General features: G+C 59.8%; 42 protein-coding genes and 1 tRNA gene (2 of these 43 only partly in view). 23 read left to right on the top strand and 20 right to left on the bottom strand.

Annotation, left to right across the window (positions count from 1 at the left end; all coding sequences use genetic code 11):
• The 6 genes from FHT78_RS26950 to FHT78_RS26975 all read right to left on the bottom strand — a co-directional run.
• Positions 1 to 487, bottom strand: the 5' portion of a protein-coding gene (locus FHT78_RS26950) for an electron transfer flavoprotein subunit alpha/FixB family protein (protein WP_183749613.1). The gene continues 443 nt to the left of window position 1, outside the view; 487 of the gene's 930 nt are visible here — the first part of the coding sequence; the start codon lies at positions 485 to 487; its stop codon lies beyond the left edge, outside the window.
• Positions 488 to 510: 23 nt separating this feature from the next.
• Positions 511 to 1,260 carry an electron transfer flavoprotein subunit beta/FixA family protein gene (locus FHT78_RS26955; RefSeq protein ID WP_183749614.1) on the bottom strand — a complete coding sequence of 250 codons (750 nt, stop codon included), beginning with the start codon at positions 1,258 to 1,260 and terminating at the stop codon, positions 511 to 513.
• A gap of 183 nt (positions 1,261 to 1,443) precedes the next feature.
• Positions 1,444 to 2,229: a rhomboid family intramembrane serine protease gene (locus FHT78_RS26960; protein ID WP_183749615.1), complete on the bottom strand. Its 786-nt coding sequence runs from the start codon at positions 2,227 to 2,229 to the stop codon at positions 1,444 to 1,446.
• 36 nt (positions 2,230 to 2,265) lie between these two features.
• Positions 2,266 to 2,844, bottom strand: a complete 579-nt coding sequence (locus FHT78_RS26965) for a cob(I)yrinic acid a,c-diamide adenosyltransferase (RefSeq protein ID WP_183749616.1) — start codon at positions 2,842 to 2,844, stop codon at positions 2,266 to 2,268.
• Between the two features lie 14 nt (positions 2,845 to 2,858).
• On the bottom strand, positions 2,859 to 3,062 hold the full coding sequence (locus FHT78_RS26970) for a twin transmembrane helix small protein (protein WP_007825545.1): 204 nt from the start codon (positions 3,060 to 3,062) through the stop codon (positions 2,859 to 2,861).
• Positions 3,063 to 3,080: 18 nt separating this feature from the next.
• Positions 3,081 to 3,914, bottom strand: a complete 834-nt coding sequence (locus FHT78_RS26975) for an SDR family oxidoreductase (protein WP_183749617.1) — start codon at positions 3,912 to 3,914, stop codon at positions 3,081 to 3,083.
• Positions 3,915 to 3,982: 68 nt separating this feature from the next.
• On the opposite strand from FHT78_RS26975, the gene FHT78_RS26980 reads away from it, so the two are divergent.
• Positions 3,983 to 4,954 (top strand): YihY/virulence factor BrkB family protein, encoded by a 972-nt coding sequence (locus FHT78_RS26980; RefSeq protein ID WP_183749618.1) that lies wholly within the window; start codon positions 3,983 to 3,985, stop codon positions 4,952 to 4,954.
• Here FHT78_RS26980 and gluQRS read toward each other — a convergent pair.
• On the bottom strand, positions 4,919 to 5,800 hold the full coding sequence (gluQRS, locus tag FHT78_RS26985; protein WP_183749619.1) for a tRNA glutamyl-Q(34) synthetase GluQRS: 882 nt from the start codon (positions 5,798 to 5,800) through the stop codon (positions 4,919 to 4,921). The two genes, FHT78_RS26980 and gluQRS, sit on opposite strands and share 36 nt — an antisense overlap.
• On the opposite strand from gluQRS, the gene FHT78_RS26990 reads away from it, so the two are divergent.
• Entirely contained in the window at positions 5,799 to 6,485 is a 687-nt protein-coding gene (locus FHT78_RS26990; protein ID WP_183749620.1) for a DNA-3-methyladenine glycosylase 2 family protein, read from the top strand. The two genes, gluQRS and FHT78_RS26990, sit on opposite strands and share 2 nt — an antisense overlap.
• Before the next feature lie 112 nt (positions 6,486 to 6,597).
• The gene (locus tag FHT78_RS26995; protein WP_007825539.1) at positions 6,598 to 7,155 is read left to right on the top strand and encodes an HNH endonuclease; all 558 of its coding nucleotides are present in this window, start codon (positions 6,598 to 6,600) and stop codon (positions 7,153 to 7,155) included.
• Positions 7,156 to 7,164: 9 nt separating this feature from the next.
• Here FHT78_RS26995 and FHT78_RS27000 read toward each other — a convergent pair whose 3' ends face one another.
• Both FHT78_RS27000 and FHT78_RS27005 read right to left on the bottom strand, forming a co-directional pair.
• A complete protein-coding gene (locus FHT78_RS27000) occupies positions 7,165 to 7,680 on the bottom strand; it encodes a disulfide bond formation protein B (protein WP_183749621.1) in 516 nt (171 codons plus the stop codon).
• Between the two features lie 22 nt (positions 7,681 to 7,702).
• Positions 7,703 to 8,299: a YqaA family protein gene (locus tag FHT78_RS27005; RefSeq protein ID WP_183749622.1), complete on the bottom strand. Its 597-nt coding sequence runs from the start codon at positions 8,297 to 8,299 to the stop codon at positions 7,703 to 7,705.
• Positions 8,300 to 8,497: 198 nt separating this feature from the next.
• Here FHT78_RS27005 and FHT78_RS27010 point away from each other — a divergent pair, with 198 nt between their 5' ends.
• The gene (locus tag FHT78_RS27010) at positions 8,498 to 8,797 is read left to right on the top strand and encodes a hypothetical protein (RefSeq protein ID WP_183749623.1); all 300 of its coding nucleotides are present in this window, start codon (positions 8,498 to 8,500) and stop codon (positions 8,795 to 8,797) included.
• A gap of 16 nt (positions 8,798 to 8,813) precedes the next feature.
• Here FHT78_RS27010 and FHT78_RS27015 read toward each other — a convergent pair whose 3' ends face one another.
• A complete protein-coding gene (locus FHT78_RS27015) occupies positions 8,814 to 10,559 on the bottom strand; it encodes a cation:proton antiporter (RefSeq protein WP_183749624.1) in 1,746 nt (581 codons plus the stop codon).
• A gap of 179 nt (positions 10,560 to 10,738) precedes the next feature.
• Between FHT78_RS27015 and FHT78_RS27020 the strand changes: the two genes are divergently transcribed.
• Positions 10,739 to 11,044 (top strand): hypothetical protein, encoded by a 306-nt coding sequence (locus FHT78_RS27020; RefSeq protein ID WP_183749625.1) that lies wholly within the window; start codon positions 10,739 to 10,741, stop codon positions 11,042 to 11,044.
• Positions 11,045 to 11,157: 113 nt separating this feature from the next.
• Here FHT78_RS27020 and FHT78_RS27025 read toward each other — a convergent pair.
• Positions 11,158 to 11,242 (bottom strand) — tRNA-Leu (locus FHT78_RS27025).
• 85 nt (positions 11,243 to 11,327) lie between these two features.
• The gene (locus tag FHT78_RS27030; RefSeq protein ID WP_183749626.1) at positions 11,328 to 12,623 is read right to left on the bottom strand and encodes an MFS transporter; all 1,296 of its coding nucleotides are present in this window, start codon (positions 12,621 to 12,623) and stop codon (positions 11,328 to 11,330) included.
• Between the two features lie 125 nt (positions 12,624 to 12,748).
• Here FHT78_RS27030 and FHT78_RS27035 point away from each other — a divergent pair, with 125 nt between their 5' ends.
• A complete protein-coding gene (locus tag FHT78_RS27035; RefSeq protein WP_183749627.1) occupies positions 12,749 to 13,327 on the top strand; it encodes a TetR/AcrR family transcriptional regulator in 579 nt (192 codons plus the stop codon).
• 75 nt (positions 13,328 to 13,402) lie between these two features.
• Here the strand turns inward: FHT78_RS27035 and FHT78_RS27040 are convergent, their stop codons facing one another.
• Complete coding sequence (locus tag FHT78_RS27040) at positions 13,403 to 14,383, bottom strand: aldo/keto reductase (protein WP_183749628.1); 981 nt, start codon at positions 14,381 to 14,383, stop codon at positions 13,403 to 13,405.
• A gap of 222 nt (positions 14,384 to 14,605) precedes the next feature.
• Between FHT78_RS27040 and FHT78_RS27045 the strand changes: the two genes are divergently transcribed.
• The gene (locus FHT78_RS27045) at positions 14,606 to 16,243 is read left to right on the top strand and encodes an AMP-binding protein (protein ID WP_183749629.1); all 1,638 of its coding nucleotides are present in this window, start codon (positions 14,606 to 14,608) and stop codon (positions 16,241 to 16,243) included.
• On the opposite strand, the gene FHT78_RS27050 is transcribed toward FHT78_RS27045, so the two are convergent.
• From FHT78_RS27050 to secA, 3 genes are all read right to left on the bottom strand, one after another.
• On the bottom strand, positions 16,240 to 17,517 hold the full coding sequence (locus FHT78_RS27050; protein WP_183749630.1) for a GNAT family N-acetyltransferase: 1,278 nt from the start codon (positions 17,515 to 17,517) through the stop codon (positions 16,240 to 16,242). The two genes, FHT78_RS27045 and FHT78_RS27050, sit on opposite strands and share 4 nt — an antisense overlap.
• The gene (locus FHT78_RS27055) at positions 17,518 to 18,933 is read right to left on the bottom strand and encodes an oligosaccharide flippase family protein (RefSeq protein WP_183749631.1); all 1,416 of its coding nucleotides are present in this window, start codon (positions 18,931 to 18,933) and stop codon (positions 17,518 to 17,520) included. It lies immediately after the preceding gene.
• 159 nt (positions 18,934 to 19,092) lie between these two features.
• A complete protein-coding gene (gene secA, locus FHT78_RS27060; protein WP_183749632.1) occupies positions 19,093 to 21,810 on the bottom strand; it encodes a preprotein translocase subunit SecA in 2,718 nt (905 codons plus the stop codon).
• Positions 21,811 to 22,055: 245 nt separating this feature from the next.
• Between secA and FHT78_RS27065 the strand changes: the two genes are divergently transcribed.
• From FHT78_RS27065 to FHT78_RS27090, 6 genes are all read left to right on the top strand, one after another.
• Entirely contained in the window at positions 22,056 to 22,940 is an 885-nt protein-coding gene (locus tag FHT78_RS27065; protein ID WP_183749633.1) for a peptidylprolyl isomerase, read from the top strand.
• Positions 22,941 to 23,000: 60 nt separating this feature from the next.
• A complete protein-coding gene (gene argJ / locus FHT78_RS27070; protein WP_183749634.1) occupies positions 23,001 to 24,242 on the top strand; it encodes a bifunctional glutamate N-acetyltransferase/amino-acid acetyltransferase ArgJ in 1,242 nt (413 codons plus the stop codon).
• Positions 24,223 to 25,029, top strand: coding sequence for a GNAT family N-acetyltransferase (locus FHT78_RS27075; RefSeq protein ID WP_183749635.1), 807 nt, complete (start codon positions 24,223 to 24,225; stop codon positions 25,027 to 25,029). Before argJ ends, FHT78_RS27075 begins: the two co-directional genes overlap by 20 nt.
• Entirely contained in the window at positions 25,026 to 25,439 is a 414-nt protein-coding gene (gene mutT, locus FHT78_RS27080) for an 8-oxo-dGTP diphosphatase MutT (protein WP_183749636.1), read from the top strand. The genes FHT78_RS27075 and mutT overlap by 4 nt, the downstream gene beginning before the upstream one ends.
• Before the next feature lie 126 nt (positions 25,440 to 25,565).
• A complete protein-coding gene (locus FHT78_RS27085) occupies positions 25,566 to 25,904 on the top strand; it encodes a hypothetical protein (protein ID WP_183749637.1) in 339 nt (112 codons plus the stop codon).
• 67 nt (positions 25,905 to 25,971) lie between these two features.
• Positions 25,972 to 26,139 (top strand): Flp family type IVb pilin, encoded by a 168-nt coding sequence (locus FHT78_RS27090; RefSeq protein ID WP_183749638.1) that lies wholly within the window; start codon positions 25,972 to 25,974, stop codon positions 26,137 to 26,139.
• A 117-nt stretch (positions 26,140 to 26,256) separates the two neighbouring features.
• On the opposite strand, the gene FHT78_RS27095 is transcribed toward FHT78_RS27090, so the two are convergent.
• Positions 26,257 to 27,141, bottom strand: coding sequence for a methyltransferase domain-containing protein (locus FHT78_RS27095; RefSeq protein ID WP_183749639.1), 885 nt, complete (start codon positions 27,139 to 27,141; stop codon positions 26,257 to 26,259).
• Positions 27,142 to 27,334: 193 nt separating this feature from the next.
• Here FHT78_RS27095 and FHT78_RS27100 point away from each other — a divergent pair, with 193 nt between their 5' ends.
• From FHT78_RS27100 to FHT78_RS27115, 4 genes are read left to right on the top strand one after another with little or no spacing between them, the layout of a single operon-like run.
• Entirely contained in the window at positions 27,335 to 28,096 is a 762-nt protein-coding gene (locus FHT78_RS27100; RefSeq protein ID WP_183749640.1) for a ComF family protein, read from the top strand.
• 32 nt (positions 28,097 to 28,128) lie between these two features.
• Positions 28,129 to 28,386, top strand: coding sequence for a glutaredoxin 3 (gene grxC, locus FHT78_RS27105; RefSeq protein ID WP_183749641.1), 258 nt, complete (start codon positions 28,129 to 28,131; stop codon positions 28,384 to 28,386).
• Between the two features lie 9 nt (positions 28,387 to 28,395).
• Complete coding sequence (locus tag FHT78_RS27110) at positions 28,396 to 29,253, top strand: carbon-nitrogen hydrolase family protein (protein WP_183749642.1); 858 nt, start codon at positions 28,396 to 28,398, stop codon at positions 29,251 to 29,253.
• Entirely contained in the window at positions 29,250 to 29,678 is a 429-nt protein-coding gene (locus tag FHT78_RS27115; protein ID WP_183749643.1) for a DUF1178 family protein, read from the top strand. The genes FHT78_RS27110 and FHT78_RS27115 overlap by 4 nt, the downstream gene beginning before the upstream one ends.
• A gap of 44 nt (positions 29,679 to 29,722) precedes the next feature.
• On the opposite strand, the gene ubiG is transcribed toward FHT78_RS27115, so the two are convergent.
• Both ubiG and FHT78_RS27125 read right to left on the bottom strand, forming a co-directional pair.
• Positions 29,723 to 30,469 (bottom strand): bifunctional 2-polyprenyl-6-hydroxyphenol methylase/3-demethylubiquinol 3-O-methyltransferase UbiG, encoded by a 747-nt coding sequence (ubiG, locus tag FHT78_RS27120; protein ID WP_183749644.1) that lies wholly within the window; start codon positions 30,467 to 30,469, stop codon positions 29,723 to 29,725.
• Positions 30,470 to 30,635: 166 nt separating this feature from the next.
• Positions 30,636 to 31,118, bottom strand: coding sequence for a BA14K family protein (locus FHT78_RS27125; protein WP_183749645.1), 483 nt, complete (start codon positions 31,116 to 31,118; stop codon positions 30,636 to 30,638).
• Positions 31,119 to 31,528: 410 nt separating this feature from the next.
• On the opposite strand from FHT78_RS27125, the gene FHT78_RS27130 reads away from it, so the two are divergent.
• The 6 genes from FHT78_RS27130 (at position 31,529) to clpB (ending at position 41,176) form a co-directional block, all read left to right on the top strand.
• Positions 31,529 to 32,803, top strand: a complete 1,275-nt coding sequence (locus FHT78_RS27130; RefSeq protein WP_183749646.1) for an aspartate kinase — start codon at positions 31,529 to 31,531, stop codon at positions 32,801 to 32,803.
• A gap of 89 nt (positions 32,804 to 32,892) precedes the next feature.
• Positions 32,893 to 35,160: a phosphoenolpyruvate--protein phosphotransferase gene (ptsP, locus tag FHT78_RS27135; protein ID WP_183749647.1), complete on the top strand. Its 2,268-nt coding sequence runs from the start codon at positions 32,893 to 32,895 to the stop codon at positions 35,158 to 35,160.
• Positions 35,161 to 35,188: 28 nt separating this feature from the next.
• A complete protein-coding gene (prfA, locus tag FHT78_RS27140) occupies positions 35,189 to 36,268 on the top strand; it encodes a peptide chain release factor 1 (RefSeq protein WP_183749648.1) in 1,080 nt (359 codons plus the stop codon).
• A complete protein-coding gene (prmC, locus tag FHT78_RS27145; protein ID WP_183749649.1) occupies positions 36,265 to 37,134 on the top strand; it encodes a peptide chain release factor N(5)-glutamine methyltransferase in 870 nt (289 codons plus the stop codon). Before prfA ends, prmC begins: the two co-directional genes overlap by 4 nt.
• A gap of 345 nt (positions 37,135 to 37,479) precedes the next feature.
• Positions 37,480 to 38,187 carry a DUF4167 domain-containing protein gene (locus tag FHT78_RS27150; RefSeq protein ID WP_183749650.1) on the top strand — a complete coding sequence of 236 codons (708 nt, stop codon included), beginning with the start codon at positions 37,480 to 37,482 and terminating at the stop codon, positions 38,185 to 38,187.
• 385 nt (positions 38,188 to 38,572) lie between these two features.
• Positions 38,573 to 41,176, top strand: coding sequence for an ATP-dependent chaperone ClpB (clpB, locus tag FHT78_RS27155; RefSeq protein ID WP_183749651.1), 2,604 nt, complete (start codon positions 38,573 to 38,575; stop codon positions 41,174 to 41,176).
• Between the two features lie 68 nt (positions 41,177 to 41,244).
• Here the strand turns inward: clpB and FHT78_RS27160 are convergent, their stop codons facing one another.
• Positions 41,245 to 41,455 carry the final stretch of a M23 family metallopeptidase gene (locus FHT78_RS27160; RefSeq protein ID WP_183749652.1) on the bottom strand. It continues 1,733 nt past the right edge of the window, so the window shows 211 of its 1,944 coding nt (coding positions 1,734-1,944); its start codon lies beyond the right edge, outside the window — the gene reads right to left on this strand; the stop codon is at positions 41,245 to 41,247.

Genomic DNA, 41,455 nt, shown 5'->3' on the forward strand with positions numbered 1-41,455 from the left:
CGGCAGCCGAACCGCCCTCGCCAGCAGAGGCGAAGGAGGCGGTACGTACTGTGATGACCTTCTTGGTGTCGGTCGCCTGCACCGTCTGGATCGCATTGCCGGCATAGATCGGACGCTTGAATGTATCGGCCGAGACAACCTCGATGATTTCGGAGATCTGGGCGACATCGAGGAGAGCGGCGACGCGCGGCATGACATTCTTGCCGGTCGAGGTCGCAGCGGCGATGATCGTGTCATAGCTGCCGGCCAGCGAAATGATCAGGTCGGCGAGCGGCTCGGCGAGGTTGTTGGCGAGTTCGTCGCTTTCGGCGAGCAATACTTTGGAAACGCCGGAAAGCTTCGCAGCCGCGTCCGCAGCTGTCTTCGCGCCTTTGCCGGCAACAAGAATGTGAACATCTCCGCCGATCTGTGCGGCGGCCGTCAGGGCCTTGGCGGTCTGGTCGGAAAGGGTTGCGTTGTCGTGGTCAGCCAGAAGAAGAATGGCCATGGTCGTAATTCCTTTCTCGAACCTTAGAGGACGCCGGCTTCGTTCTTGAGCTTGTCGACAAGCTCGGCGACCGACTTCACCTTCACGCCCGCCTTGCGCCCGGACGGTTCTTCCGTCTTCAGCACCTTAAGGCGCGGCGCAGTGGAAACGCCGAAATCGGCAGGGGTCTTCTTGTCGAGCGGCTTCTTCTTCGCCTTCATGATGTTCGGCAGCGTGGCGTAGCGCGGCTCGTTCAAACGCAGGTCGGTCGTGACGACGGCTGGAAGCTTGACCTTGATCGTCTGCAGGCCGCCGTCGATCTCGCGGGTGACAGTGGCGCTGTCGCCCTCGATCGCGATCTTGGAGGCAAAGGTCGCCTGTGCGGAGCCGAGGAGGGCTGCCAGCATCTGGCCGGTCTGATTGGAATCGTCATCGATCGCCTGCTTGCCGACGATAACAAGGCCCGGCTTTTCGGCGTCTGCAATACCCTTGAGGATCTTTGCCACAGTGAGCGGCTCGACGGCGTCATCAGTCTCGACGAGAATGGCGCGGTCGGCGCCCATGGCGAGCGCGGTGCGTAAAGTTTCCTCTGCCTTGGCCGGGCCGATCGAGACGACGACCACTTCCTCGGCCTTGCCGGCTTCCTTCAGGCGAAGGGCTTCCTCGACCGAAATCTCGTCGAACGGGTTCATCGACATCTTGACGTTGGCAAGGTCGACGCCCGAGCCATCCGGCTTGACGCGGATCTTCACGTTGTAATCGACAACGCGCTTCACTGGGACGAGAATTTTCATGGGGTCCTTCCTTCGAACAGAGATGGGCCTTCAACAGAGACGTCTGGGAAAATGCGCGCTCGGGCGCCGCTCCGATTGTCGAATGGCGACATGGATACGCGTTTTTCCTCCAAATACAACGCTTCCGTGACGCAGCCGGTCGATTTGAACGGCAATATATTAACGTTTACGTTCACGTCAATATCAAAGCTTATCTCGACCCCAGGGCAGGCGCGGCGGCACAGGCATGCCCGAGGCGGTGACACGAATGGGAGTTGGCCGATCCTTGACGGCGCGCGGCATGACGATCTGCCGGTCGAATAGCGGCACGCCCGGCCGGCGCAGGATGAGAACGAGCAGGGTACCCGCGATGATTCCGCCGACATGTGCGCCCCACGAGACGTTACCATCAGGATCGACCAATAGCATGAAAAACTGCTGACCGACCCAGAGCAGGAGCGGGATGAAGGCCGGCAGCGGTAATGGCACGCGGAAGAAGACCAGCACCCAGACCCGCACGCGCGGATGCAGCATCAGATAGGCCGCCACCACGCCGGAAATCGCGCCCGATGCACCGACGAGGGGCGCTTCCGACGTCGTCGACAGCAGGCCGTGGCAAAGGGCACCGGCGGCAGCGCAGGCGAGGTAGAAGATGAGGAAACGCAAATGTCCCATTGCATCCTCGACATTATCGCCGAAGACCCAGAGGAAGATCATGTTGCCGGCAAGATGCCAGAAGCTCGTATGGATGAAGGAATAGGTGATGTAGGTAGCGGCTTCCGGCACCATCTCCAGTCCCGGCGCCAGCATGGCATGGCCGAAGATGATAGCCGGGATATAGCCGAGGCCGACGGTTGCCGCCTGTGCGACTTGCTCGCTTTCGACTGCCGTGAAGATCCAGGCGGCTATATTTACCGCCATCAGGCCGAGCGTGATCCACTGAACCCTAATGTGTTTCAGCGTATTGGCATCGTGTAGCGGTATGAACATGAAGGCCTGCCCCGGGCGATCGTGACGGCTGCGAACCTACCTGTTTTTCCCGGGAACCCAAAGCACATCTGCCTTGCCACCATTATTTGCATGACGGGCAGCAACGAATAGGAAATCGGAAAGGCGGTTCACATACTGGAGGGCCGCGGCACTCACCATTTCTCCGTCGCTTCTGGCGAGCGCCACCATCAGCCGTTCGGCCCGGCGCGCGATCGTGCGGGCGAGGTGCAGGTGGACGGCCGCAGCGCTGCCGCCAGGCAAAACGAACGATTTCAGTGGCTGCAGTTCCGCATTCAGCCGGTCGATATCCTGCTCCAGCCGTGTGACTTGGCTTTTGACGATGCGCAGCGGTTCGTAGGCCGGCGGCTCAGCTGTTTCAGGCGTGGCGAGATCGGCGCCGAGATCGAAGAGGTCGTTCTGGATCAGCGCCAGCATGGCGTCGAGTTCGGGCAGGTCTGCCGTATGCAGCCTTGCGACGCCGATTGCCGAATTGGTTTCGTCGATGGTTCCGTAGGCCTCGACGCGCAGGTCGTGTTTGGCGCGGCGCGGACCGGAGACCAGCGCGGTCGTGCCGTCGTCGCCGGTTCTGGTGTAGATTTTGTTGAGTTTTACCATCGCCGGCTCGCAGATCAGCTCGGGCGTCCGCCGCCGGTCAGCCAGAGCGTCAGCATAATGAGGATGACGGCGATCGCCTGCAGCAGCACGCGCAGCTGCATCAGTTTGTTGGAAAGATTCGCATCGCCACCCTTCATCATGTTGAACAGGCCGCGGATCAGCACGAGGGCGACGAGGCCCATGACGATGATCGCGATGACGTAGGTGACTGTGGACATGGCAGTCTCTTTTCTTTTTCAGTCCGTCCAGCGCATCAGGCGGTAGAAGAGATTGGCCGGAAGCAGTCTCTTCAACAATATGCCCTGTTTAGCCGGAGTGGTTACGGGATAATGTGGCTTCGGATTTCTCGAGTTCAATGCATGCGTCAATACCGCATAGACCGCCTCGGGGCCAAGCTTGTGGCGGTTGACCGGGCCTGAGCCTTCAAGGCGGGCAAGCTGCCGGCGGTACTCGACCGCGTGCGGCGAGTTTTCGAGGTCGATATGCTCCTTGAACTTCGTCAGGGCGTTGGCCGTAAAGCGCGTGGCGATCGGCCCCGGTTCGATCAGGCTCACATGAATGCCGCTTCCCTGCAGCTCCATGCGCAGGGTGATGCTCAGGCCTTCGAGCGCGAATTTCGAGGCGGTATAGGCGCCGCGATAGCGGTAGGGCACGAGGCCCAGGATTGAGGAACATTGCACGATGCGGCCTTGGCCGCGCTGGCGCATGAAGGGAATGACCTGCCGCGTCACTTCGTGCCAGCCGAAGAAGTTTGCTTCGAACTGATCGCGCAATGCCTGTGTCGGGAGATCCTCAACCGCGCCCGGCTGTCCATAGGCGCCATTGTTGAACAGCGCATCGATCCTGTCGCCGCTGCGCTCGCAGACTGCCGCCACGAGTGCCGAAATCGTTTCGGGCTGAGTGTAGTCCATCAGAAAGGCTTCGATGCCGTCCGCTTCGAGGGCCTGCCGATCCTCCACCTTGCGTACCGTGGCGAAAGCACGCCAACCATCCGCTTTCAGGGCGCGCACGCAATAGGCGCCGATGCCGGAAGAGCATCCGGTCACGACGATGGTGCGCTGATCGGCCATTCGATGATTCCTGTACAAAATGGGACTCGTTTCCCATATTCGCGAAAAGGATACAATTGGGAAGCCGAATGCCTAAATTCCTGCGCACGCTCTATGATGTGGTCTACGACGCCATCTGCCACCTCATCGAGGACGACGGCTTCGCCATGGCGAGCCATGTGGCGCTTTCCACCCTGCTTGCAGTCTTTCCCTTCCTGATCTTCGGCACTGCGCTTGCCAATTTTCTTGGCGCCGACCAATTTTCCACCACGGCCATCCATCTGATCTTCGATACATGGCCGGAAGCCATCGCCAAGCCGCTGGCCGACCAGGTGGTGCAGGTGTTGACGATTCCTCGCGGCGGGCTGCTGACCATCTCTGTGCTTGCGGCTGCCTATTTCGCCTCGAACGGTGTCGAGGCGCTCAGAATCTCGCTCAATCGCGCCTATCGTGTGCAGGAAACCCGGCCCTGGTATCTCACGCGTCTTGCGAGCCTCGGCTATGTCCTCATCGCTGTGATCATCTTTGCAGCCATCAGCATTCTGCTTGTCGCAGTTCCCGTGGGTCTTGATTATGCACGCGACTGGCTGCTGCATAACGAAACGCTCGAATGGCTTCCCGTCACCATTCGTCAATGGTTGCCCGTTATCGTCGACATACTCGAAATTGTTTTCAGCTGGCGCATTTATGGCACGCTCGTCATGCTGACGATTGCCCTGCTTGTCGTCCATCTCTGGTTGCCCTCCGGCAAGCGTCACGTTTTCGACGTCGTTCCGGGCGTGTTTCTGACCTTGGTAGCCTGGCTCATCGGCGCGCTGATTTTTGCCTATTATCTTGCGACCTTCGCCAATTACACGGCTACGTATGCCGGGCTGGCGTCCGTCATGATCGTGCTGATCTTTCTCTACATGGTGGGCGTCATCTTCATCGTCGGCGCGGAGATCAATGCAGCGCTCATGAAGTTCCGGGTGCTGCGCAATTTCTCGCGAACTTTCTCGGTGGTCGGACGTGACCACGCTGCTGGTTCAAAGTCCGACAAGACGGCGAATATCGGCAGCTGACAGCCCTTTGGCACGCAGTTCCGCAAGGCCGGTATCGCCCTCACTCTTTGAAAGCTTGCGGCCGTCTGCATCCACGACGAGGCGATGATGGTGGTAGACGGGCTGCGGCAGGTTGAGCAGGTTCTGCAGCAGCCTGTGCACCGAGGTGGCGTGGAAGAGGTCGAGGCCGCGCACGACATGGGTCACGCCCTGCAGCGCATCGTCGATGACGACGGAGAGATGGTAGCTCGAAGGGGCATCCGAGCGTGAGAGAACAACGTCGCCCCAAGCGGCGGGCTCGGCCAGGATTTCGCCCTTTCGTTTGTCGCCGGTCTCCATCCAGAACAGCGGTTCGCCGATCACATCCAATGCGCTGTTCATGTCGAGCCGCCATGCATGTTTGAGACCGGAGACCAGCATCGCATCGCGTTCTTCCTCGCTGCGGTCACGGTCGTCGGCTGGGTAGTGCGGCGTGCCGTCTGGATCGCGCGGCCAGGTTTCGTCCATTCTCTCATAGGCGGCGACGCGTGTTTTGACTTCACCGCGCGTCAGGAAGGAAGGATAAACCAGTCCGCGTTCGATCAGTGAATGAAGGGCCGCCTGATATTCGGAAAAATGTTCCTGCTGGCGACGGACCGGCTGTTCCCACTCAATGCCAAGCCATTCGAGATCGGTGTAGATGCCGGATTCGAATTCGGGTGTACAACGCGTCAGATCGATGTCTTCGATACGCAGCAGCAGCCGGCCGTCTGCGGCCTTGGCCATGTCATCGTTCAGGAAAGCCGACAGCGCGTGACCGAGATGCAGCGGCCCATTGGGGCTCGGGGCGAAACGGAAGACGGGTTTTTGACGCGGAGTCGTGATCATGCTTTCTTTTGGCATGGATTTGAAGCGATCGCGAGGCAAGGTGCGGGTCATCGTCAATGAAAAGGATATTGAAGAGGGGCTTGCCGCTCTTGTTGCTCTCGATCCACGGCTCGTAGCGATTGCCAGGGAAGCCGGTCCTGTTCCGCTCAGGCTGCGCGAGCCGGGCTTTGCCGGCCTTGCCCATATCATCGTTTCGCAGATGGTATCTCGCGCCAGCGCCGAGGCGATCTGGCGGCGGATGCAGCCGGCGAGCGGACTGCTGAGCGCGGAGACGTATCTCCTGTTTCATCCGGAGGCCTGGCGCGAATTCGGGCTTTCCCGTGCCAAGGCCGACGCGCTGACGCGGATTGCGCAAGCCGTCGCTTCCGGGCGAATCGATCTGCAAGGGCTGGTTCAAAAGCCACCTGCCGAAGCACTCGCAGAACTGACTGCGCAGAAGGGAATCGGGCCGTGGACGGCAGAAGTCTATTTGATGTTCTGCGGCGGGCATGCGGATGTTTTTCCAGCGGGTGACGTGGCGCTTCAGGCGGCGGTCGCTGCGGCATTCGGTCTCGCTGAACGCCCGCAAGCCAAGGTACTTGCAGGGCTTGCGGAAATCTGGTCGCCCTGGCGCTCAGTCGCAGCCCGGCTCTTCTGGGCTTATTACGCCGCAAAAATGCGTCGTGACGTGCTGCCGGTCGGCTAACGGATGCCGTCCCTCAATTTGCCTTTATCCCCTGAATTTATTGGACTTCACAATCCTGTAACAACCGGCCTAATATACAAGTGCAGATGCCGAATCGATCCAGGAGGGCTCCTTGACGATTGCAGTCTCACCACAGGCCCTGCCAGCGCTCGTCCTGAACGCTGACTACCGGCCACTGAGTTATTACCCCTTGTCGCTCTGGTCCTGGCAGGACGCGATCAAGGCGGTATTTCTCGACCGTGTGAACATTATCGCGGAATACGAGCACGAGGTTTCCTCACCGAGCTTCTCGATGCGGCTACCGAGCGTCGTGTGCTTGAAAACTTACGTTCAACCGTCACGCAATCCCGCCTTCACCCGCTTCAATGTCTTCCTGCGCGACCGGTTCGAGTGCCAGTATTGCGGCGCTCATGACGATTTGACTTTCGACCACGTCATTCCACGTGCCCATGGCGGCGAGACGACCTGGGAGAATGTCGTGGCGGCCTGTTCGCCCTGCAATCTGCGTAAGGGCAGCAAGCTTCCGAAGCAGGCAAGCATGTTCCCGGCGCAGAAGCCGTACCAGCCGACCGTGCAGGATCTGCACAATAACGGTCGGCTCTTCCCGCCGAACTATCTGCATGACAGCTGGCTCGACTACCTCTACTGGGATACCGAGCTGCAGCCCTGATCGAATTGACTACGCAGTCTTCTTCACGCTCCAGAAGGCGAAGGCTGCGAGGATGAGGCTTGCGATCACATTCCAGCCCGCAAAGGACAGGCCGAGAACGCGCAGTGCTGCGTCCGTGCAGGACGGGCCTTTGATCGTGTTCAGTTCGCCCAGGAGATCGCCGGCATTGGTGGTCATGCTGCTTGCGGTCGTCGAGCAGGTGGCTGGGCCTGGCCAGAAGTGCCACTCCACGCCTGCGTGATAGACGCCCATGCCGGCGCCCACGAGCATCAGGATACCGACCGCAAGAATGATGGCGCGCGTCATCCAGTTCGGCAGGCCGAGGAGAGCGGCAACCGCGCCAACGATCGCGATCGGAATGCCATAGTAGTAGGGCTGGCGCTGCAGCAGGCAGAGCGCACAGGGAATATAGCCGCCGATATACTGGAAGCCGAGAGCCGTGCCGACGACCACTGCCATGGCAATGGCGAGCAGCAGCGAGAGGACGAAGGCCGGGCGGACAAGCGGCGAGGTGGTGGCATTCATGGCGGAACTCCGCGAAGTTGGCTCAGTGGGCAAGCAGTTTATATGCGATTCCGAGAGTGACGAGTACCGCGGCGCCAATACCTACAATCTGACCCAGGCGTTTCTCAATGAAATGGCGAATTGGCTCGCCATATCGGCGCAAAAGCCAAGCCAGTAGCAAAAACCGAGCGCCGCGAGCTATAATCGCGGAAATAATGAAGAAGCCAAGATTCATGCCTATGACGCCAGACATGATCGTCACAACCTTGATCGGCGGGAAATGTGCTAGGCCAGAAGTCACCAGCAACAGGAGCAAGATTTCCCATTCGTCGTGAATTGAGCTTCTCCATTGCTCAAAATCATCAAACTTGCCGTAGAATTCTAACACGGGTCGGGCAATCGCATCATAGGCGTAATGGCCGAGCGCCCAGCCGGCGATGCCGCCGAGCACCGAAGCGACGGTGGCGATGATCGCGTAGCGATAGGAGCGTTCGGGCTTGGCGAGCGCCATCGGCAGGAAGAGCACGTCAGCGGGGACCAGAAAGACGGAGCTTTCGACGAAGGCGATGACGGCGAGCCAGACTTCGGCCGATTTCTTCGAGGCCAGAGACATGGTCCAGTCGTAAAGTCTGCGGAGCATCCGGTTCCCTTCCTTGTTGCATCGCACAAAGCATTAGGGGGCGATCATGGTGCTGTAAATGCTCGGTCTACGGCTTCCGGGCATTCCCGCTGAAAATTTTCGTGATCTGATGCAGGCACTCCCTCCCAAGATCTTGCGGGATGGCAAAGACGCCAAACTACGTCAGGCTGGGTTGCGTTCGACGAATCCGGGCATGTCATGAAATTCAGGGTCATAGAGGGCGGGCTGAGTTCCGCAGGGGAGCGAAATAGGCAAGCGAGCGGTCGTGGGCCGGAGCGCGAGGATATCAGGCGCGAGGCGGCTCGTCGTTTGAGCGCCAGCGGCTATCACCGTTCCCGCATCATGGAAGCAGCCGGCGTGCCGATGCCGCCGGCGTTCCAATATTTCGCCATGCAGATCGATTTCGCTGCAGATGCCATCTGCCGGCTCGATCCCATCCCGGCCGATTTTCGTTCTGATCTTTACTGGCCGAAGCTGGATGACGCTGCGACGGCGTGATCGGGTTTCCGAGCGCCTATGACAGGTCCATGGATTTTTCCCACTGCTGGCGCATGACGTTCATCTCGGTGCGCTTCTGCGCCATTTCGCTGACGATGACGCGAAGGTTCGGGTGGCGAGACATGAACATGTTGAAGTCACGCCGCTCCAGTACTTCGAACTGGCAGAAATCGACAGCGATGACATCGGCCGTGCGGCGCCCGCCGCTCAACAGTGCCATTTCGCCGAAAAAGGCACCGGGCTCGAGCCGCACAGCGCCGCTTGCCAGCCGCACCTCCACCGCGCCAGAGGAGATGAAATACATGCTGTCGCCGCGGTCGCCGCGGCGGATGACGCGTTCGCCGGGCGAGGCGAGTTTGGGGTTGAACAGCAGGAGCAGTTCTTCCAGCGCGTCCTCGCCAACTTCGGAGAAGAGCGGGAAAGTCTCGACCAACTGCTGGATCCGCAGATAATGCTGACGCGCGCGCTCCTCGCCTAGTGCCCTGATTTTTTCTAGTTCCCGCGCCAAGGCGTCCTGATTTTTCCGGCCGTAACTTTCGTAGATGCGCGGCCAGTTCACCTTGATCTGGCGATTCAGCTTCTCCGCCACGAAGATGACGAGCGGGTTCAGCGTGATGGAGAGGATTGCTGCGGCGAGGATCAGATCCTGTCCTTCATGCGGCAGGAGCCCGAGCGAGACGCCGAGGCCGGCAAGGATGAAGGAGAATTCGCCGATCTGCGCAAGGCCGCCGGCAGCCGTCAGGCCCATGCCGATCGGATAGCGCAACAGGGCGACGATCCCGAAAGAGATAATTGCCTTGCCGACGATAATCAGCGCCAACGCCCCGATGACAGCCAAAGGCTGACGCACGATGATCGATGGATCGAAGAGCATGCCGACCGAGACGAAAAAGAGCACCGAGAAGGCATTCTGCAGCGGCAGGGAGTCGGCGGCGGCGCGATGGCTGAGGTGGGATTCGCTCATGACCACGCCGGCGAAGAAGGCACCCAGCGCAAAGGAAACGCCGAAGATCGCCGCCGAGCCGAAGGCGATGCCGAGCGCAATGGCGAGCACGGTGAGCGTGAAGAGTTCACGCGAGCCGGTGCGGGCGATCAAAGTCAAAAGCCAGGGCACGATACGCGGCCCGAGGAAGATCGCCATGGCGGCAAAGGCTCCGACCTTCAGCAAGGTGAGCGCGATCGTGGCCGAAAGCGGCAGGTCGAGACCATGCGAGGCGGTGTCGTTCGCATGTCCGCCCAGAAGTTCGGCGAGGGCCGGCAGCAGCAAGAGCGCCAGTACCATGGCGAGATCCTCGACGATCAACCAGCCGACGGCTACGCGCCCGCCGGCTGTATTGACGAGGTTGCGGTCTTCCAGCGCTTTCAGGAGCACGACCGTGCTGGCAACCGAAAGGCTGAGGCCGAAGACGATACCGGCGCCGAGGCTCCAACCCCAAAATTCGCCAAGGCCGACGCCGAGCAGGGTGGCAAGCAGGATCTGGCCAATCGCGCCCGGCACGGCGATGCCGCGCACAGCCAAAAGATCGGATGCGGAGAAGTGCAGACCGACGCCGAACATCAGCAGGATCACGCCCATTTCGGCGAGCTGGCTCGCAAGCTCCGTATCGGCGACAAAGCCCGGTGTGAACGGTCCCATGAGAATGCCGGCGAAGAGATAGCCGACCAGCGGCGGCAGTCGCAGCCTGTCGGCGCAATAGCCAAGAACCGCCGCAAAGACGAAACTTACAGCTACCGTCGCAATCAATCCCGTTTCCTGATGCATCCGCCCTCTCACAATGCCCCGCGGCCGGCACTTTAGGATGAAGCGCCGGCAAAGTTAAAGAGTTGATTTGGATGGATTAGACCTAGATGGCCGGCTTTTTTAGCGGAACCACTAAGCTCCCGTGTCGTTGCTTATATATCCCGTGTCGTTGCTTATATATGAAGACAAGGAGAAGAGAGATGCGAAAGATCATCATCAACTGCGCAATCGCTGCCCTTGCCCTGGGCTCGGCTGCAGCACCTGCAATGGCAGACAGCGTTACGGTCACACGCGAGCGTTCCTATGATGGATATGACGGATATGACCGTTATGACCGCGACCGGGTCCGACCCGGCGTTACCATCAGTGATCGCGGCATTACGTTCGGCGCGGTGCGCGAACGTGATCGCTGGCGCGATCGGGACCGTGACCGTTGCTATACGCGTAGCGTGACGCGCCAGACCGATGAAGGCACTGTCACAAAAACAGTAAGGCGGTGCGACTAAGCAGCAGGCTGAGTCCTGCATTTTGCGGAACTTCAACATCGTCCGCCACGGATAGCAGCCCTCGCCCTTCGGGGCGTGGGCAAGCACAAAAGAAATATGTTATTGGAGATATTTGGTGCCCCATGCCGGGGTCGAACCAGCACTTCTTTCGAAACTCGATTTTGAGTCGAGCGCGTCTACCAATTCCGCCAATGGGGCAGCGAAATACGAGGCGGCTGTCTAACATGCGTTCGCCCGCGCGTGCAAGACGGCGGGCGAAGTTTTGGCGCTTAGAAATCCGGGTTTAGTGGGCGACTGCCTCACTTGAGGCAGTGAGGCCGGATTTCTTCAGCGTGATCGCCAGGACCGAGGCCAGCAGGCAGAAGGCGCCGGCGATGAAGAAGGCCGGCAGGTAGCTTTCCAGCGCCGTGCGCGACAGGCCGGCACCATAAGCTGCGGTGGCAGCACCAAGCTGATGACCGGCGAAGACCCAGCCGAAGACGAGGCCGGCTTTTTCACGGCCGAAGCGGTCGGCGGCAATCTTGACTGTCGGCGGCACGGTGGCGATCCAGTCCAGACCATAGAAGACGGCGAAGATCGAGAGGCCGTAGAAGCTGAAATCGCTGAAAGGCAGGAAGAGCAGCGAGAGACCGCGCAGGCCGTAATACCAGAAGAGCAGCCAGCGATTGTCGAAGCGGTCTGAGAGCCAGCCGGAGCCGATCGTGCCGAAGAAATCGAAGATGCCCATGACGGCGAGAACGCTGGCGGCTGCGACCGGCATAATGCCGAAATCGCCGCAGAGCGTCACGAAATGGGTCTGGATAAGGCCGTTGGTGCTGAGGCCGCAGATGAAGAAGGTGGCAAACAGGATCCAGAAGGTCGAGGTCGTCGAAATGTCTCTGAGAACTGTGATCGGTGTTGCAAGTGCTGCGGCGAGCGTGCCGCGGGCAGGGGCCGGCGTCACCTGGGTTTCGCCGACCGAAGGCAGGTTTACGTCCGAGGGGCGGTCACGCATGAAGAGCAGCACGAGAAGGGCCGCGACCATGATCATCGCGCAGACGAAGAAGACGGTGGCGCGCCAGCCGTAGCGTTCCGTGAGTTCCGCCATCAGCGGCAGGAAAACGAGCTGGCCGGTTGCTGAGCTTGCCGAGAGCATGCCGACGACAAGACCGCGATGCTTGACGAACCAGCGCGTGGAAACCGTGGCTGCCAGCACCATGGCGGTCAGGCCGGTGCCGAAACCGACGACGATGCCCCAGAGCGCCAGCAGATGCCAAAGCTTAGTCATGAACAGCGAACCGACGAAGCCTGCGCCGATCAAGGCAAGGGCGAAGACGATGACCTTGCGGACACCGAAATAGTTCATGAAGGCAGCTGCGAAGGGACCCATCAGGCCGAAGAGGATCAGGCGGATGGCGAGGGCAGAGGAAATTTGCGAGGTTTCCCAGCCGAATTCGTCCTGCAGCGGTTTGATGAGGACGCCCGGTGCGCCCATTGCGCCGGCGGTTACCAGCATGGTCAGAAAGGTGGCGGCGACGACAACCCATCCATAGTGAATGTTTCGCCGGGCAAGGGATGACGCAAGGACTGCAGAGACCATGGGCAAATTCCGTTATGACGTGAGGACCATATACAAGACCGCTTTACATGACGGTCATCATATTTGTTGCGTATTGATGATGGACATCATATAAATTGTCAAGCGACCATTTCCGGAGACGAAGAATGCGGGTCAGCCGCGAGAAATTTGCAGAAAACCGCGAGAAGATCCTGACGGCCGCCAGCGTGCTCTTTCGCGAGAATGGGTTCGATGGCGTCGGTGTTGCCGACATCATGAGGGCGGCGGGTCTTACACATGGCGGGTTTTACGGCCATTTCGAATCGAAAGACGACCTCGCGCTGGAGGTCAGCCGTAAGCTGATCGAGCGCGTGGAAGAACGCTGGCGTGAGCTAATCGCCGCTGAACCAGACAAGCCGCTTCAGGCACTGCTCGATCACTACATCCATTGGCGCACGGTCGACGATCCCGGCGGAAGCTGCGTGTTTGCCTCTCTGATCCAGGAAGTCAGCCGCAGCGAAGGCGCGGTTCGTGCGACCTTCAGCGAAGGGTTGTCCACGTTGGTCGATGTCCTGAAGGAGGTGGTGCCGGGTGCGACCGAGGAAGAGCGCCGCGCCAATGCGACATCGACGCTTTCATCGATGATGGGGGCCGTCATTCTTGCCCGTGCGGTGGAGGATCGGGCGCTCGCCGAGCAGTTTCTAGTCACAATGCGCCGCAAGCTCGACCCGGCACGGCAATCTTAAACCGCGCTGTTTCGGATTCGCTCGCTACGCCAGCGGTCTTTGACGGATGTCGTCGCGAAAGCGCGAGACGGCGCTTTACTTGAAGCCGGCGACGTTGTGCGGAATGTAGGGTGCTTCGAGTGCGGCTATATCATCGGCGCTGAGTTTCACCGTCAGTGCGCCGACGGCGTCCATCAGATGTTGCGCCTTGGATGCGCCGATGATCGGGGCAGTGACGGCGCTCTTCTGCAAGATCCAGGCGGTGGCAACCTGCGCTCTGGAAACGCCATGGGCCTTGGCGACTTCGGCAACCTTCTCGACGATCTTGCGATCGGCATCTTCGGCCTGCTTATAGAGCGTCTTGCCGAATTCATCGGTCTCGCTGCGGTTGGTCATCTCATTCCAGTCGCGGGTCAGGCGGCCGCGGGCAAGCGGGCTCCAGGGTATGACGCCGATCTTCTGGTCCTCGCAGAAGGGCAGCATTTCCCGCTCTTCCTCACGATAGAGCAGGTTCACGTGGTTCTGCATGCTGACGAATTCCGTCCAGCCATTCAAACGTGAGGTGTAGAGCGCCTTGGCGAACTGCCACGAATACATGGAGGAAGCGCCGATATAACGCGCCTTTCCGGCTTTCACGACATCATGGAGAGCTTCCAGCGTTTCCTCGATTGGTGTCGTATAGTCCCAGCGGTGGATCTGGTAGAGGTCGACATAATCGGTGCCGAGGCGGCGCAGGCTGTTGTCGATCTCATCGAAGATCGCCTTGCGCGACAGGCCGGCGCCGTTCGGGCCGGGGCGCATGCGGTTGAAGACCTTGGTCGCGAGAACAATATCCTCGCGCTTGGCGAAATCCTTGATGGCGCGTCCGACGATCTCCTCGGAGGAACCATTGGAATAGGTGTTGGCCGTGTCGAGGAAATTGATGCCGAGATCGATCGCCTGTTTGAGGAGCGCACGGCTTTCCACTTCCGGCAAGCTCCAGGCGTGGTTTCCGCGGTTGGGATCGCCATAGGTCATGCAGCCGAGGCAGATCTTCGAAACTTCGAGACCGGTCTTTCCTAGTTTTACATATTCCATGAAAGTGCTCCGCAATGAATTTCAGCGACTCCGAGGCGCATGCGCATGATGTAGCGCAGAAATCGCCGAAGTCTCAGCGAGCCCGACAGAGAATGTGTTGTGCAGTTAGCGCAATAATACCCGATGAGCGGGCGGAATGTCGTCTTATCATTGCGGGTTACACCGCTTGCGCATTCGGTCGGTGAGGTGTTAGCTGGTGCAGCATTTTACTGGATCATGCCCATGAAACTGCCGCCCGGCGATCGATATGACACGCTCTACCGCGATTTTTCCTGGCAGGTCCCCGAGGATTTCAATATCGGCCGCGCCGTCTGCGACGACTGGGCCGCGCGTGATCCTGATCGCGTCTGCCTCGAACATTTTAGTCCCGACAGCAACCATCTGTCGTTGACCTATGGCGAGCTTGCCGCCCGTTCCTCATCCTTCGCCAATGCGCTTTCGGCACTTGGTATCAGCAAGGGGGATCGTGTGGCGCTGCTCCTGCCGCAATCCTTCGAGACGGTCATTTCGCATGTGGCGATCTACAAGATGGGCGCGATTGCGCTGCCGCTCGCGCTGCTTTTTGGTGTCGATGCGCTGGAGTACCGGCTGAGGGCTGCAGGTGCGACAGCTGTCGTCACCAATGGTTTCGGGCTAGCGCGCATCAACCAGATTCGCTACCGATTGCCTGATGTCAGACATGTCATCAGCGTCGATGGAGCCTCCGCAAGCACGCTCGGCTTTGCCGATCTGGTTTCAGCCCATTCTTCCACTTTTGAAATTGCCCAGTCAGGCCCGGACGAGCCAGCGCTGATGATCTTCACGTCGGGCACGACGGGACCGCCGAAGGGAGCGCTGCATGGCCACCGGGTTCTCGCCGGCCACATTCCCGGCATGCAGTTTGTCCATGAGGGTTTCCCCCAGGCGGGAGACAAGGTCTGGACGCCATCCGACTGGGCATGGGCCGGCGGACTGCTCAATGCGCTGCTGCCGAGCCTGATGCTCGGCGTGCCTGTTGTTTCCTCGCCGGCACAGAAGTTCGATGCCGATATGGCCTATCGCATCATGGCCGAGATGAAGGTGCGGAATGCGTTCATTCCGCCGACGGCGCTCCGGCTTCTGAAATCCGTCGAGGAGCCGCGCTCGAAATACGGTCTCGTGCTGCGCACCATCGGTTCGGCAGGTGAATCCCTGGGGCGCGAAACCTACGAGTGGGCGCGCCGCACGCTCGGCATTACCGTCAATGAATTCTACGGGCAGACGGAGTGCAATTTCGTACTGTCTTCGAGCGCTGCCTTCGGGGTAACGAAGGCCGGCGCAATCGGGCGCGCTTCGCCCGGCCACAGGGTGGCTGTTGTCAGCGACGAGGGCGTCGAACTGCCGGTCGGCGAACAGGGGCAGATAGCTATCGCCAGCCCCGATCCGGTGATGTTCCTCGGCTACTGGAATGACCCCGATGCGACGGAGAGGAAATATGCTGGGGGTTGGCTGCTGACCGGCGATATCGGCCGGCAGGACGCGGAGGACTATGTCATCTTTGCCGGCCGTGACGACGACGTCATCACCTCGTCCGGGTACCGCATAGGGCCGGCGGAGATCGAGGACTGTCTCGTCGGCCATCCGGCCGTGCAGCTTGCCGCTGCCGTCGGCAAGCCAGATGTTCTGCGTACGGAAATCGTCAAGGCCTATATCGTGCTTTCGCCGGGTTACAGCCCGAGTGCGGAGCTGGCAGCGGAAATCCGGGACTGGGTGAAAACCCGGCTTTCGATGCACGAATATCCGCGCGAGGTCGAATTCGTCGATGCGCTGCCGTTGACGACCACGGGCAAGGTCATTCGCCGACTGCTTCGGGAAAAGGCTGCGGTGGAAGCGAAAAACTAGCCGCGGCCGGCAAGCGACATGATCTTTTCGCGGAGCATCTTCGCCATATTGCGGGTGCTGCGGTACATGTGAAGCTGGGCTGCGACCTGGCGCATGTCGCGGTCACCGTTGTGGGTGAGGCCGATCACCAGCGTGCCCATCTCCTCGCGTTCCTGCCAAAAGCGACTCATGATCGGATGATCTGAGACGGCGCAGGAATCCGAACGTACGACATTGGCATCATCGAGATGCCACTCGGTCAGTTCACTCATCAAAAGCTTGCCCGGCGAATAGCGGGAGTAATTTTCGTCATAGGCAGTCTTCCAGGTATAGGCCTCGCCGCCCATCATCAGCACGACCACGGCAGCGATTGCCTTGCCATTAACGTCGATTGTGTGGATGCGCACGGCATCGACTTCCGCCAGATTGGAGACAGCCTCGCGGGCAAAGGCGGTGTGATAACGGTCGGTCACCAGCGCGCTGCGGCGCTTGCCTTTCCAGCCGCCGGCCTCCAGCGCCAGGAATTCCTCGAAACGCATGTGAATCTCACGCGGCTGGCGGGCAACGGTGTGGACGACCGTGCCGAGCTCATCGAGCAGTCGCCACTGGCGGCGCATCTCGCGCTGGTGAGAGGAAGATACCGTGCGGCCGAGATAGACCATGGCGTCGTCATTGCTCTGCAGCATCGGCCGTTCGTAAGGATTGGCGACGGTCAGCGGCAGGTTGCGGCTAAGCGCCACGGCCTTCGCCATGCGCACGAAGATGCCGTTCAGCCGGACGTCCGGCAGCACCAGCGTGCCCGGGAGGCCGAGATCTGGCGTGACAAGGCCTTCGAAGAGATTGTCCAGCGTCTCGGCCGCGTCCTCCGCATCAACCAAGGGGGTGCCAAGCGGACCGAAACTGTTTGCCCAGCCGCGGATGATCGACGGGCCGACGGCGAAACCGGGTTTGTCGATCGAGAAGGGCATGAGCAGACGCATGCGGCTGCGATGTTCGTTTTCGTCGCGGATGATCGCGAAATTGACCTGCCGGTCTTCCAGCCGCGGCATGGCGGGCGCCAGGAAACGGCCGCTGAAGAAGACGTTCGGCTCCATCGCGCGGTTGGAAAGGAAGTCCAATTCTTCCTGCAGATCGTAACCCAGCTTGCCGGGGTAAAGGCAGAGCTCGCGCCCCAGCCGGCCGATTTCGATCCGTGCTTCAGCCTGCGGCACCTCGAACTTGAGTGCGGCAAGATCGTGAACCATGCGGTTCGCGTTGCTGTCGGTGCTCTCGGTGATGGGTGGTAAACGCACCATCTATCGGGCTCTCATGTCTGGCGTTGCAGCGGAAGGGGTTGCAAAGGCAAAAAGCGTAAAGCCGAGTGCGCGGCGCACAAAGACATGCAGCAGGATCGCTTCCACAGCCATGGCGGAGGCCGTGGCGATCGCCGTGCCGACGATGCCGTAATGCGGGATCAGCAGGAGATTGAGGCCGACATTGGCGGCGAGCGCTCCAGCATAAAGGGCGACGCAGAGGTTCTGCTTGCCTGCCATCATCAGCAGCGTCTCGGCGGGGCCGACCAGCGCCTTGGCAAGGATACCGCCCAGCAGGATCGCCATCAGGATGTAACCGGCCGTAAAGGCGCCGCCGAAAAGCGACAGCAGCAGATGCCCGGCCGCCAACACCGCGAGACCGGCTCCAAGCGCAGGCCAAAAGGTCCAGCGGGCGGCATCGGCAGCCGCAACCGCGAGATCGGCCCGGTTGCCTTCGGCGATAATCGAGGAGAAGCGCGGGCCGGCGGCGGCCTTCACTGAGAAATTGATGAAATGCACCAGCGCCATCGTCTTGGCCGCTGCGAAATAAATTGCGACGTCATGCGGCTCCAGGAAGATGCCCACGACGACGACATCGGAGTTGGTCAGCAGGAAGCTCACGCCCTCGATGAGGAAGATCGGGAAAGCAACGCCCAGCCATTCCAGGAAGTCCACCTTGCGCGGGCCGGCATCGTAATGCCTGCGCATCCGGTAGAGCGTGGCGGCATATTGGCCGAGTGCGGTGACGAAGGTTGCCGCGAGTGCTGCCTGCATGGCGGTGACTGCCGTGTGCGGTGCGCCGAAGAAGATCGCAGTCAGCATGAAGAGGATGATGAGGATCGGCCTGACAATATAGACCGGACTGAACGCCATGACGGGCCAATGATTGGCCCGCGACGTGCCTTCGAGAATATCGCCGAGCGCGATCATCGGCATGGCCATGAGGCCGAGGAATATCGGCACCAGATAATAGCTCTCGATCCTGTTGCCGAAGAAATGGAGGCCAAGCATGCCGGCGATGAGAACGGTCGTCCCCGAGAGCAGCGCGAAAACACGCGCGGAGCCGGTCAGGCCGCGGATTTCGGCGAAGGCGCCGGCAGCGCGATATTGCGGCAGGAAGCGGACGATCGCGGTGTGGAAACCGAGGCAGGAAAGATCGCCGCAGAGGACGACCAGTACCCACACGAAAACGAAGATGCCGTATTCATATTCGCCCATCAGCCGGGCGAGCACGATCTGCGACAGGAAGGCGAGGGCTGCACTGAGAATACGGATTGAAAAGGCGATTAGTGCCATACGCTGGGCCGCGGCCTTGTCGCCCCGTTCGGTCAGAACTGCGGTAAGCATGCGCAGCACGCGGCCGGCGATCGGCCGCAGCCCCGCGGGCAGCATTTTTTCCGCTGTTTCTATGACCGCCATTTTAACACGCAAAACTCTAAGGGCAGGGCATTCGCACGGCCAAGTCTTGCCAGATCAGAGTTAAGAAACGGTATGCCCAACGAGGCGGCATTGCCCGCCGCGCCGATCCATAATTGGACGGAAATTACCCAAGAAAAATGGCGCCCGAAGGCGCCATTCTCAAACCTGTTCGAAAGCACCGTGGCAGTGCTTGTATTTCTTGCCCGAGCCGCAGGGGCAGGCCTCGTTGCGGCCGACCTTGCCCCAAGTCGATGGATCGTTGGGGTCGCGGTTCTCCGGCGGCACCGTGACTTCAAGCGCCTGATAGGTCGTGTTGGTGAACTCATCCTCGCCGGTCATAGGATCGAGGTGATGGGCCTGCATGACCGGCGGTTCCGGCTGCGGCGGAGCCTGCTGCACCAGCTCGACGCGCATCAGCTGCGCGGTGACGGCCTGACGCAGGTTGTTGAGCAGCGCCTGGAAGAGCTCGAAGGCTTCCGACTTGTATTCCTGCAGCGGATCGCGCTGGGCGTAACCGCGGAAGCCGATGACGGAACGCAAGTGGTCGAGGTTGACGATGTGCTCGCGCCACAGATGGTCGAGCGTCTGCATGACGACCTGGCGCTCGACATAGTGCATGATGTCGGGGCCGAAGCGCTCGATCTTCTCATTGAAGGCGGCATTGGCGGCTTCCGTCAGGCGTTCGCGGATATCGTCTTCGCCAATGCCCTCTTCCTTTACCCAGTCCTCGATCGGCAGATCGAGATTCAAGATATTGGCAACCTGTGCCTTCAGACCGACCGCATCCCACTGTTCGGCATAGGCGCGTTCCGGAATATGCGTTGTGACCAGATCATCGATGGCTTCGCGGCGCATATCGGAAACGGTCTCGGAAATATTCGGCGCTTCCATCATCTCGACGCGTTGTTCGAAGATGACCTTGCGCTGATCGTTCAGAACGTCGTCGTACTTCAGAAGGTTCTTGCGGATATCGAAGTTGCGGGCTTCGACCTTCTTCTGCGCACGTTCCAGAGCCTTGTTGATCCAAGGATGGACGATCGCTTCGCCCTCCTTGAGACCGAGCTTCTGCAGCATGCTGTCCATACGGTCGGAGCCGAAGATGCGCATCAGGTCGTCCTGAAGCGAAAGATAGAACTTGGAACGGCCCGGGTCACCCTGACGGCCCGAGCGGCCGCGCAACTGGTTGTCGATGCGCCGGCTTTCGTGGCGCTCGGTGGCGATGACGTAAAGACCGCCGGCGGCGAGCGCCTTTTCCTTGAGCTGCTTGATCTCTTCTCGGATTGCCTCGATCTTCGCGTCACGTTCCGAACCCGGCTCGATTTCGCCGAGCTCGCGCTCGACACGCATATCCAGGTTGCCACCGAGTTGGATGTCGGTACCGCGGCCGGCCATATTGGTCGCGATCGTGACCGCGCCCGGCACGCCGGCCTGGGCGACGATATAGGCTTCCTGTTCATGATAGCGGGCGTTCAGAACCTGGAAGTTCGAGAAGCCCTGCTTGCGCATCAGCTCGGCCAGGAATTCCGACTTTTCGATCGAGGTGGTGCCGACGAGCACCGGCTGGCCGCGCTGGTGGGCGTCCAGGATCTCTGCGATGATCGCCTTGTATTTCTCTTCGACCGTCCGGTAGACCTCGTCGTCCTCGTCGATACGCTTGATCGGCAGATTTGTCGGCACCTCGATGACATCGAGGTTGTAGATGTTGCCGAATTCTTCCGCTTCCGTCTGGGCCGTACCGGTCATGCCGGCGAGCTTGCCGTACATGCGGAAGTAGTTCTGGAAGGTGATCGAGGCCAGCGTCTGGTTTTCCGGCTGGATCTGCACCTTTTCCTTGGCTTCCAGCGCCTGGTGCTGGCCTTCCGAATAACGACGGCCCGGCATCATGCGGCCGGTGAATTCGTCGATGATGACGATCTCGCCGTTGCGGACGATGTAGTCCTTGTCGCGCTGGAACAGCTTGTGGGCCTTCAGCGCATTGTTGATGTGATGAACGATCGCGACGTTCTCGATGTCGTAGAGCGAGGCGCCCTTCAGGAGGCCGGCCTGCTTCAACAGGTTCTCAAGCTTTTCGGTGCCGACTTCGGAGAAGTTCGCCGAACGCTGCTTTTCATCGATCTCATAGTCTTCCGGCGTCAGCAGCGGAATGTAGGTGTCGATGGTGTTGTAGAGGTCGGAGCGGTCGTCGAGCGGACCAGAGATGATCAGCGGCGTGCGCGCCTCGTCGACGAGGATCGAGTCCACTTCGTCGACGATTGCGAAGTTGTGGCCGCGCTGGACCATCTGGTTCTTCTCGTACTTCATATTATCGCGCAGATAATCGAAGCCGAGCTCGTTGTTGGTCGCGTAGGTGATGTCGCAATTGTAGGCGTCGCGGCGCTCCTCGTCGGAAAGGCCGTGGACGATGACGCCCGTGGTCAGGCCGAGGAAGCCGTAGAGACGGCCCATGGTCGCGGCATCACGCTGAGCGAGATAGTCGTTGACGGTGACGACATGCACACCCTTGCCGGCAAGGGCGTTCAGATAGACCGGGAGGGTCGCGACCAGCGTCTTACCTTCGCCGGTCTTCATTTCGGCAATGGCGTTGGAATGCAGGATCATGCCGCCGACAAGCTGTACGTCAAAAGGTCGCATGCCAAGGACGCGGCGCGAGGCTTCGCGCACGACCGCAAAGGCCGGAATGAGGATGTCGTCCAGCGTCTTGCCTTCTGCGAGGAGTGCGCGGAACTCCAGCGTCTTTGCGGCAAGCTGCTCATCCGTCAGCGCCTTGGTCTTCTCTTCAATAGAGTTGATTGCGGCGACGTTCGGCTGGAAGGACCGCACGCGGCGATCGTTGGCAGAGCCAAATAACTTGCGGGCAATACCGCCAAAGCTGACCATATGACTGGTCCTTTCTGAATATTCTTCCCCGACGTTTCTTATTCGCTACCCAGCCGAAAAACAGGCGCACGCTTGAAAACGCCCGGAAACTGTTCTGGACGCGAGGTTGCGTGACAGATAAGAGGGGGGGCAAATGATGTCAACGGATTTGGCTGATATAGAAAGGCCACATTCCGGTGTTGAAGCCTGTTTCGGCTGGATTCACGAAAGCGGAAGCCGGCGGTATGATTGTGAAGGGTTATTTAATGTTGAGCACCAACAAACTTGCTGCGCTGGCGTTTACGGCCTTCGTTGCCTTCCAGGTTCCGGCCCATGCCGATGATGCCGTTGTCGCCAAGGTCGGCAATCTGGAGATCCACCAGTCGGAACTCGATCTGGCTGTGGCCAATCTCGACCCGCAGCTTGCGCAGCTCCCGGACGACCAGAAGAAGGTTGCCGCCCTCTCTGCCGCCATTGATGTGAAGCTGCTTGCTGCCGATGCCACAGCCGAGAAGCTCGACCAGACTGATGATTTCAAGAAGCGCATGCAGTATCTGACCGACCGTGAGCTTCACAACGCTTACTTCAAGAAGCATGTCGTCGACACCGTCACCGATGCCGACGTGAAGGCACGCTACGACAAGGAAGTCGCCGCCCTGCCGAAGCAGGAAGAAGTTCACGCCCGCCACATCCTCGTCAAGACCGAGGACGAGGCCAAGGACGTTATCAAGCAGCTTGACGCCGGCAAGAATTTTGCCGAACTCGCGAAGGAAAAGTCCACCGATCCGAACAAGGACGACGGCGGCGACCTCGGCTATTTCAGCCGTGGCCGCATGGTCAAGGAATTCGAGGATGCCGCTTTCGCTCTCGAAAAGGGCAGCTATTCCAAGACCCCTGTGAAGACCGATTTCGGTTATCACGTCATCCTGGTCGAGGATAAGCGCGACGCTCCGCCGCCGCCGTTCGACCAGGTAAAAGATCAAGTTCGTCAGCTTGTCATGCGCGACAAGTATCTTGCGCTCCTGAATCAGGCCAAGGCTTCGGCCAAGGTCGATATCATGGACGAAACGCTTCGCAAGGGTTACGAAGACGCGAATAAGCAGCCTGAGCCGGGCGCCGAACCCGCGCCGGCATCGGCGCCGCAGCAGTAATCATCAGCATCTGGACCCGGTTCTTCCGGGTCCTTTACTATGATAGACAGGTAACATCCGATGTCCGCTACCGTTTCTCCCCTTGCCCCGAAAACCTTTGCTTCGCTGCCGGCCCTTCGCGGCGTGCGCATGGCAACCGCTTCCGCCGGCATCAAATACAAGAACCGGACGGACGTGCTGATGATGGTCTTTGATGCGCCGGCTACCGTTGCCGGCGTCTTCACCAAGTCGAAATGTCCCTCGGCGCCCGTCGATTTCTGCCGGGCCAACTTGCCGCACGGTACGGCACGTGCCGTCGTCGTCAATTCCGGCAATGCCAATGCCTTTACCGGCTTGAAGGGCCGTGCTGCGACTGAGCTCACCGCCAAGTCGGCCGCCGCCGCCGTCGGCTGCGGCGAAAATGAGATCTTTCTCGCGTCGACGGGTGTCATCGGCGAACCGCTGGACGCTACCAAATTTGCCGGTGTGCTGGACAAGATGCATGCCGATGCTACCGGCGATTACTGGTTCGAGGCCGCCAAGGCCATCATGACCACCGACACCTATCCGAAGGTTGCGACCCGCACTGCCGAAATCGGTGGCGTCAAGGTGACGATCAACGGAATCGCCAAGGGCGCCGGCATGATCGCGCCCGACATGGCGACCATGCTTTCCTTCGTCGTCACGGATGCCGATATCGCGTCTTCCACCCTGCAGTCTCTGCTGTCTGCCGGCGTCGAGCCGAGCTTCAACTCCATGACCGTCGATAGCGATACTTCGACGTCGGATACGCTGATGCTGTTTGCGACTGGTGCTGCTGCAGCTGATGGGCAGGCGCGTATCACGAGCGCGGACGACCCACGGCTCGACACGTTTCGTTCGGCGCTGAACGACCTTCTCAAGGATCTGGCGATCCAGGTCGCCCGCGACGGCGAGGGCGCCACGAAGATGCTCGAAATCACCGTGACCGGTGCCGAGAGCGATGCCGCTGCCAAGACGATCGCCCTTTCCATCGCCAATTCGCCGCTGGTCAAGACTGCGGCTGCGGGCGAGGATGCCAATTGGGGCCGTATTGTCATGGCCGTCGGCAAGGCCGGTGAAATGGCCGACCGCGACCGGCTCGCCATCTGGTTCGGCGATGTGCGCGTCGCCGTCAACGGCGAGCGCGACCCTTCCTATTCCGAGGATGCGGCCTCAGCCGTGATGAAAAAGCAGGATATACCTGTGAAAGTCGATATTGGCCTCGGCTCCGGCAAAGCTACGGTCTGGACCTGCGACCTCACGAAGGAATATGTTGCGATCAATGGCGACTACCGGAGCTGATCGTTCGCTGATGCAGGCATCCCTTCCGAAGCAAAACCTGCCGCTGGTCCGGCGGCTGGAAGCCGTGGGCTTTCGCGCCTGGCCGGCCGCTTCCGTGCAATATGACGGAAGCTGGCAAATTCGCCTGACGGCAGGCCATCCCTCCAACCGACTGAACTCCATCGTGCCGCTCGATCCCTCCGACCATCGAGATGTCGAGATCAGGCTGGAGAAGGCGAGCCGTAAATTCGAGGCATATGGCCGTCCCGCCATCGTGCGTGAGACGCCGCTTGCCTCGCCTGTTTTGATGGACCTGATCAAGGAACGGGGATGGAAGCGTTTTGATGAAACGGCCGTCATGGTCTGCGATCTCTCGCAGGCCGATCTGCCCGATACGCTCGATCATCTTCCTACCCACGATGTCGGCCGGTTCGTCGATGCCAATCTCTCCGTCGATCAGGCGCAGCTTTCTCTGAAGCCGGCGCTTGCCGAGATTATTTCTGCGATTAAGCCGCCATCCGGGCTGTTCATGATCGAAGATGCCATCCATGGGTCGCTGGCAACGGTCCTCTGCGTGCAGGACAACGATCTTGCCGGCATCATGTCGCTGTCGGTCGCGGGTAGCCATCGCCGCAGAGGTCTCGGTATCGAGATTCTGACCTCGGCCTTGCGCTGGGCGCGGATGCGCAGCGCCCGCACGGCTTGGCTGCAGGTGAAACTCTCCAATGCGCCGGCGATCGCTCTTTATGAGCGTCTTGGTTTCCGTGATGCCTATCACTATTGCTATTGGCAGGAACGCTGCGAATGAGCGAAGCCGGAAGGAAGCTGCTCCTGGTCGCGGCCTGCGCGCTGATCGATACGGACGGGCGTATCCTTCTGGCACAGCGGCCGGAAGGAAAGTCCCTTGCCGGCCTGTGGGAATTCCCCGGCGGCAAGGTCGAACCCGGCGAGACGCCGGAGGAAACGCTGGTGCGCGAACTGAACGAAGAGCTCGGCATTATGACAAAGGTCCCGTGCCTTGCGCCGCTGACTTTCGCCAGCCACAGCTATGATACGTTCCACCTGCTGATGCCGCTTTATGTCTGCCGCCGGTATGAAGGCATTCCGCAGGGCCGCGAGGGCCAGGCAATCAAATGGGTGCGCCCGCAGGCGCTGCGCGATTACCCGATGCCGCCGGCCGACGAGCCGCTCATCCCGGTACTGCAGGATTTACTTTAGCTTTTGCTGATTATTGGGGCGAAACGTCGATTTCGCCTGTGGATATTAATCGATCATTTAGCACCTTCTGGCAATGATCGGCCTCACTCAAGCAACTGGCGTGTGTGTATTTAAGGGCTTGACGTCATGGACGACGATTTCTGGAAAGCTGTGCGCGAGAAGGAACGCGCTTCTTCGTCTGCTTCGCGCAGGACAGGAGCGCTGAATATTGCCCTTCTCTTCGGTACGGCCGTAGTGGCGCTGACTCTCATCCTGACGCCGATGCTGGCGGATTCTTCGAAGAAGAGCGTGCTCGCCAGCGCGCCGGCAGATTTCGACACGATTACCACCGGCTCCATCCCGAAGACCGAGAATGGTCCGAAGAGCGAGAGCGGCAAGCGCTATACAATCCGCCGCAGCGTGCTCCAGGATACGCCTGGTTCCGTCTGCGTCGTCCAGGGCTACGGCGTCGGCGCCGGCTGCTGAGGAAATGAAGCTCCATCCCAGGGAGCCATGAATTTCATTGCTGTCTTGAGGGCAAAAGGTCGGGTTGATGAATTTGCTAAGGAAATTTGTGGCGGACAGAAGCGGTGCGACGGCGATCGAATATGGATTGATCGCAGCGCTGATGTCGGTTGCCCTCATTGGAGGGCTGGGTGTGTTCACCAACGGCCTGCGCGGCGTGTTCAACACCGTCGAGAATAACCTGACCATCAACTGAGCTATCTGTTAGAGCGCCGTGCGGCCATTCAGACGCATTAAGGACGCTCCAACTCTTTGAATCCACGCATCAGGCTTTCCGGAAATCGATTCCGATTTTGGGCCAATGCTAAAGATCTCACTGCCTGAGCTTCTGCTCCTCCACCTTCAGTGCGTCAGCAAGCCGCGCCTTGGCCGTTCCTGGTTTCAGCGGCTGCTGCTGGCTTTCATGCGGTGCCCAGCCAGACACATAGATCACTGAAAATGTCGCGCGGATACGGCCGTCCGGATCCGAATAGCGCTCGGCATAGATTTCAGCGGCGCGCAGGAAGAAGGCGCGCGTCAGCGGCTTGCGGCTGCGGGCAGCGAGAGGATTGGCCATGCCCATCGCTCTCAGGTCCCGCATCAGCGGAAAAATTGAATCATAGCGTACGGTATAATTCTCCGCGTCGATGACGGGCAGGGCAAAGCTTGCGCGCTGCAGCAGACCGCCGACATCGCGGACATCGGCGAAGGGGATGACGCGCGGGCTTGCACCGCCGGTCATCTCGATCTCGGTCGCAAGCAGTACCTCGCGCAGTTCTTGCAGCGTACCGGCGCCCGGAATGGCGGCCAGGAACAGGCCGTCCGGCTTCAATGCGCGCCGGATCTGGATGAAGACGCCGGGTGTGTCGTTGGTCAGGTGCAGACTGAGCGGTGCAATCACCAGATTGGCCGATTGGGGCGCGAGCGGCACGTCTTCGAGTGGCGCTTCGAGAAAAGATTCGCCCGGCGCGACATAGTGTATGTCGCTTTCCACGCGGATGAGGTTGCCGACCTTGCCGGTCGCGACCGCCGCACGGGCGACGGCACCTGTAGTGCCGTGCAGTTCCACCGCATGTTCAAAGCTGCGCTCGACGACGGCCAAACGGTCTGCCAGTTCCTCGGCGGCTATATCGAGCAGGAAGGCTGCTTTCTGGTCATTATTTGCGAGTGCGCGCCGACGATTTGTGGCGATCTGCGTCTTGTCAAAGATGATATCCATGGCGATGTCCATATTCCCCCGTCAAGCAGGCGGCAAGGCGATTTTCCTTTGGCTCGCGACGCGCCAAAGCGCGTTGCGATCTTCATCCGCTAGCCGCGCTTTCGGTCTTTGTTTTTACGCATGTCGTTATCGCAAAACCGCTACACACTTTTGCGCGACATGCTTTAGTCTGCCTCATATGGGGACGATCGAGATGAAAAGTGAGACGAGGCAGATATGGGCGCAGCTTTTGCGACCCTTTTCGATGCTTGCCGATCTTGTCTATCCGCCTGCATGCGCGGCTTGCGGTATTTCGACCGGCGGTCATCGCGGGCTTTGTGCCGAATGCTGGTCCGAGATCCGCTTCATAGAGCGGCCTTATTGCGAGGTGCTGGGCCTTCCCTTTTCCCATGATCTCGGGGCCGGCATCCTGAGCGCCGAGGCGATCGCCAATCCGCCGCCCTTTGATCGGCTGCGTTCAGCAGCCACCCACGACCATGCCGTTCGCAATCTAGTGCATGGCCTCAAATACCGGGATCGCACGGATCTCGCGCCGATGATGGCCGGCTGGATGCTGCGCGCCTCGGACGGCATGGTCGAGCGCTGCGACGCCGTCATTCCGGTTCCACTTCATCGTACCCGCATGGTCTCGCGCAAATTCAATCAAGCCGCGGAACTTGCCCGGCATTTGGCGAAGCTTGCGGGAAAACCGCTGCTGCCGGCAACGCTTCTACGTGTGAAGCGTACCAGCCAGCAGGTCGGTCTTGGCGTGCGGGCGCGCGAGGACAATGTCCGTGGCGCTTTTACGGTCGCCGCAGGCAGGGAAAGCGATGTCTTCGGCAAACGCATCGTGCTTGTCGACGACGTCTTTACGACAGGGGCGACAGTTGGTGCGGCAACGCGCGCGCTGCGCAAGGCGGGAGCTGCCGATATAACGGTTTTAACCTTTGCAAGGGCACTTGCAGAAACTATATGACAGAAAGAAAAACAGCACGGTCTGGAGACTTCATGGTACCTGTTGCCATCTATACGCGTCAGTTCTGCGGCTATTGTGCACGCGCCAAATCTCTTCTTGAGGAGAAAGGCGTCGACTATGTCGAATATGATGCGACCTTCTCGCCAGAGCTTCGCCAGGAAATGCTTGGCAAATCGAACGGTCGCACCACCTTTCCGCAGATTTTCATCGGCAGCACGCATGTCGGCGGTTGCGACGATCTCTATGCGCTCGATCGGGCAGGCAAACTCGATCCGTTGCTGGCAGCCTGAGGAAGAGCGATGAGCTTCATGGCCGCCGCCATCCAGATGTGTTCCGGTGTCGATCCGGAGCGGAATGCCGATTCGATGGCGCGCCTCGTCCGAGAGGCTGCCGCAAAGGGCGCAACTTACGTGCAAACGCCTGAAATGACCGGAATGCTGCAGCGTAACCGCGCGGCGGCAAAGGAAGTTCTGCGTGATGAGAGCAACGACTTTATCGTCGAAACCGGCTCGGCGCTTGCGGCCGAACTCGGCATCTTCGTGCATGTCGGCTCGACGGCGATTGCGCTCGATGACGGCAAGATGGCGAACCGCGGTTTCTTGTTCGGCCCCGACGGCAAGGTCCTGAACCGCTACGACAAGATTCACATGTTCGACGTCGATCTCGACAATGGCGAGAGCTGGCGCGAAAGTGCGGCTTACAGGCCGGGGTCGGAAGCGCGGGTTCTGTCGTTGCCGTTTGCCGAGATCGGTTTCACGATCTGTTACGACGTGCGTTTCCCGCAGCTTTTCCGCGCGCAGGCTGTTGCCGGTGCTGAAGTGATGACTGTTCCTGCCGCTTTTACCAAGCAGACGGGCGAGGCACATTGGGAAATCCTGCTGCGGGCGCGCGCCATTGAAAACGGTGTCTTCATCATCGCCGCAGCGCAGGCCGGCCTGCATGAAGACGGACGCGAAACATTCGGGCATTCGATGATCATCGATCCCTGGGGCAAGGTGCTGGTATCAGCCGGTCCGACCGGCGAGGCCGTCATTTTGGCGGAGATCGATCCGGCGGCGGTGAAGGCTGCGCATGACAAGATTCCGAACCTTAAGAACGGCCGGGAGTTTTCCATCGAGAGGATTGCGGGGGGAATTTCAGGAGGCGTTGCAGCTTGATCCGCTATTCCCTTATTTGCGAAAATGCCCACGAATTTGAAGGCTGGTTTTCTGAAAGCGCCGATTTTGACCGGCAGGTCGCAAGCGGCTTTCTGACCTGCCCCGTCTGCAATTCCGCTTCCATCTCCAAGTCGCTCATGGCTCCCACCGTCTCAACCGCGCGCAAGAAGGAAGAGATGCAGACAGTCGCGATGGACACGGCCCGCCGCGAAGCCTTCCTGAAGCTCAAGGAAGCTGTCGCCGCAATCAAGGCGACTTCCGAGGATGTTGGAACCCGCTTTCCCGAGGAAGCTCGCAAGATCCACTACGGTGAGGCGGATGCCCGCGGTATCATCGGCCAGGCAACGCCCGACGAAGCCGAGGCACTGGTGGAAGAAGGCATCGAGATCGCCGCCCTGCCGGTTCTGCCCGAAGACGTGAACTGATCTGCGGGCGGGTGGGTTAGTATGATTTTGGTCCTCGGGCGCGATCAGGTCGGCCGTTTTGCCAGCAGCATATAATTCACATCCATATCCTTCGACAGGTTCCACTGGTTTGCCAGCGGATTGAAGAAGACGCCCGTGCGGTCGATAATATCGAGACCGCTTGCGGCAAGCGGCTTTTCCAGTTCTTCCGGGCGCACCAGTTTCTCATACTGATGCGTGCCGCGCGGCAGCCAGCGCAGGACGTTTTCGGCAGCGAAAATGGCAAGCGCGGCGGCCTTCATGGTGCGGTTGATCGTGGCGACGAACATCAGGCCGCCCGGCCTGACCATCCTGGCGCAGGTATTCATGAAAAGCTCGACATCGGCTACATGCTCCACCACTTCCATGTTAAGCACGATATCGAAGGTCTCGCCTGCCTCGGCAAGCTGCTCGGCGGTCACGGCACGATAGTCGACCGCAACACCCGATGCCTTGGCGTGGGTCGAGGCGATGCCGATGTTCTTTTCCGAGGGATCGGCACCGACGACTTCAGCGCCCATACGGGCAACCGGCTCTGATAGGAGGCCGCCACCACAGCCGATATCGAGCACACGCAGGCCTTCAAGCGGCTTGGCACTCTTCGGATTGCGTGAAAAATTCTCCGCCGCCTTGTCGCGGATATAGGCCAGGCGAACAGGATTGAACTTGTGTAGCGGCTTGAACTTGCCCGTCGGACTCCACCATTCGGCCGCCATGGCGGAAAAGCGATCGACTTCGCTCTGGTCGATAGTGGTTTTGGCCGCTTCGTTCATCTGCCGCTCCTTAATGTCCCTGTCAGTGAAGTCGGACGATCGAGGCGATAAGTCAAGAGCGGTCAGGTCGCGCCGGAGGCTTGGCAAGGACCGTAAAAATGGAGGAAGTCTGACGGCGGTTAAAACCCCGCGTCGTCGCGGGGTTGCGGATACTGGTGATGCCGATTTAGCGGCACTGACGGCGCGGGCCGTACGTGGGCTGATACGTATTGTCGTATGCCCGGTACGAGCGATAACGGCTGTAGCAATAGTCGGCATGCGAGCTGCCCGCACGCACGCGTGGCTGCGAGGCTATGATACTGCCGATGATCGCGCCGGCAGCCAGGCCGCCGATAATGGCGCCGGTATTGTCATGGCGGCGATAATAGCGGTCGCGGTAGCGGTCCCCATAATAGCGGCGATCCCACCTGCGGTCGTACCGATAACGGTCCGAGTAGCGATAATTGCCCCATCCTCGGCCTCCGTAGTCGTAACGAGGGCAGTTCGTGAAGTTATTGCAGCCCACCTGAAGAAGGTCGGCTTGGCTGCCGGCGGTTTGCGATTGCGCTGCCGACTGAACCGGGGTTGCCGTATAGATCGGTCCTGCCAAGGCGGGCATTCCGGAGAATGCAGTCGTTATCGACAGTGCAATTATCGCTAATCTTCTCATTCTACTCACCAGCTTTCTCGACACATCTATTGCGGTTTAAACGCATTCGAGGCCATTAAGTTTCAATCGCCTTCACGCGTCCACGCCTCTTTCACCGGCATGGACCAGGGCGTTTTGCGGTAGTCGCAGTGATCATTTTTTGACGAAATCCTGCCGCTTCCACTTCACATTTTCCCCGCCCTTGCCACCCCCTGCCAAACTCGCTAAGAGACGCGCCAACTTTCGTCCTTGGTTGGCGGGGCTTTAGAAGCGTTCCAGAAACCACTATTTCCGGGCTCTTCGGCCGTTGGACAGCCGGGTTTTTGGATGTCCGGGAGGGCGCTGCGTTTCCGGGCGGTTTACGAATGCGCGTGACGTACCGGAAGCAAATCCGTTTTCCGGCAATCTCGCGCGGGTCATGGTAGAGGCTTATGGCACGCATCGTTATGAAATTCGGCGGAACCTCCGTCGCGGATCTGGACCGCATCAAGAACGTTGCCCGCCATGTTAAACGTGAAGTCGATGCCGGCCATGAAGTGGCAGTCGTCGTCTCCGCCATGTCCGGCAAGACCAACGAACTTGTCGGCTGGGTGCAAAACGCGCCCAAGGTGATTGGCGCCAACTCGCCTTTCTACGACGCGCGTGAATACGATGCTGTCGTTGCCTCCGGCGAACAAGTGACGTCAGGTCTTCTTGCGATTGCATTGCAGAGTATGGGCATCAATGCCCGTTCCTGGCAGGGCTGGCAGATCCCGATCCGCACGGACAATGCGCATGGAGCGGCTCGTATCATGGAGATTGACGGGGCCGACATCATCAAGCGTATGGGTGAGGGGCAGGTTGCCGTCGTCGCCGGTTTCCAGGGTCTCGGTCCGGATAATCGTATCTCGACGCTTGGACGCGGCGGATCGGACACTTCGGCTGTAGCGATCGCGGCTGCTGTCAAAGCCGATCGCTGTGACATCTATACCGATGTCGATGGCGTCTACACGACCGATCCACGCATCGAACCCAAGGCACGGCGCCTGAAGAAGATCGCTTTCGAAGAAATGCTGGAAATGGCGTCGCTCGGCGCCAAGGTTCTTCAGGTGCGTTCGGTCGAGCTTGCCATGGTGCACAAGGTGCGCACTTTCGTGCGTTCTTCTTTCGAGGATCCCGATGCTCCGGGCATGGGCGACCTCTTGAACCCGCCCGGAACGTTGATTTGTGACGAGGATGAAATCGTGGAACAGGAAGTAGTCACCGGCATTGCCTATGCTAAAGATGAGGCTCAGATTTCGCTTCGCCGTCTTGCCGACCGGCCGGGCGTTTCTGCCGCGATCTTCGGTCCGCTCGCAGAAAGCCACATCAACGTCGATATGATCGTCCAGAACATTTCTGAAGATGGTTCGAAGACGGATATGACCTTCACCGTGCCCTCGGGCGATGTCGAGAAAGCCATCAAGGTTCTCTCCGACAACAAGGAGAAGATCGGCTATGACGTCGCGCAGAGCGAATCGGGTCTGGTGAAAGTCTCCGTCATCGGCATCGGCATGCGCAGCCATGCAGGCGTTGCGGCGACTGCCTTCCGGGCACTTGCTGAAAAAGGCATCAACATCAAGGCAATTACAACCTCGGAGATCAAGATTTCGATCCTGATCGACGGTCCTTATGCAGAACTCGCTGTCAGAACTTTGCATTCCTGCTACGGTCTGGATAAGAATTGATTCCAGCGGGCGGCCTGCCCCTTCAGGTTGAAGATGCGGCCAGTTCTCGTGGCCGCATAAGGTGTTTGTTTCAGGGAGCTTGAGACGCAATGAGAGACCTTTCCGGCGGTCCGCGCGTATTGCTCAAGCGGCTGCGCGAATTGATGGCGGAGCCACTGGAGCCGCAGGAGCGACTCGACCGGATCGTGCGTCAGATCGCCAGCAACATGGTAGCGGAGGTTTGCTCCGTTTACGTTCTGCGCGCCGACGGCGTTCTCGAGCTTTATGCTACCGAAGGTCTCAACAAGGAAGCCGTCCATCTCTCGCAGCTGAAGATGGGACAGGGTCTCGTCGGCACGATCGCCGCCTCGGCCCAGCCGCTCAATCTTTCCGACGCGCAGTCGCATCCGGCCTTCCGCTACCTGCCGGAAACGGGTGAAGAGATCTACCATTCCTTCCTGGGCGTGCCGATCCTACGGACGGGGCGCTCCCTTGGCGTTCTCGTCGTGCAGAACAAGGCAAGCCGCAATTATCGCGATGAAGAGCTGGAGGCGCTCGAGACGACGGCGATGGTTCTTGCCGAGATGATCGCGACCGGCGAACTGAAGAAGATCACCAAGCCGGGTCTCGAACTCGATCTTACCCGTTCGGTTACAGTCGATGGCGATACCTATAATGACGGGATCGGCCTTGGTTACGTCGTCCTCCACGAGCCGCGCATCGTCGTCACCAATCTGCTCAACGAAGATGCGGAGAAGGAAATCCGGCGGCTGGCGGAAGCCATGGGCTCGCTTAGGATCTCCATCGACGACATGCTGTCGCGCCGCGATGTTTCCATGGAAGGCGAGCACCGCGAAGTGCTCGAGACCTATCGCATGTTCGCCCACGACCAGGGCTGGGTGCGCAAGCTGGAAGAGGCGATCCGCAACGGCCTGACGGCGGAGGCGGCTGTCGAGAAGGTCCAGAGCGACACCAAGGCGCGCATGATACGCCTGACCGATCCCTATCTGCGCGAACGCATGCACGATTTCGAAGATCTGGCAAACCGGCTGCTGCGCGTATTGACCGGTTATACGGGCCGCACGACGGCCGAGGGTTTTCCGAACGACGCGATCATCCTGGCGCGCGCCATGGGTGCGGCGGAACTCCTCGACTATCCGCGTGCCAATGTACGCGGGCTGGTGCTGGAAGAAGGCGCGGTGACCAGCCATGTGGTGATCGTCGCACGCGCCATGGGCATTCCTGTTATCGGCCAGGCGGCGGGTGTCGTGGCGCTTGCCGAAAACGGTGATGCCGTCATTATCGATGGCGACGAAGGGCATGTGCATATCCGGCCGATGCCGGAGCATCAGCGCTCCTATGAAGAAAAGGTACGCTTCCGCGCCAGGCGGCAAGAGCAATTCCGGGCGCTGCGTTCCGTTGAGCCGGTGACCCGGGATGGGCAGCGCATCCAGCTTCTGATGAATGCCGGCCTGCTGGTCGATCTGCCGCAGCTGGCGGAATCCGGAGCGGAGGGTATTGGTCTGTTCCGCACTGAGCTGCAATTCATGATCGCCTCGACCATGCCGAAGGCGGAAGAGCAGGAGATGTTCTACCGCAATGTGCTGAAGCAGGCAGGCGGGCGTGTCGTGACCTTCCGCACACTCGATATCGGCGGAGACAAGGTTGTTCCTTATTTCCGCGGTCATGAGGAAGAGAATCCGGCGCTAGGCTGGCGGGCAATCCGCCTGTCGCTCGACCGGCCGGGACTGTTGCGCACGCAGTTGCGCGCCATGCTCAAGGCGGCTGCCGGCGCCGAGCTGAAGCTGATGGTGCCGATGGTGACCGAGGTTTCGGAAATCAGGCAGGTGCGCGAACTCCTGCAGAAGGAAGTGCAGCATCTTTCGCGTTTCGGTCACGGGCTGCCGCGCAAGCTCCAATTTGGCGCGATGCTGGAAGTGCCGGCACTTCTTTGGCAGCTCGATGAGCTGATGGACGCGGTCGACTTCGTCTCTGTCGGTTCCAATGACCTCTTCCAGTTCGCCATGGCGGTCGATCGCGGCAACGCACGGGTTTCGGAGCGTTTCGATCCGTTGGAGCGGCCGTTCCTGCGGATCCTTCGTGATATCGTACGTGGCGCGGGTCGCAATAAAACACCGGTGACACTCTGCGGCGAACTGGCGGGCAAGCCGCTTTCGGCCATGGCGTTGCTCGGTGTCGGGTTCCGTTCGATCTCCATGTCGCCGGCCTCGATCGGACCGGTTAAGGCGATGCTGCTCGGCCTTAACGCCGAGGCTCTGACGAAGGCCGTCGATGAGGCGCTGGACGACCGGAATGCGACTGTGCCGATGCGCGAGGTGCTTGCCCACTTCGCCGAGAGCCACAATATTCCCCTTTAGAGATATATAAGAAGAATTGGAGTAAGGGGTGGCGAAGCTTCCCATTGAAAAGATGCGCGAGCTTGAGCGCCGCTTCGGCGAGATCGAAGCCCGCATGTCGGCCGGCCCCTCGGCTGATGTTTATGTAAAGCTCGCATCCGAATATTCCGAATTGCAGCCGGTCGTCACCAAGATCCGCGCCTATCAAAAGGCCGTCGGGGAGCTTGCCGATCTGGAGGTGCTGCTCGAGGACAAGTCTGTCGACCGTGATATGCGCGAGCTTGCCGAACTCGAACTGCCTGATGTGAAGGAGCAGATCGAGGCGTTGGAGAACGAAATCCAGATCCTGCTCTTGCCGAAGGACGCTGCCGACGAGAAGAGCGCGATCCTGGAAATCCGCGCTGGCACCGGTGGCAACGAGGCGGCCCTTTTCGCCGGTGACCTCTTCCGCATGTATGAGCGTTATGCGGCAACGCATGGCTGGAAGGTCGACGTACTTTCGTCGAGTGAGGGCGAAGCCGGAGGGTTCAAGGAAATCATCGCAACGATCACCGGCAAGGGCGTGTTCGCCAAGCTGAAGTTCGAATCCGGCGTGCACCGCGTGCAGCGCGTGCCTGAGACGGAAGCGGGCGGACGCATTCACACCTCGGCGGCAACGGTCGCCGTTCTGCCCGAGGCCGAGGAGATCGATATCGAGATTCGGCCGGAAGATATCCGCATCGATACGATGCGCTCCTCGGGTGCAGGCGGACAGCACGTCAATACCACGGACTCTGCCGTGCGCATCACCCACCTGCCGACGGGCATTGTCGTGACCAGCTCAGAAAAGTCCCAGCACCAGAACCGCGCCAAGGCCATGCAGGTGCTGCGTTCGCGTCTTTATGATGCCGAGCGGCAGAGGGCCGATAGCGAACGCTCCGCCGACCGTAAGAGCCAGGTCGGTTCCGGCGACCGTTCCGAACGTATCCGCACCTATAATTTCCCGCAGGGCCGCATCACCGACCATCGCATCAACCTGACGCTCTATAAGCTCGACCGAATGATGGAAGGTGAAATCGACGAAGTGGTGGACGCCCTGCTGGCGGACTATCAAGCGAGCCAGCTCGCACAGCTTGGTGAACAACAATGACCGTGTCGGGGCCTACGGTTTCCGAGATACTTGCCGAGGCTAGGCGCCGTTTCACGGAGGCGGGCATAGCCGATCCACAGACCGATGCGCGGTTGCTGATTTCGGGACTGCTGGAGCTTTCGCCGACCGAGATGCTGACGGCAGGTCGCCAGTCGGTTTCGGAGGAACAGGCAGGCACTATCGGCCGCGCGATCGAAAGGCGGCTGAAGCACGAGCCGGTGCACCGCATTCTCGGAGAGCGGGAATTCTATGGCTTGCCGCTTTCGCTGTCCGCCGGCACGCTGGAGCCGCGGCCCGATACGGAAATTCTTGTCGATACGATTATTCCTTATCTGCGTGACCTTGCAAAAACGGAAGGCAATCTCCACATTCTGGACATAGGAACCGGGACCGGAGCGATTTGCCTTGCGCTCCTGAGTGAATGTCCGGAAGCATCAGGCATCGGCAGTGACATTTCGACCGATGCACTTGAGACGGCAAGATCAAACGCTGAAAGAAACGGATTGCAGGATCGATTCACGACCATTCGATCGAACTGGTTCGAGAACATCCAGGGGACGTTTCATGCGGTTGTCTCAAATCCGCCCTATATTGCTTCCAATGTCATTCACGATCTCGCTCCCGAAGTGACGAAATTTGATCCGGCTGCAGCTCTGGACGGCGGCCCGGATGGGCTTGACGCCTACAAAGCCATAGCAAAGGATGCGGCTAGGTTCATGCGATCCAATGGGATCGTCGGACTGGAAATCGGCTACGATCAGCGAAACGATGTGACGGCGATCTTTGAAGCGGAAGGCTTCAAGTGCCTCAAATCCGTGAAGGATTATGGTCAGAACGACAGAGTGCTCGTGTTTACGCTGGCATGACCGGCGACAAATTGCAGCATCGAACTGGACATTGTTGCTATTGCGAAGAAAAGGCTTGGATTTCCCGAGGAAGCAATATAGGTTGCCTTCACGCGTTGGGCGCATAGGAATGAACGGGATTCGTTCGGTACTTGCTCAGCTTCGGGGGTCTGCTCTTTTAAACGAGAGTTTCAAAGGTTGAACACGACCCAATGCGTGAATCAGTCAAACTGACTTGAAGACAAGCGGCAGGTCGGCGCGAAGGCGCACTATGCTTGCGGCACGAAGGCCCTGATCCGGATGGACCGGTCTTGGCGGTTGGTGCCATGTATCCAATCACAAACAGAGAATTCAGGTGAACGATCGATGAGGCCAGGACAGCAGAACAAGCGCGGTCGAGGGCGTGGCAATAACAACAATAATAATGGCGGCGGTGGAAATAACAATAACAACAATTTCAACCGCAAGGGCGGCAATCCGCTGACCCGGACCTATGACAGTTCCGGTCCCGATGTGAAAATCCGCGGCACTGCCCAGCACATTGCCGAGAAATATGCGCAGCTCGCTCGTGACGCCCAAAGTTCCGGCGACCGCGTCATAGCTGAGAACTATCTGCAGCATGCTGAACACTACAACCGCATCATTGCTGCCGCACAGGCGCAGATGCAGGAACGTTTCCAGCGCGATGATCGCCACGACTTTAACGATCGCGATAATGCCGACCGTGACGGCGATGAACTGGACACGGCGGATAGTGACGACGTCGTCATCGTTCAGCCGCCCCACCAGCAACAGCGCGAACAGCAGCGGCCAGCTGCCGCCGCACCGGTGCCCACACAGTCTCAGGCGGAAGTGATCGACGGTACCGGTCCGCAGCCGGACATCGAAGGTATTCCTGCCGAAGTTGCGATGGAAGAGGAAGGCTCTGCTGCGCCGCAGCGCGAACGCCAGCCTCGACGCCGCAATGCCGGAAGCCGCCCGCGCCGTCCGCGCCGCGGCGCTGAAGGTGAGGCCGCCGGCGAGGAAGGTGCTTCCGCCGAAGCGCCGGTTCTGGCTGAAGCTGCTTCCGAATAAGTTCGGTTCATACGTGTAACTTGAAAGGCTGCCCTCTCGGGCGGCCTTTTCTTTTTTGCGCGGTCGCGTTGCCCTTGCCGCTGCGGGGCCGGAGGAGCGTCATGGGGTTCCTTGCCTAGGGTGTGACCAAAGGCGACTTCAGCAAGGAATAGGTGCTGTCAGGCGTCGTGTCGGTGGGCAAATAGCGTCTGCGAAGGAGGTGCTCGCGGGCGTCAGTTTTCCAGTGTCTTACCCCTTTAAACTCTCCGGATTCTCCACCATATCCTGACCAGATTGTTTGCCGCAAATCCTAATGGCGACAAACAGGGGCTTGCCTTTGAGGGAGCTCAATCTCAATCATCGGTCTGTGCCTTATGAAGGGCAGAGCGATTCATGGAGGTAACATATGAATATCGAGAAATACTCCGAGCGGGTGCGCGGTTTCGTTCAGTCCGCCCAGACCTATGCGCTGGCGCAAGGGCACCAGCAATTCACCGCAGAACATGTGCTCAAAGTCCTGCTCGATGACGATCAGGGCATGGCTGCTTCGCTGATTGAGCGCGCCGGCGGCGACGCAAAGGCGGCACGGCTTGCCAATGATGCCGCACTTGCCAAACTGCCGAAAATTTCCGGCGGCAACGGCAATATCTATCTCGCCCAGCCGCTCGCAAAAGTCTTCTCCACGGCCGAGGAGGCTGCGAAGAAAGGCGGCGACAGCTTCGTTACGGTCGAGCGTCTGCTGCAGGCGCTGGCGATCGAAACCTCTGCCTCGACCTATCAGTCGCTGAAAAATGCCGGCGTGACCGCGCAGGCACTCAATCAGGTCATCAACGAAATCCGCAAGGGCCGCACGGCAGATACGGCGAGTGCCGAGCAAGGCTTCGACAGCCTGAAAAAATATGCGCGCGATCTGACGGGCGAAGCCCGCGAAGGTAAGCTCGATCCGGTTATCGGCCGCGACGACGAAATCCGCCGCACGATCCAGGTCCTCTCGCGCCGCACCAAGAACAATCCCGTCCTGATCGGTGAGCCGGGTGTCGGTAAAACTGCCATCGTCGAAGGCCTTGCACTGCGCATCGTCAATGGCGATGTGCCGGAGAGCCTGAAGGACAAGAAGCTGATGGCGCTCGACATGGGAGCGTTGATTGCCGGTGCGAAGTACCGCGGCGAGTTCGAGGAGCGCCTGAAGGCTGTGCTGAACGAGGTTCAGTCGGAAAACGGCGAGATCATCCTCTTCATCGATGAAATGCACACGCTGGTCGGCGCCGGCAAGGCGGACGGAGCGATGGACGCCTCCAACCTGCTGAAGCCTGCCCTTGCCCGCGGCGAGCTGCATTGCGTCGGCGCAACGACGCTGGATGAATATCGCAAGCATGTCGAGAAGGATCCGGCCCTTGCCCGCCGTTTCCAACCGGTCATGGTCGAGGAGCCGACGGTGGAGGACACGATCTCGATCCTGCGCGGTCTGAAGGAAAAGTACGAGCAGCATCACAAGGTGCGCATTGCCGATGCCGCGCTGGTTGCCGCCGCAACCCTGTCGAACCGCTATATTACCGACCGTTTCCTGCCAGACAAGGCGATCGACTTAATGGACGAGGCGGCCGCCCGCCTGCGTATGCAGGTGGATTCAAAACCGGAAGAACTCGATGAGCTCGACCGCCGCATCATCCAGCTTAAGATCGAACGCGAGGCGCTGAAGAAGGAAACCGATGTCGCCTCCGCCGACCGGCTGAAGCGGCTGGAAACCGAGCTTTCCTCAATCGAGGAAGAAGCCGACGCGCTGACGGCCCGCTGGCAGGCGGAAAAGCAGAAGCTCGGCCTTGCCGCCGACCTCAAGAAGCAGCTCGACGATGCCCGAAACGAACTGGCGATTGCCCAGCGCAAGGGTGAATTCCAACGTGCCGGCGAGCTCGCCTATGGCGTGATTCCAGGTCTCGAAAAGCAGCTGGCTGACGCCGAAAGCAAGGAAGACAATAGCCGCAACGCGATGGTGCAGGAGGTCGTGACCCCTGACAATATCGCTCATGTCGTTTCCCGCTGGACCGGCATTCCCGTTGACAAAATGCTGGAGGGCGAACGTGACAAGCTGCTCAGGATGGAAGACGAGCTGGCGAAGTCGGTGATCGGTCAGGGCGATGCGGTTCAGGCCGTATCCCGTGCAGTGCGCCGTGCCCGCGCAGGTCTTCAGGATCCGAACCGGCCGATCGGCTCGTTCATCTTCCTCGGCCCGACCGGTGTCGGCAAGACGGAACTCACCAAGGCGCTTGCCCGCTTCCTCTTCGACGACGAGACGGCAATGGTGCGCATGGATATGTCCGAGTACATGGAGAAGCACTCCGTTGCCCGGCTGATCGGTGCGCCTCCCGGCTATGTCGGTTATGATGAAGGTGGTGCGCTGACGGAAGCCGTCCGCCGCAGGCCTTATCAGGTCGTGCTGTTCGATGAGATCGAGAAGGCGCATCCTGACGTCTTCAACGTCCTGTTGCAGGTGCTGGACGACGGTCGTCTGACCGATGGTCAGGGCCGGACGGTCGATTTCCGCAACACGATGATCATCATGACCTCGAACCTCGGTGCCGAATACCTGACGCAGTTGCGCGAGGGCGAGGACAGCGAGACCGTTCGCGAGCAGGTGATGGATGTCGTTCGCGGTCATTTCCGGCCGGAGTTCCTGAACCGTATCGATGAGATCATCCTCTTCCATCGCCTGAAGCGCGAGGAAATGGGCGCGATCGTCGATATCCAGCTGAAGCGGCTGGTTTCGTTGTTGTCCGAGCGCAAGATCGTGCTCGACCTCGATGAGGACGCCCGCAACTGGCTGGCGAACAAGGGATACGATCCTGTCTACGGCGCTCGTCCGCTGAAGCGAGTGATCCAGAAATTCGTCCAGGATCCACTCGCCGAGCAGATCCTCTCGGGCCAGGTACCGGACGGGTCGACGGTGACGATCACCAGCGGCTCGGATCGTTTGCTGTTCCGGTCGAAACAGTCGGTGAGCGAAGCGGCGTAAGGCCGCGTTGACGAGAATTGACAATGGCGGCTTTCGGGCCGCCATTTTTGTTTCTGCAGAAGGGAGAATTATCTACTGGCGACCTGATCCGAGGCGGGCTGGTTGTTCAGCAGCGTGTCGATGCGCTTGCGCTCATCCTCGAACTTGGCGAGTGCGTCGCCTTGGAGCGACTTGCCGCCCGGCAGGCGGATGCGCAGCGGATCGACTTTGGTGCCGTTGACGATCAGTTCGTAATGCAGATGCGGGCCGGTGGATTCACCCGTTGTGCCCACCCAGCCG

Origin of the sequence: Rhizobium sp. BK196 (genome assembly GCF_014193255.1) — a bacterium.
GTDB lineage: Bacteria > Pseudomonadota > Alphaproteobacteria > Rhizobiales > Rhizobiaceae > Rhizobium.

Coding starts and splice junctions, on each gene's coding strand:
- gluQRS (WP_183749619.1), bottom strand. CDS start 5,800: ATGATCACGACTCCGCGTCAAAAACCCGTCTTCCGTTTCGCCCCGAGC.
- FHT78_RS27100 (WP_183749640.1), top strand. CDS start 27,335: ATGAAAAGTGAGACGAGGCAGATATGGGCGCAGCTTTTGCGACCCTTT.
- FHT78_RS26980 (WP_183749618.1), top strand. CDS start 3,983: ATGCCTAAATTCCTGCGCACGCTCTATGATGTGGTCTACGACGCCATC.
- FHT78_RS26955 (WP_183749614.1), bottom strand. CDS start 1,260: ATGAAAATTCTCGTCCCAGTGAAGCGCGTTGTCGATTACAACGTGAAG.
- argJ (WP_183749634.1), top strand. CDS start 23,001: ATGTCCGCTACCGTTTCTCCCCTTGCCCCGAAAACCTTTGCTTCGCTG.
- FHT78_RS27150 (WP_183749650.1), top strand. CDS start 37,480: ATGAGGCCAGGACAGCAGAACAAGCGCGGTCGAGGGCGTGGCAATAAC.
- FHT78_RS27130 (WP_183749646.1), top strand. CDS start 31,529: ATGGCACGCATCGTTATGAAATTCGGCGGAACCTCCGTCGCGGATCTG.
- FHT78_RS27090 (WP_183749638.1), top strand. CDS start 25,972: ATGAATTTGCTAAGGAAATTTGTGGCGGACAGAAGCGGTGCGACGGCG.
- FHT78_RS27040 (WP_183749628.1), bottom strand. CDS start 14,383: ATGGAATATGTAAAACTAGGAAAGACCGGTCTCGAAGTTTCGAAGATC.
- FHT78_RS26970 (WP_007825545.1), bottom strand. CDS start 3,062: ATGTCCACAGTCACCTACGTCATCGCGATCATCGTCATGGGCCTCGTC.
- mutT (WP_183749636.1), top strand. CDS start 25,026: ATGAGCGAAGCCGGAAGGAAGCTGCTCCTGGTCGCGGCCTGCGCGCTG.
- grxC (WP_183749641.1), top strand. CDS start 28,129: ATGGTACCTGTTGCCATCTATACGCGTCAGTTCTGCGGCTATTGTGCA.
- clpB (WP_183749651.1), top strand. CDS start 38,573: ATGAATATCGAGAAATACTCCGAGCGGGTGCGCGGTTTCGTTCAGTCC.
- FHT78_RS27110 (WP_183749642.1), top strand. CDS start 28,396: ATGAGCTTCATGGCCGCCGCCATCCAGATGTGTTCCGGTGTCGATCCG.
- FHT78_RS27020 (WP_183749625.1), top strand. CDS start 10,739: ATGCGAAAGATCATCATCAACTGCGCAATCGCTGCCCTTGCCCTGGGC.
- FHT78_RS27005 (WP_183749622.1), bottom strand. CDS start 8,299: ATGCTCCGCAGACTTTACGACTGGACCATGTCTCTGGCCTCGAAGAAA.
- FHT78_RS27125 (WP_183749645.1), bottom strand. CDS start 31,118: ATGAGAAGATTAGCGATAATTGCACTGTCGATAACGACTGCATTCTCC.
- ubiG (WP_183749644.1), bottom strand. CDS start 30,469: ATGAACGAAGCGGCCAAAACCACTATCGACCAGAGCGAAGTCGATCGC.
- FHT78_RS26990 (WP_183749620.1), top strand. CDS start 5,799: ATGCTTTCTTTTGGCATGGATTTGAAGCGATCGCGAGGCAAGGTGCGG.
- FHT78_RS27095 (WP_183749639.1), bottom strand. CDS start 27,141: ATGGATATCATCTTTGACAAGACGCAGATCGCCACAAATCGTCGGCGC.
- FHT78_RS27000 (WP_183749621.1), bottom strand. CDS start 7,680: ATGAATGCCACCACCTCGCCGCTTGTCCGCCCGGCCTTCGTCCTCTCG.
- FHT78_RS27065 (WP_183749633.1), top strand. CDS start 22,056: ATGTTGAGCACCAACAAACTTGCTGCGCTGGCGTTTACGGCCTTCGTT.
- FHT78_RS26960 (WP_183749615.1), bottom strand. CDS start 2,229: ATGTTCATACCGCTACACGATGCCAATACGCTGAAACACATTAGGGTT.
- FHT78_RS27055 (WP_183749631.1), bottom strand. CDS start 18,933: ATGGCGGTCATAGAAACAGCGGAAAAAATGCTGCCCGCGGGGCTGCGG.
- FHT78_RS27075 (WP_183749635.1), top strand. CDS start 24,223: ATGGCGACTACCGGAGCTGATCGTTCGCTGATGCAGGCATCCCTTCCG.
- prmC (WP_183749649.1), top strand. CDS start 36,265: ATGACCGTGTCGGGGCCTACGGTTTCCGAGATACTTGCCGAGGCTAGG.
- FHT78_RS26975 (WP_183749617.1), bottom strand. CDS start 3,914: ATGGCCGATCAGCGCACCATCGTCGTGACCGGATGCTCTTCCGGCATC.
- secA (WP_183749632.1), bottom strand. CDS start 21,810: ATGGTCAGCTTTGGCGGTATTGCCCGCAAGTTATTTGGCTCTGCCAAC.
- FHT78_RS27035 (WP_183749627.1), top strand. CDS start 12,749: ATGCGGGTCAGCCGCGAGAAATTTGCAGAAAACCGCGAGAAGATCCTG.
- FHT78_RS27085 (WP_183749637.1), top strand. CDS start 25,566: ATGGACGACGATTTCTGGAAAGCTGTGCGCGAGAAGGAACGCGCTTCT.
- FHT78_RS27015 (WP_183749624.1), bottom strand. CDS start 10,559: ATGCATCAGGAAACGGGATTGATTGCGACGGTAGCTGTAAGTTTCGTC.
- FHT78_RS27010 (WP_183749623.1), top strand. CDS start 8,498: ATGAAATTCAGGGTCATAGAGGGCGGGCTGAGTTCCGCAGGGGAGCGA.
- ptsP (WP_183749647.1), top strand. CDS start 32,893: ATGAGAGACCTTTCCGGCGGTCCGCGCGTATTGCTCAAGCGGCTGCGC.
- FHT78_RS27045 (WP_183749629.1), top strand. CDS start 14,606: ATGAAACTGCCGCCCGGCGATCGATATGACACGCTCTACCGCGATTTT.
- FHT78_RS27030 (WP_183749626.1), bottom strand. CDS start 12,623: ATGGTCTCTGCAGTCCTTGCGTCATCCCTTGCCCGGCGAAACATTCAC.
- FHT78_RS26965 (WP_183749616.1), bottom strand. CDS start 2,844: ATGGTAAAACTCAACAAAATCTACACCAGAACCGGCGACGACGGCACG.
- FHT78_RS27050 (WP_183749630.1), bottom strand. CDS start 17,517: ATGGTGCGTTTACCACCCATCACCGAGAGCACCGACAGCAACGCGAAC.